Annotated in this window: 58 protein-coding genes and 7 pseudogenes (2 of these 65 only partly in view); 37 read left to right on the forward strand and 28 right to left on the reverse strand. The window is 33.9% G+C overall.

Annotated elements, in window-relative coordinates; translation table 11 throughout:
* Positions 1 to 619 (forward strand): annotated as a pseudogene (locus M3225_RS17805) (DUF2935 domain-containing protein); it begins 176 nt to the left of the window's first position.
* 337 nt (positions 620 to 956) lie between these two features.
* On the forward strand, positions 957 to 2,552 hold the full coding sequence (locus M3225_RS17810; RefSeq protein WP_251395811.1) for an acetolactate synthase large subunit: 1,596 nt from the start codon (positions 957 to 959) through the stop codon (positions 2,550 to 2,552).
* Positions 2,553 to 2,881: 329 nt separating this feature from the next.
* Here M3225_RS17810 and M3225_RS17815 read toward each other — a convergent pair whose 3' ends face one another.
* Together M3225_RS17815 and M3225_RS17820 are read right to left on the reverse strand one after the other, a co-directional pair.
* Positions 2,882 to 3,445, reverse strand: a complete 564-nt coding sequence (locus tag M3225_RS17815) for a hypothetical protein (RefSeq protein ID WP_251395813.1) — start codon at positions 3,443 to 3,445, stop codon at positions 2,882 to 2,884.
* A 433-nt stretch (positions 3,446 to 3,878) separates the two neighbouring features.
* On the reverse strand, positions 3,879 to 5,309 hold the full coding sequence (locus M3225_RS17820; protein WP_251395815.1) for a PQQ-dependent sugar dehydrogenase: 1,431 nt from the start codon (positions 5,307 to 5,309) through the stop codon (positions 3,879 to 3,881).
* Positions 5,310 to 5,651: 342 nt separating this feature from the next.
* On the opposite strand from M3225_RS17820, the gene M3225_RS17825 reads away from it, so the two are divergent.
* From M3225_RS17825 to M3225_RS17840, 4 genes are all read left to right on the forward strand, one after another.
* A complete protein-coding gene (locus M3225_RS17825; protein ID WP_251395817.1) occupies positions 5,652 to 6,026 on the forward strand; it encodes a cupredoxin domain-containing protein in 375 nt (124 codons plus the stop codon).
* A 1,448-nt stretch (positions 6,027 to 7,474) separates the two neighbouring features.
* The gene (locus M3225_RS17830; protein WP_374109834.1) at positions 7,475 to 8,077 is read left to right on the forward strand and encodes a hypothetical protein; all 603 of its coding nucleotides are present in this window, start codon (positions 7,475 to 7,477) and stop codon (positions 8,075 to 8,077) included.
* Positions 8,078 to 8,336: 259 nt separating this feature from the next.
* Positions 8,337 to 8,855, forward strand: a complete 519-nt coding sequence (locus M3225_RS17835) for a YfiT family bacillithiol transferase (RefSeq protein ID WP_251395819.1) — start codon at positions 8,337 to 8,339, stop codon at positions 8,853 to 8,855.
* Between the two features lie 293 nt (positions 8,856 to 9,148).
* The gene (locus M3225_RS17840) at positions 9,149 to 9,376 is read left to right on the forward strand and encodes a GNAT family N-acetyltransferase (RefSeq protein WP_251395821.1); all 228 of its coding nucleotides are present in this window, start codon (positions 9,149 to 9,151) and stop codon (positions 9,374 to 9,376) included.
* Here M3225_RS17840 and M3225_RS17845 read toward each other — a convergent pair.
* Entirely contained in the window at positions 9,335 to 9,757 is a 423-nt protein-coding gene (locus M3225_RS17845; protein WP_251395823.1) for a hypothetical protein, read from the reverse strand. The two genes, M3225_RS17840 and M3225_RS17845, sit on opposite strands and share 42 nt — an antisense overlap.
* A 653-nt stretch (positions 9,758 to 10,410) precedes the next feature.
* On the opposite strand from M3225_RS17845, the gene M3225_RS17850 reads away from it, so the two are divergent.
* On the forward strand, positions 10,411 to 10,710 hold the full coding sequence (locus M3225_RS17850) for a hypothetical protein (RefSeq protein ID WP_251395825.1): 300 nt from the start codon (positions 10,411 to 10,413) through the stop codon (positions 10,708 to 10,710).
* Between the two features lie 202 nt (positions 10,711 to 10,912).
* On the opposite strand, the gene M3225_RS29630 is transcribed toward M3225_RS17850, so the two are convergent.
* Positions 10,913 to 11,059 carry a recombinase family protein gene (locus tag M3225_RS29630; RefSeq protein ID WP_285885705.1) on the reverse strand — a complete coding sequence of 49 codons (147 nt, stop codon included), beginning with the start codon at positions 11,057 to 11,059 and terminating at the stop codon, positions 10,913 to 10,915.
* Positions 11,060 to 11,566: 507 nt separating this feature from the next.
* Here M3225_RS29630 and M3225_RS17855 point away from each other — a divergent pair.
* Complete coding sequence (locus M3225_RS17855) at positions 11,567 to 12,421, forward strand: malate synthase (protein WP_251395827.1); 855 nt, start codon at positions 11,567 to 11,569, stop codon at positions 12,419 to 12,421.
* A gap of 75 nt (positions 12,422 to 12,496) precedes the next feature.
* Positions 12,497 to 12,666: pseudogene (locus M3225_RS17860) on the forward strand (EamA family transporter); the annotation flags it as partial.
* Between the two features lie 278 nt (positions 12,667 to 12,944).
* Here the strand turns inward: M3225_RS17860 and M3225_RS17865 are convergent.
* Entirely contained in the window at positions 12,945 to 13,730 is a 786-nt protein-coding gene (locus tag M3225_RS17865) for a PLP-dependent aminotransferase family protein (RefSeq protein ID WP_308215757.1), read from the reverse strand.
* 24 nt (positions 13,731 to 13,754) lie between these two features.
* Here M3225_RS17865 and M3225_RS17870 point away from each other — a divergent pair, with 24 nt between their 5' ends.
* Positions 13,755 to 14,063, forward strand: coding sequence for a DMT family transporter (locus M3225_RS17870; protein ID WP_308215758.1), 309 nt, complete (start codon positions 13,755 to 13,757; stop codon positions 14,061 to 14,063).
* A gap of 195 nt (positions 14,064 to 14,258) precedes the next feature.
* Here M3225_RS17870 and M3225_RS17875 read toward each other — a convergent pair whose 3' ends face one another.
* Positions 14,259 to 14,843, reverse strand: a complete 585-nt coding sequence (locus M3225_RS17875; RefSeq protein ID WP_251395829.1) for a YitT family protein — start codon at positions 14,841 to 14,843, stop codon at positions 14,259 to 14,261.
* Positions 14,844 to 15,527: 684 nt separating this feature from the next.
* Between M3225_RS17875 and M3225_RS17880 the strand changes: the two genes are divergently transcribed.
* Positions 15,528 to 15,674, forward strand: a complete 147-nt coding sequence (locus M3225_RS17880; protein ID WP_251395831.1) for a hypothetical protein — start codon at positions 15,528 to 15,530, stop codon at positions 15,672 to 15,674.
* Between the two features lie 349 nt (positions 15,675 to 16,023).
* Here M3225_RS17880 and M3225_RS17885 read toward each other — a convergent pair.
* Positions 16,024 to 17,324: pseudogene (locus tag M3225_RS17885) on the reverse strand (MFS transporter).
* Positions 17,325 to 17,418: 94 nt separating this feature from the next.
* Here M3225_RS17885 and M3225_RS17890 point away from each other — a divergent pair.
* Positions 17,419 to 17,937 (forward strand): annotated as a pseudogene (locus M3225_RS17890) (FAD-dependent oxidoreductase); the annotation flags it as partial.
* A gap of 515 nt (positions 17,938 to 18,452) precedes the next feature.
* Here M3225_RS17890 and M3225_RS17895 read toward each other — a convergent pair.
* Entirely contained in the window at positions 18,453 to 19,298 is an 846-nt protein-coding gene (locus tag M3225_RS17895; protein WP_251395833.1) for a DMT family transporter, read from the reverse strand.
* 421 nt (positions 19,299 to 19,719) lie between these two features.
* On the opposite strand from M3225_RS17895, the gene M3225_RS17900 reads away from it, so the two are divergent.
* Positions 19,720 to 20,145 carry a CBS domain-containing protein gene (locus tag M3225_RS17900; protein WP_251395835.1) on the forward strand — a complete coding sequence of 142 codons (426 nt, stop codon included), beginning with the start codon at positions 19,720 to 19,722 and terminating at the stop codon, positions 20,143 to 20,145.
* A 514-nt stretch (positions 20,146 to 20,659) separates the two neighbouring features.
* On the opposite strand, the gene M3225_RS17905 is transcribed toward M3225_RS17900, so the two are convergent.
* The 6 genes from M3225_RS17905 to bioF all read right to left on the reverse strand — a co-directional run bounded on the left by M3225_RS17905 (position 20,660) and on the right by bioF (position 25,025).
* The gene (locus tag M3225_RS17905; protein WP_251395837.1) at positions 20,660 to 20,917 is read right to left on the reverse strand and encodes a hypothetical protein; all 258 of its coding nucleotides are present in this window, start codon (positions 20,915 to 20,917) and stop codon (positions 20,660 to 20,662) included.
* A 61-nt stretch (positions 20,918 to 20,978) separates the two neighbouring features.
* Positions 20,979 to 21,266, reverse strand: a complete 288-nt coding sequence (locus M3225_RS17910; RefSeq protein ID WP_251395839.1) for a hypothetical protein — start codon at positions 21,264 to 21,266, stop codon at positions 20,979 to 20,981.
* A gap of 258 nt (positions 21,267 to 21,524) precedes the next feature.
* Positions 21,525 to 21,776, reverse strand: a complete 252-nt coding sequence (locus M3225_RS17915) for a YnfE family protein (RefSeq protein WP_251395841.1) — start codon at positions 21,774 to 21,776, stop codon at positions 21,525 to 21,527.
* Between the two features lie 510 nt (positions 21,777 to 22,286).
* Positions 22,287 to 23,111: a malonyl-ACP O-methyltransferase BioC gene (gene bioC / locus M3225_RS17920; RefSeq protein ID WP_251395843.1), complete on the reverse strand. Its 825-nt coding sequence runs from the start codon at positions 23,109 to 23,111 to the stop codon at positions 22,287 to 22,289.
* The gene (locus M3225_RS17925) at positions 23,104 to 23,850 is read right to left on the reverse strand and encodes an alpha/beta fold hydrolase (protein ID WP_251395845.1); all 747 of its coding nucleotides are present in this window, start codon (positions 23,848 to 23,850) and stop codon (positions 23,104 to 23,106) included. The genes bioC and M3225_RS17925 overlap by 8 nt, the downstream gene beginning before the upstream one ends.
* On the reverse strand, positions 23,847 to 25,025 hold the full coding sequence (gene bioF, locus M3225_RS17930) for an 8-amino-7-oxononanoate synthase (RefSeq protein WP_251395847.1): 1,179 nt from the start codon (positions 25,023 to 25,025) through the stop codon (positions 23,847 to 23,849). The genes M3225_RS17925 and bioF overlap by 4 nt, the downstream gene beginning before the upstream one ends.
* A gap of 119 nt (positions 25,026 to 25,144) precedes the next feature.
* Between bioF and M3225_RS29965 the strand changes: the two are divergent.
* The 5 genes and pseudogenes from M3225_RS29965 to M3225_RS29970 all read left to right on the forward strand — a co-directional run.
* Positions 25,145 to 25,204 (forward strand): annotated as a pseudogene (locus tag M3225_RS29965) (SHOCT-like domain-containing protein); the annotation flags it as partial.
* 16 nt (positions 25,205 to 25,220) lie between these two features.
* Entirely contained in the window at positions 25,221 to 25,403 is a 183-nt protein-coding gene (locus M3225_RS17935) for a hypothetical protein (protein ID WP_251395849.1), read from the forward strand.
* Between the two features lie 473 nt (positions 25,404 to 25,876).
* On the forward strand, positions 25,877 to 27,139 hold the full coding sequence (locus M3225_RS17940; protein ID WP_251395851.1) for a glycoside hydrolase family 18 protein: 1,263 nt from the start codon (positions 25,877 to 25,879) through the stop codon (positions 27,137 to 27,139).
* Between the two features lie 101 nt (positions 27,140 to 27,240).
* Positions 27,241 to 27,576, forward strand: coding sequence for a L,D-transpeptidase (locus M3225_RS17945; RefSeq protein WP_251395853.1), 336 nt, complete (start codon positions 27,241 to 27,243; stop codon positions 27,574 to 27,576).
* Between the two features lie 275 nt (positions 27,577 to 27,851).
* Complete coding sequence (locus M3225_RS29970) at positions 27,852 to 27,977, forward strand: DUF6007 family protein (RefSeq protein WP_374109839.1); 126 nt, start codon at positions 27,852 to 27,854, stop codon at positions 27,975 to 27,977.
* Positions 27,978 to 28,335: 358 nt separating this feature from the next.
* On the opposite strand, the gene M3225_RS17950 is transcribed toward M3225_RS29970, so the two are convergent.
* Positions 28,336 to 29,295 (reverse strand): aldolase catalytic domain-containing protein, encoded by a 960-nt coding sequence (locus M3225_RS17950; protein WP_251395855.1) that lies wholly within the window; start codon positions 29,293 to 29,295, stop codon positions 28,336 to 28,338.
* Between the two features lie 506 nt (positions 29,296 to 29,801).
* Entirely contained in the window at positions 29,802 to 30,848 is a 1,047-nt protein-coding gene (locus tag M3225_RS17955; RefSeq protein WP_251395857.1) for a YeiH family protein, read from the reverse strand.
* A gap of 494 nt (positions 30,849 to 31,342) precedes the next feature.
* Here M3225_RS17955 and M3225_RS17960 point away from each other — a divergent pair, with 494 nt between their 5' ends.
* The 4 genes from M3225_RS17960 (at position 31,343) to M3225_RS17975 (ending at position 33,944) form a co-directional block, all read left to right on the forward strand.
* Complete coding sequence (locus tag M3225_RS17960) at positions 31,343 to 31,912, forward strand: serine hydrolase domain-containing protein (protein ID WP_251395859.1); 570 nt, start codon at positions 31,343 to 31,345, stop codon at positions 31,910 to 31,912.
* Entirely contained in the window at positions 31,905 to 32,303 is a 399-nt protein-coding gene (locus tag M3225_RS17965) for a hypothetical protein (RefSeq protein WP_251395861.1), read from the forward strand. The genes M3225_RS17960 and M3225_RS17965 overlap by 8 nt, the downstream gene beginning before the upstream one ends.
* A gap of 336 nt (positions 32,304 to 32,639) precedes the next feature.
* On the forward strand, positions 32,640 to 33,458 hold the full coding sequence (locus M3225_RS17970) for a mechanosensitive ion channel family protein (protein ID WP_251395863.1): 819 nt from the start codon (positions 32,640 to 32,642) through the stop codon (positions 33,456 to 33,458).
* A 234-nt stretch (positions 33,459 to 33,692) separates the two neighbouring features.
* Positions 33,693 to 33,944 (forward strand): hypothetical protein, encoded by a 252-nt coding sequence (locus M3225_RS17975; RefSeq protein WP_251395865.1) that lies wholly within the window; start codon positions 33,693 to 33,695, stop codon positions 33,942 to 33,944.
* Positions 33,945 to 34,074: 130 nt separating this feature from the next.
* Here M3225_RS17975 and M3225_RS17980 read toward each other — a convergent pair whose 3' ends face one another.
* Positions 34,075 to 34,479: a MerR family transcriptional regulator gene (locus M3225_RS17980; protein WP_251395867.1), complete on the reverse strand. Its 405-nt coding sequence runs from the start codon at positions 34,477 to 34,479 to the stop codon at positions 34,075 to 34,077.
* 269 nt (positions 34,480 to 34,748) lie between these two features.
* Between M3225_RS17980 and M3225_RS17985 the strand changes: the two genes are divergently transcribed.
* From M3225_RS17985 to M3225_RS17995, 3 genes are all read left to right on the forward strand, one after another.
* Positions 34,749 to 35,069: a carboxymuconolactone decarboxylase family protein gene (locus tag M3225_RS17985; RefSeq protein ID WP_251395869.1), complete on the forward strand. Its 321-nt coding sequence runs from the start codon at positions 34,749 to 34,751 to the stop codon at positions 35,067 to 35,069.
* Positions 35,070 to 35,086: 17 nt separating this feature from the next.
* The gene (locus M3225_RS17990; RefSeq protein WP_251395871.1) at positions 35,087 to 35,482 is read left to right on the forward strand and encodes a cupin domain-containing protein; all 396 of its coding nucleotides are present in this window, start codon (positions 35,087 to 35,089) and stop codon (positions 35,480 to 35,482) included.
* Between the two features lie 184 nt (positions 35,483 to 35,666).
* Positions 35,667 to 36,374 carry an SDR family oxidoreductase gene (locus M3225_RS17995; protein WP_251395873.1) on the forward strand — a complete coding sequence of 236 codons (708 nt, stop codon included), beginning with the start codon at positions 35,667 to 35,669 and terminating at the stop codon, positions 36,372 to 36,374.
* Positions 36,375 to 36,562: 188 nt separating this feature from the next.
* Here the strand turns inward: M3225_RS17995 and M3225_RS18000 are convergent, their stop codons facing one another.
* The 3 genes from M3225_RS18000 to M3225_RS18010 form a co-directional block, all read right to left on the reverse strand.
* Positions 36,563 to 37,732, reverse strand: coding sequence for an MFS transporter (locus M3225_RS18000; RefSeq protein ID WP_251395875.1), 1,170 nt, complete (start codon positions 37,730 to 37,732; stop codon positions 36,563 to 36,565).
* A gap of 218 nt (positions 37,733 to 37,950) precedes the next feature.
* Positions 37,951 to 38,697 carry an SDR family oxidoreductase gene (locus tag M3225_RS18005; protein WP_251395877.1) on the reverse strand — a complete coding sequence of 249 codons (747 nt, stop codon included), beginning with the start codon at positions 38,695 to 38,697 and terminating at the stop codon, positions 37,951 to 37,953.
* An 81-nt stretch (positions 38,698 to 38,778) separates the two neighbouring features.
* Entirely contained in the window at positions 38,779 to 39,723 is a 945-nt protein-coding gene (locus M3225_RS18010) for an alpha/beta hydrolase (RefSeq protein ID WP_445164676.1), read from the reverse strand.
* 530 nt (positions 39,724 to 40,253) lie between these two features.
* On the opposite strand from M3225_RS18010, the gene M3225_RS18015 reads away from it, so the two are divergent.
* Both M3225_RS18015 and M3225_RS18020 read left to right on the forward strand, forming a co-directional pair.
* Complete coding sequence (locus tag M3225_RS18015; protein WP_129707637.1) at positions 40,254 to 40,799, forward strand: TetR/AcrR family transcriptional regulator; 546 nt, start codon at positions 40,254 to 40,256, stop codon at positions 40,797 to 40,799.
* A gap of 136 nt (positions 40,800 to 40,935) precedes the next feature.
* Positions 40,936 to 41,413 (forward strand): annotated as a pseudogene (locus M3225_RS18020) (stress protein).
* A gap of 323 nt (positions 41,414 to 41,736) precedes the next feature.
* Here M3225_RS18020 and M3225_RS18025 read toward each other — a convergent pair.
* Positions 41,737 to 42,666, reverse strand: a complete 930-nt coding sequence (locus M3225_RS18025; RefSeq protein WP_251395883.1) for a DUF3298 and DUF4163 domain-containing protein — start codon at positions 42,664 to 42,666, stop codon at positions 41,737 to 41,739.
* A gap of 603 nt (positions 42,667 to 43,269) precedes the next feature.
* On the reverse strand, positions 43,270 to 43,644 hold the full coding sequence (locus tag M3225_RS18030) for a winged helix-turn-helix transcriptional regulator (protein ID WP_251395885.1): 375 nt from the start codon (positions 43,642 to 43,644) through the stop codon (positions 43,270 to 43,272).
* A 102-nt stretch (positions 43,645 to 43,746) separates the two neighbouring features.
* Between M3225_RS18030 and M3225_RS18035 the strand changes: the two genes are divergently transcribed.
* The 7 genes from M3225_RS18035 to M3225_RS18065 all read left to right on the forward strand — a co-directional run bounded on the left by M3225_RS18035 (position 43,747) and on the right by M3225_RS18065 (position 50,400).
* A complete protein-coding gene (locus tag M3225_RS18035; RefSeq protein ID WP_251395887.1) occupies positions 43,747 to 44,406 on the forward strand; it encodes an MBL fold metallo-hydrolase in 660 nt (219 codons plus the stop codon).
* Positions 44,407 to 44,417: 11 nt separating this feature from the next.
* A complete protein-coding gene (locus M3225_RS18040; RefSeq protein WP_251395889.1) occupies positions 44,418 to 45,224 on the forward strand; it encodes a carbon-nitrogen family hydrolase in 807 nt (268 codons plus the stop codon).
* A gap of 611 nt (positions 45,225 to 45,835) precedes the next feature.
* Positions 45,836 to 46,384 (forward strand): dihydrofolate reductase family protein, encoded by a 549-nt coding sequence (locus M3225_RS18045; RefSeq protein WP_251395891.1) that lies wholly within the window; start codon positions 45,836 to 45,838, stop codon positions 46,382 to 46,384.
* 196 nt (positions 46,385 to 46,580) lie between these two features.
* Positions 46,581 to 47,330 carry a MerR family transcriptional regulator gene (locus M3225_RS18050; protein WP_251395893.1) on the forward strand — a complete coding sequence of 250 codons (750 nt, stop codon included), beginning with the start codon at positions 46,581 to 46,583 and terminating at the stop codon, positions 47,328 to 47,330.
* A gap of 519 nt (positions 47,331 to 47,849) precedes the next feature.
* Positions 47,850 to 48,071 (forward strand): hypothetical protein, encoded by a 222-nt coding sequence (locus M3225_RS18055; protein ID WP_251395895.1) that lies wholly within the window; start codon positions 47,850 to 47,852, stop codon positions 48,069 to 48,071.
* 515 nt (positions 48,072 to 48,586) lie between these two features.
* On the forward strand, positions 48,587 to 49,687 hold the full coding sequence (locus tag M3225_RS18060) for a GerAB/ArcD/ProY family transporter (RefSeq protein ID WP_251395897.1): 1,101 nt from the start codon (positions 48,587 to 48,589) through the stop codon (positions 49,685 to 49,687).
* A 440-nt stretch (positions 49,688 to 50,127) separates the two neighbouring features.
* Positions 50,128 to 50,400 carry an HU family DNA-binding protein gene (locus M3225_RS18065; RefSeq protein WP_251395899.1) on the forward strand — a complete coding sequence of 91 codons (273 nt, stop codon included), beginning with the start codon at positions 50,128 to 50,130 and terminating at the stop codon, positions 50,398 to 50,400.
* A 926-nt stretch (positions 50,401 to 51,326) separates the two neighbouring features.
* Here M3225_RS18065 and speG read toward each other — a convergent pair.
* Positions 51,327 to 51,851 carry a spermidine N1-acetyltransferase gene (gene speG / locus M3225_RS18070; protein WP_216890856.1) on the reverse strand — a complete coding sequence of 175 codons (525 nt, stop codon included), beginning with the start codon at positions 51,849 to 51,851 and terminating at the stop codon, positions 51,327 to 51,329.
* Between the two features lie 175 nt (positions 51,852 to 52,026).
* Between speG and M3225_RS18075 the strand changes: the two genes are divergently transcribed.
* Together M3225_RS18075 and M3225_RS18080 are read left to right on the forward strand one after the other, a co-directional pair.
* Positions 52,027 to 52,947 (forward strand): DUF1565 domain-containing protein, encoded by a 921-nt coding sequence (locus M3225_RS18075; protein WP_251395901.1) that lies wholly within the window; start codon positions 52,027 to 52,029, stop codon positions 52,945 to 52,947.
* Positions 52,948 to 53,173: 226 nt separating this feature from the next.
* Positions 53,174 to 53,356: pseudogene (locus M3225_RS18080) on the forward strand (hypothetical protein); the annotation flags it as partial.
* Positions 53,357 to 53,648: 292 nt separating this feature from the next.
* Here M3225_RS18080 and M3225_RS18085 read toward each other — a convergent pair.
* The gene (locus tag M3225_RS18085) at positions 53,649 to 54,101 is read right to left on the reverse strand and encodes a VOC family protein (protein ID WP_251395904.1); all 453 of its coding nucleotides are present in this window, start codon (positions 54,099 to 54,101) and stop codon (positions 53,649 to 53,651) included.
* 14 nt (positions 54,102 to 54,115) lie between these two features.
* Between M3225_RS18085 and M3225_RS18090 the strand changes: the two genes are divergently transcribed.
* The gene (locus tag M3225_RS18090; RefSeq protein ID WP_251395906.1) at positions 54,116 to 55,300 is read left to right on the forward strand and encodes a tyrosine-type recombinase/integrase; all 1,185 of its coding nucleotides are present in this window, start codon (positions 54,116 to 54,118) and stop codon (positions 55,298 to 55,300) included.
* A gap of 104 nt (positions 55,301 to 55,404) precedes the next feature.
* Here the strand turns inward: M3225_RS18090 and M3225_RS29635 are convergent, their stop codons facing one another.
* From M3225_RS29635 to M3225_RS18105, 4 genes are all read right to left on the reverse strand, one after another.
* Positions 55,405 to 55,539: a hypothetical protein gene (locus tag M3225_RS29635; RefSeq protein WP_285885706.1), complete on the reverse strand. Its 135-nt coding sequence runs from the start codon at positions 55,537 to 55,539 to the stop codon at positions 55,405 to 55,407.
* A 109-nt stretch (positions 55,540 to 55,648) separates the two neighbouring features.
* A complete protein-coding gene (gene recA, locus M3225_RS18095) occupies positions 55,649 to 56,680 on the reverse strand; it encodes a recombinase RecA (protein WP_251395909.1) in 1,032 nt (343 codons plus the stop codon).
* Positions 56,677 to 56,871 (reverse strand): hypothetical protein, encoded by a 195-nt coding sequence (locus tag M3225_RS18100; RefSeq protein ID WP_251395911.1) that lies wholly within the window; start codon positions 56,869 to 56,871, stop codon positions 56,677 to 56,679. The genes recA and M3225_RS18100 overlap by 4 nt, the downstream gene beginning before the upstream one ends.
* Before the next feature lie 656 nt (positions 56,872 to 57,527).
* Positions 57,528 to 57,671, reverse strand: partial view of an alpha/beta fold hydrolase gene (locus M3225_RS18105; protein WP_251395913.1) — the 3' end only. The gene runs 603 nt beyond the window's last position; 144 of the gene's 747 nt are visible here — the last part of the coding sequence; its start codon lies off the right edge, out of view — the gene reads right to left on this strand; it ends in the stop codon at positions 57,528 to 57,530.

Consider the following 57,671-nt stretch of genomic DNA (forward strand, 5'->3'; position numbering starts at 1 on the left):
TACTAATCAAACAGATCCGGAGCAAATGAAAAGATTCAATTCAGAAGTTCAACAAGCAGCTACAGGTATATTTGCTTTTAAGAGAAAAGTTTTAGGTTTAATCTTAACCTGTTAACTACCAGGTTCAAATAACTTTCCTCTGTTGGTTGATCATATTAGTAGAGAAGCTAATTATTTTAGAAAGCGATTAATTGAATTAAACGAAGGGAAACTGAAACCACTCGCTGATGCTATTATTAAGGAAAATGTCTTCTTTTTAAGAATTATGGCTGATCATGCCCAGTTTATAGGCCATCTTCTTGATCCATCAGAAAGAAAACTTGTAGATATGGCGAGAAACTTCAGTCATGGTTTTGATCAATTGGTTTTTCAAGCAAGAGATTTAGAGTCTATGAAGCCTCAATCTCAAACGGTACCTCTTTTAGATCAATTTCTTGATCAGAATCGTGTTTCAGTGGCTTCCCTTAGAGACTTTAAAAAAACAGCAAGAGATTTAATTGAGGAATGTAGAATTAAAAGTATTATTCATCCTCTTTTAGCTGATCATGTTTTTCGAGAGGCTGAAAGGTTCCTTCATATTATCGATATGTTTGAAAAGAGTCTTCAAGCACAAAAATAATACATTGATGTTTCCTCTTTACAAATCTTAATAACTTAATTTAAAAGGCTTCAGCTTTTGAGGGAGCCTTTTTTGTTAATTAACAAAGAAAAAGTCATTGGGGCGTACTTTCATTACGATTTTTTTGACTCATCCAATTATTTATATATTATCTAAAAAATGCACTTAACATAGGAGCCTAATGGTAACACTATAAACAATAATTAGTGAGTATTATTTCATTGCATATATTTAGGATCTAGGCTAGTTAAAACTAGAAAAGAACGAGATAAAGATTAATGAGCTATTCCTTTCACACAAGCTTGTCAGAATACTATCTAGAGAGAGGTCGGACAATATGAAAGTAACGGATACACTTGTTCAATGTTTAGAAAATGAGGGGGTTGAATATATTTTCGGAATACCTGGTAAAGAGACCTTGGATTTTGTTGATTCTTTATCCAACTCTAAACAGATTCAATTTGTGAATGTGCGGCATGAGCAAGGAGCTGCTTTTATGGCAGATGTATACGGAAGATTAACAAACAAAGTAGGAGTATGCTTATCAACATTAGGCCCTGGAGCTACTAATTTATTGACAGGTATATCTAGTGCAAAGCTAGACCACTCTCCTGTTGTAGCATTAACGGGACAGGCTGCTTTGGGAAGACAACATAAAGATTCACATCAATATATGGACATTATTAAAATGGTGGAACCGGCAACGAAGTGGCGTGTTCAAATAAAAGATTCACAAACGCTTCCTGAGGTTATTCGAAAAGCATTTAAAATTGCACAAATGGAAAAGCCAGGACCCGTAGTAGTAGAATTGCCAGAAGACTTAGCAACTCAAATCGTTCCCATTAAACCTATTTCACCTACATCTATACCCGTAAGCATACCTATATTGGAGTCAATTCAGGCTGCCAATACTCTTATTAAGCAGTATGAGAGACATTTTGTTATTATTGGTAACGGCGTTGTCAGACAGGGAGCCGTGGATGAGCTTCAAACATTTATTGAACGCCTTCAATCACCGGTTACCCATAGTTATATGGCTAAAGGTGTGTTATCTAAAGATCATCCAAAAAATTTCTTTACGTTTGGATTTAATGAGAAAGATGAAGTGTTAGCAGGCATAAAGGAAGCTGACCTACTTATTGTAATTGGGTTTGATTTTGTCGAAAAGTTACCCAAAGAATGGAACACGGAAAAAACACCAATTTTACATATAGATACTTTACCGGCAGAAATAGATGAATATTATCCTATAGAAGTCGAATTGGTTGGAGATATAAAGCAGACTTTACGAGTAGTCAATCAGCTGGATATCCCTTCTAAACCATGGATACCCTCTGGTAATCTCCAGAAACAAATTAAGCAATCTTATCACATTGAAGAGAAAAAAATAGATAGCAATTTGCTGCCTTTGACAATCGAGAATATCTTGCATATTATTGACAAGCTCTCTTCAGAGGAAACAATTGTGATTTCAGATGTGGGAGCTCATAAAGTATCTATAGCCCGAACTTATCAACCCAAAAACCCTAACAAGCTCATTATATCAAATGGTCTAGCTTCCATGGGTATTGCTTTGCCAGGCTCAATTGGAGCTAAACTAGCCTGCCCTAATGATCCAGTTATTTGTATTACTGGAGATGGAGGAGCTTTAATGAATTTTGCTGAAATAGAGACGGCAAAGCGCTTAGGGCTTTCATTCATCATTATTGTTTTAAATGACTCTACATTAAAAATAGAGCAGGAAATGATGAACAAAATGTTCGGTAAGAGCTATGGAGTAACTTTTACAAACCCAAATTTTGTCCAATTGGCAACCAGCTTTGGAATTAAAGGAGAACAGGCAAATAGTTTAGTCGAATTTGAAAATATAATAAAAAGAGCCTTAAAACGGTCAGATGAGATTGTCCTAATTGACGTTCTTCTGAAAAGCTGATTGCGGTTTCTTCATTATTTTAACGAGGATTAGAATGGCAAGTTTCTTCTAAGAGTAAGTAAAAATAAAGACATTTACCAGATACACCAGGTGGCAAACCTGCATCAAAAGTAGGTCATCGTGTATCTAGGATTCATCCTAAAGCGGGAAAGGTTACGAAATTTGCTATAAATAAGACAGGGCTTAGTGCTTTTGCACATAAGGAGTGTACTGGAGACACCAATTGATGTTACCTGTGGAAAATAAAATGGATATTATTTACTTTAGAACCTATAAATCACCTGGAAGAACTGAACGAGTTATCTCTGTTACAGGGTTAATTTAGAGATTCACAATGAAATAAACGTTTTTAATTTTTTAAAATAAGCTAAGCTGAGTTCAACCCAAACCCAACTATAAAGGAAAGTAAATAACAAAATAAAGCCAGTAGTAGAAAGAGAAAAATCCTTGGAAATCATCAGACCTAGTACTGGAAATTTGAAAACATATAATAAAGTAATAATCCCAAGAGTTAATAGGGTAGCACCACTTATAATAATGTACAATCTCTTTTTAAAAAAGTAAAAAGCAACTCCTATGCCTATTCCCAATATTCCTGTTGTAAAAGGAAAAATAATAAGTTCACTTGGCTGGATAATCAGAAGAAGCAGATTTGTTAGTATATAGGTAATAAACCCTAGAGGGAGCGAAATTATAAAACAAAAAAGAATGGGTGCAGTAGATAATGGACTAATGAAAATTCCTATTCCTGGTAATAAACCTCCTGTTGATTGGAAAAGGGCTGCTAAGCTGGCGAAAAGAGCGCCTAATACAAGCTGCTTAGTTTTAGATAATCTATTAAAATAAAGCTGCGCAGATTTTACTTCATTTGAAAGAGATTTTAAAAAGTACATGAATTTCACCTCGGTTAACTGTTATTAAATTATAAGGGGTTAAAGAGAGAGTTAGAACATTGTCCGATATGTCAGCTTTTACATGTAATATGTCTATATTGTTCTTTTTGAATATATGAGGAAATTAAGAGGGAGGACTAATAAGTCGCATTTACCTTTACAGGAATAGGTCCTAACCAACAAAATGAATATCTGGATGCTATCCATGCTGTATTGCAAAAAGGGATGGCAGATAAATGGGTCGTATTCGTTAAGATAAACTTCTTTATCTTGCTAAAGATATGTACTGTAGCCCATAAAATGAATTATTTTATGGGCTTTTTTATTTTCTAGAAAGTTCATTTGCTCATTCCTTTAAAAAATAGCTGTTGAAAAAATTAAGCTATAATTTTTGGAAGAAAATTAATACCCACTCAAATTTTATAAATATAAATCATGGAACAATTTCAAAAACAGTACCTTGATTAAAGTCAGACACTTTCATAGAGCCATAAACTCCTAAATAAAGCCTGGTTTGATCCAGGTTCGTTCCCAAACTAACGTAGTAAGCTGATTGAGAACCAAAATTATAATCAATTTCTACAACACTAAAATCATTTAGCTTATAATCTGTACCTGCCCTGGTATAAGCTAAAACTCCTCTAACTGGAGATTGAGATTCTTTAACCTGGGCAATATCGGTAAACATGACGCTTCCTGTTAAGCTAGGGATTTTATTTCCCATATATGGCTGAACTCCTGTAAGAGAGGTTCCTCCAAATTTATTGGGACGGGGATCTTTATGAAAATAACTAGTTAAAGGCTGAAGACGTCTCGCTGAAGTTTTTACTGCTTCATTGTAATAAGCAATTATTTTCTCATCCAAAGCCGGATTTTCAGAACACCTTCTTATAAACGAAGTAGGAAAATTTCCTTCCCACCCCCGCCAGCCAAGGTTAATAAATCCTTCTTGACTAGGTTTAGCTTTCATTAAAGAAGCCTGAATAAGTTGCGGAACAGGTATTGGTTTATAATGAACGAATGAAAAAATTGACTCTACCACGTCCTGTCCAACATTTCCCACATATTTGATATACTGATTATAAAATCTTTGAAATGAAATGCCCGTTATATTGCGAACTCCTTTGGCAATGAGCGTAAGGGTTTCCTGAATAGGTGAGGGGAGTTCATTAAAGCGTGTAACTACAGGTGGATTATGGATGAATATATTCTTACTTACATCAATTTCAATTATTTTCCCATAAATCTCCATATCATCCTGGCTTAAGTTAAAGGGGTCATATCCTGATCCACCATCTCCAATTGTTAAGATAAGTTTTCCAGTTTCAGGTGAAAAGTTTAAGCTGTTGACACCATTATGATTAAAAAATGGTCTTCTTAAGTTAAGTAACGTCCGTCTTTTTTGAGGTTGACCATTTGGTTGGAAAATCCATTCTTCCACTGTATCAATATGGTCATACTTAGTTTCTCTATTTACCCACCTTAGGTTTGAAGTTTTAGGATCACACGGGTTAGGCTTAAAATGTTCGGAAAGTGCACCTGGTCCTTGTGTTCCAGCTACTGAGTAATGAAGATAAAACAGACCGTTATAATAAAATTCTGGATGAAACGCTAGCCCTAGCAATCCCCGTTCATCATATCCCCCACGAGAAACACCTGGTTCAGAAGTACCTAATTTTATGATTCGTGAGCGAATATCTAAAAAAGTCCGTATAGCTTCGTCTCTTATGTAAAAGATCTCTCCTACTTGGGTTGCAATAAATAAGCTTTCAAATGAGTCACCCGGAAGTATAGTTGTTTTCAAAACGGTAGGTAAATTTATCTTACTAACGATAGGCCGTAAACTAACCTTAGCTTTTATCAACTAACTTGACACTCCTTTTTATTGTTTTCTCTTATAAGAATATGATTGGAACTGTTCTATTAGTATCAATACTATTTTATAAAGTTAGGCAATTTAATTGAGAGACCTAATTGAGAGACCTAATTGAGAGACCTAATTGAGAAGCTTCTTTCATAAAACTTATCCATTCCTGATTACGCCTGCTATTTTCTTCTCTTAGCACTCATGATTCCCCAACTTTCCTAACTATTTGTACTTTCCGGAAATTGTGATTAAGGAAAAAATAATACTTAATTCACAAAAAATATTGATATTATTTTATGAATTGGAAAAGAATATGGCTTATGAAAGGAGTGATTGCAAATGTCTATGAAAAAGTGGTTAACGGGATTAGTCGTTTTGTTTGCGGTCGTTATGGTTGTGATAACTTCAGGTTCACTCGGCGTTTTGGCCGAATCCGACGTGGTAACACAGAAAGCGATTGAGGTTCAGTTGAACGATGATTACTTTAATCCGGAAGTCGTCACTATCCCGAATGGAAGAACAACAACATTGATATTGAAAAATGAAGGTCAGAAAGAGCACACCTTCACAGTGGAAAGGCTCGGAATTGACGCTGAAGTCCAGCCGGGAAAAGAAAAAACCATTACTGTAAAACCACAAAATCCTGGTACATATGAACTGATATGTAGGTACCATTTCAATAAAGGAATGGTGGGAAAAGTGATAATCAAATAACAAGCAGGGCCCATCGGTCTCTGCTTTTGGAAGTGAATATAGCATAAATTCTTAGTTAACATAATGTGAGTTTTACCGGAACAAAAAAGCTCTTCTCGCCTATATGAATATGCCATGAAGAGCTTTTCATTATCTATAATTATTTTCTACGGGTGCTCCTAAATCATCTAGATCCTGGCTTATATTTAAAATAATTAAATAATGACACTCTCCTTTACGTTTACCTAAGTTCACTACTTGATGAACTTCAACAGTATCATTTACATACTCCCTAGCTGCTTCGCACATTTCTATCAATGTACTGCCAAAAAAGGTATCAATAGCCTCTTTAGTCACTTCGATAATTTTGTATGTAGTTATAATTGGCTTGTTTCTTTTATCAGTTGTTACAGCGAATATTTTTGATGCTGTAATTAAGATTACTGTACCTATTTTAACTTTAGTTACAATCCTCGGGTTTATTTATTCTTTCTTTATCAAAGGTAAACAGAAAATCCCTTTTTTAACATTACATTTTGTTTCTTTATGTGCTATTTCATTTGGTATATATCTTACTGTTAGTTTTCAAGGATTTACACCTTAGGAAATATTTACATATAAAAAAGAATCCTTTGCTGATATTGGCAAAGGATTTTCAAATTTATTGGAATAGGGGGAATACGTTATTAGTCTGTCCAGTTTTATAGATTAATATACAGGAAAGATAAAATATTTATCATTTGTAAATAAATCTATTTTGCTAAATGGTAAGATACATTGTTTAAAGTAATAAAGTAATTTAAGTAAATGTTAAAGTGTTTACGAAATATAAAAAGTTTTACTATTTACACTTAGTGTCGGCAAATTGGTTGTTTTTCTATAAAGAGAGTAATAACTAACCCCGTTATTTAGCTATGTAAACGAGTTGAATTTACTTATTAAAAAGAAAAATGAATAAAAATTCAGTTCTTTTGGTCTGGTTATTTTATTGATTATTTTGGGCCTTCTTTATTATAAAAAATAAAGAAGATTGCCTTCATATCACATAAATAAAGATCTAAACTATTCTATTTGGAATAAAAATCATTATAAAATTCAACAAATAATATTTATCTCATTATTAAATTGAAATTTATGTAAAAAAACCAATAAATTTTATTAACTTGAAATTTGGTAGTATTGGCATTTCATTATACTTCGAATATTCATTATATTTAACATGCAGAAATATGTATTTGGTTTTTTCTGTATATAGCATATTAAAGTTAGGGGGGATTAGGATAGCTGGTTATAAACGTCCCACTGTAAAAATAGAAAAAGTACTAATATAAGTAATAAAAGTGGGATTCATCCATTGGTTTACAAGCCGGTATTGGCTGTTCCATCAAGATTTTACGCAGGGACTGTTAACATCAGTCCACTTTTTCCTACTAAAGTATCTAAATTAAAATAATACGGGAGTGAAGAATTTGCGAGTAAAACTTTGTCTTTCCGCACTATGTTGTCTTTTTGCTGTGATGGGATTTATACCAGTGTCTACGGGCGCGGCGTATGCAGAAAAAGAGTATACAATTAAATCGTACCACTATTTAACTGTGGATGGAAAAGATGTGAATTCCCAGGCTAAAGCGAATAACATTTCCGACACAGACATAAAAGTAACCATGGTTCTACCTAAACAGAATAAAAATGGTGATTGGTTGGCGTATGGATTTACGAGCAGGGAAGCTTTGAACGCATTTATTGAAAAAGATAAACAGAAACTTCAAAACAAAGTCACTATGATGGGCAGTGGTTCCTGTTGTACCGATTTCTATGAGTCTAAAAATAAAGGTGGACAGTATATTTATTGGAGAGACGGGTTTAAAAACTTGCCCTCCAGCTGGAATGACAGAATTTCATCCTTAAGTACGGCATCACCTTCTTCAAGCTATTCCACGACGCTGTGGGAGCATACTTCATCTCAAGGGTATGGGAAAGGAGTTTCCTTTAGACACTCCGATTGGTATGGTAAAACTGCTAATATGGCTTCGGACTGGGACAACAAGGCTTCTGCAATCGAAATTAAATAATAGGTGATTGCCAACGGCAAGGCTAAAGATTTTCGAAATCACTATTCTCTCATCCATTTAGAAGAAATGGGAGAATAGTGATTTTTTGTTAGTATCGTTGCTTGATTCCTGAAAAAATCCATTATGTTAACAAGGGTTGTATACGGTATTCATGATTTCCAGTACTTTATCTGAATGAATAAATTCCAGATATCCTAATTTACACATAAGTAAAGTTGTTATAATAGATATTGGTAAAAATAGAAAGGGGCGAAGAAATATGTTTAATCAATATCCTATTGGAAAATTTAAAGTGAAAGAAAATATCCAGAAAGACGATATTCAAGGTTGGATTAGTGACATTGGAGATGCACCAAAACAATTAGCTGATGCTGTAGAAGGACTGACAAAAGAGCAATTAGCTACCTCTTATCGAGAAGGTGGTTGGAAATTAAGTCAAGTTGTACACCATTTAGCTGACTCACATTTAAATGCTTATATTCGTTTTAAATTAGGTTTAACAGAGCAAGATCCTACTATTAAGCCATATGATGAAGTCGCCTGGGCAACTCTGCCTGATAATGATTTACCTATAGAAGTTTCCCTCCAACTTTTTTCAGCCTTACATAAGCGTCTTCATAAATTGTTAAACTCACTTGATGAAAAAGATCTGAGGAAAATTGTCCAACATCCTGAAAACGGTGAAATAACTATTGAGCAATTGATAGCTACTTATGCTTGGCATGGAAAGCATCATATTGCTCATATTACAACATTAAGAAATCAAAAAGGATGGTAAAATTACATTCAACATATGTTACATCTAAAAAAGCTCTTTTTAAGAGCTTTTTTTATTAGTACCTATAATCGTGACTATGGTAACTGATTTTTTATATTCTATTCACTTTTCGTATTAGCATTCATTGGCAAGAAAAAGAATAAACAACATAACATTTTCTTCCTGTGATAGCATTAATTCAAGTGAATTCATAAATAAATTGGGCTGGGATCACAATGACAGTTCGTTTAGTAAAAGGATCAGGTTATTATGTAATATCTCCGTTAATTAATGATTGGTGAAGCGGAAGACAAATGTCTAACTTGTTGCCAAAGCTTTTTTTTGATTATTTTAAAAATATTAGCTTTATTGTTGAAGAAGAGAGTGAAATTATAGGCTTTTTAACTGGATTCTTATCTCAGTCTTACACGAATGAAGCATATATTCACTTTATTGGAATTCATCCAGGGCACAGGGGAAAAGGTATGGGGAAACAATTCTTAGTGTTTGCTCATATTGAGTATCTTAGTAACATTGTTTAAATGCTTTTCTGATTCTTCTAACCTTTTTTGAGTATTTACTAAAGATTTTTGAACAGATAAAACAGATGGAACTTTAATATCTTTGGCTTCTGTACATACTAGATGACCTATACCGCCCTGCCATTTAATCGTACATTTGAAATACATAAATAACTTGTTAATTGTTTGTAAAATGAGATATTGGGTTACAGGATGAGAATTAGTACTCTGTGACAGCAATAACATTGCTTTATTTCGGTCTTCTTTATAAATAATATTCCATATGCTAGAGGTAGGTTGAAAATATGAATGAGTTATATTTGAAGAATTTAGAATTGTGCCATCTTGCTTAATTTGAAAATAAGGAACAGGAATCCATTTAGCTATACTACTAATGTCCATGTTCTAGCTCCTTTAAATTAATGAATTTTTTTACTTGCGACAATATGTGTCTAGAGCAGTCATCATGGTGAATTAAGATATATATATAATACATCTTAAAAGCTAAAAAAACTACCCTATCTAAATCTAAAGGTGTTCCGAAAAAACACATTATGTTAATTAAGTTTGTAAATGCTATAAAAGAAGAAGACCTTATTAAAGGTCTTCTTCTTTTATGGGATTTAAGATTATATATAAAGCTTCTGAAGTACTATCTATATCCTCATACGGTGAAACATTTTCATCAACAAGTGTAGTCAATTGAAAGCTTTGAGTCCTTTAAAATAAACTAATTCAATTAATCCAGGTATAACATGGGTAATGGTGCTATCTTCATATTGAATTAGAGTACTAAGCATTTTTTTAATTTCGGTTATACTCATAAATAGACTAGCCCTTTCTATTATGAGGAAACTTCAGGTACAAAGAGACCAAATAATTTATTTGTTCCTTCCTCCACAATAACATATCAATATGGAGAAAAATATCTTCCTGCATAGAAAATCACGTTAGAGTAAATGGGAATAAATTACACATCGAGATAAAAGGTAATTGTTTCCTGTTCCAGTGTGTATTATAGTGAATGTGCGGTGCTAAAAATAGGAGGAAATCATATGGCGAACTTTTTAAAAAATGCTTTAAAAGTATCAATAGCCTCTTTAGTCACTTCAATAATTTTGTATGTAGGTATAATTGGATTGTTTCTTTTATCAGTTATTACATCAAGTGCTTTTGTTACTGTAATTAAGGTTACTGTGCCTATTTTAACTTTAGTTACAATCCTAGGATTTATTTATTCTTTCTTTATCAAAGGCAAACAAAAATTCATCTTTTTATCGTTACATTTTGTTTCTATATGCGTTATTTCTTTTTGTGTATATCTTTCTATTGCACTTCAAGACTTTGCACCTTGAGTATCAATTACATATAAAAAAAGAATCCTTTGCCCATATAGGCAAAGGATTTTCAAATTTAAGGGAATAGGGGGAATACGTTATTGGTCTGGCCAGATTTGTAGATTCATATACATACAAATTTAAAAATAAATCTTGTAATCGATTCTACTTATATAGAAATCTACCTTTCCCATAATTCCCGTAATTCGATAAGTAAATACTAAAGTATTTTATATATTATTAAAGTTTTATCATTTACACTTACTGGCGACAAATGTCTCGTTTTTCTTTGTTTCATTTGATTTTGTATAGCATTGAACATATCCCTTGAGATAATAGCCTCGTGTGTATTACTAATAATGTTCATGTCTTCCTTTGCTTTTTATGCTTTTTACTTGTAACACTTACTGTAGTAGTACGCTCCTGAACTAAGTCTCTAACTTAATAAGGGTTAGTTAAGAGATTAGTTTAATCGTGGAATCATTCTACTTATCACCGGTAATCAAGTGGTTATTTATAGCGGGTTTCTAGAAGTTTCGAGACTTTTTGGAGGCCTTTGTTTCATAGCTATTTAAAGTAATTATAGATAATAAAACTTCATTTTATCTCACATTAAAATATATTGTCAATAAAATTTTGTAATATTTTCAAAAAATGTTATAATAGTTTTACAATTGTTTTTGTTGATCGTATTTTGAATTCCGCTTTATTTTTTTGTAGCTAGAATTATGGACACGTTTTTTCAATATCCTTGTTTAAACCGAAGAAAAATTAAAACAGTTGTGTGAGCTTGAAAGGTAAGTTAGTTGAATAAAATTATCAATTTACTATCTAATAGTAACCGAGTTTTTATTCTACAAGGAGGTCTAGAATAATGAATCTAATTAATAAGAAAGTTACACACAAGCATTTTGGCACGGGTAGTATAGTTAAATATAATGATTCTAGTATTGAAATACATTTTGCATCGGAAAATAAAAAGTTTGTTTTCCCCGATGTATTTGGAAAGCACCTAAAACTGCATGATAAAAGTGTTGCTAATTCACTTGAACAAATTATACAAAAAAAGGAAATGGAACGAAAGGAGGAAGAATGGAAGAAGGAAGAGGAAAAAAAACTACAACGAAAAAACCAGGAACTTCGCTGGGGACATGAAAAACTTATGAAAAATCATAAACTTCATCCCGAATCACAAATGGTTTTTTGGTGTGACAGAGAAGAACAGAATAGTTCTTTTTCAGAGTGGAAGGTTTTTTCAGGCGTAATAAAAAGTGGTAATAATAAGGGGAAGCCAACTAAACCCATCCGCTTGCACCAAAATAGCGCTGTCTTGTTAACAGCAATAGATTCCAGCATGCCTGAAAAAGACAGACGTATCTTAGGTGTCTATATGGTGAATGAAGATTTTATCGGTAAGCTTTGTGAAGATGGATATATTCCTGCTCATTCAAAATACAGACTCCAACTTACAGAGCAGGAATCGGATCAGATGCTTTTCTGGGAATATTATGTAAACGGAAAATTCCCAGAAAAAATGACGTGGAATACAGGTAAATACCGTTATTTTGATAATTCATGGATGGCTCAAATGTTGCTTGATATAGTTTCGTTAAAAAGTGATCCAAAGGAACGAGAGCAGGCACAACAATTTTTTGAACATTTTTGTAAAATGAATCTGATAACAGCTCAAGAGTTACCAAAGCCTAATGGCGCATTAATGCGTATTTAGACGTTAGCTCAAAGATAATAAGAATGACAGGGGACTGATACATTTTTCCCACCTATCACTAATGGCGAACAGTGCCTGGCTCTGTTTACTAATAAGAGTGTAAATAAATCAGATCTTCTTGCAGTTATTTTTCTTAGTGTTTTGGTGTATTTATTAACCAATGGTCTTTTTTTAGAGGCTTACAAACAGCTGATCCCACAACATCTGCTTTAATTTTGGCAACAACACCTATTTTAACAGGGTTGTCCAAAACTTAAGAAAATAGTATGGACTAGTATTATGTAACTTGGCCATACTATTTTCTTATATAGTGAGCAAACTACTCAAGATGTAATCAAACATCGACTCATACAACTTAACATTTGTTACAGAAAAAACCTACCTCTTTTGACTGGAAAGAGATAGGTTTTTTCTGTTTTTGAGCTGTATATACTATACATTATTCCCTCTATAAATTGAGTAATATCAAGGGTTTATAGGGGGAAAATAAAATATAAAGGACACGTGAGAAAAATATACATCATTACAAGAATAATACTTTTAAGTCTCTTCTTTTTAAAGCACTTGCAATTTTTTTGACTCCTTCTTCAACTCGGTGATTTTCAACATTTGAAACATTTAACTTTAAAACCCGTTCTTTGTAAAAGTTGGCTAGATAATTACTTTCAACTGAATCCAAATATACATGCTGTTCATGTAAATGATGAATAAGTGACTTCATATTTACTTGTTTAGGTAGCAAAATATGACCGTGCATAATTATTTCTGATGATGATTCGTAATTAGCCAGATGATTTTGTAGTGGTTGATGGAGAACTTTTGCACGTTTATGGTAAATACTACTTACTTTTAATTTATTATGTTCAAACATACCACTTTTTATATAAAGATATAGTGCAGCTTGTGAAATCATAGAGCTATCTATATCCGTTGTCATTCTGGATTTTTGAAAGATGTTAAGAATAGTGGTAGGAAGAACAGCTAGACCAATTCTTAAACCCGGAAACATGATTTTTGAAAAGCTCTTTAAGTAGATAACTTGTTCTTTGATATCCTCTGCAAAAAGAGGATCATTCTTTGTGCTATATTCAAAATCTGCTAAATAATCATCTTCTATAATAAACACATTGTATTTATAAGCTAACTGTAAAATAGCTTCCCTGTCCTTTTTGCTATATGACGTTCCTAAAGGATTATGAAAGCGTGGCATTGTATAAAAAAATTTAATCTCTTCTTCATTGAATATTTTTTCTAATTGCTTTAGATCAATACCTTGTGCTGTACGTTGATTGGATTTATTATATTTAATGGGTTAGCATTGACAAATCATCTAATGAATAACACTATCCATCAATTTATACAGCCATTTGTTCATCTGGATTTTGTGATTGCAATTGTCTATCTGGGTTTATTATCATCTTTAGTTACGTCCTATCTTTCTAATTACGCCTTATCAAAAATAGAAGCATCTAAGATGAGTGTTTTCAGTAATTTTGCTACACTCATTACAATCTTAGCAGGAGTGATTTTTTTGAAAGAACAATTTCATCTTTATCATTTAGTCGGATCAATTATCATTATTACAGGGGTCATTGGTACAAATTACTATAGCACAAAAGGTAAACACAATGAAAAAGCCTAATTTCTTTTTAGAATCTACAAAGTGAAAATCCAAAAAAATATATAAGTCTAGTTTCCATAATGGATTCTCTAGGAACCAACCATAAAAAAGAACCCTTTGGTCAATCTCAGAGTTGTTGTAAGGGCCTTTTAAATTTATAAAAGTCAAGAAGGTGCAAAAAACGGAGGATAGAAGATACTAATTTTATAATCCGAATTATTCTTTTTTAGTAATTAAAGAAGTCGTCAATCCACCTATAAAAATTGTCGAACATGAAAAAAGAAACGTTTTAGGACCTAATAAAGGAAGACCTGCTGTGATGATAAAACCATCTATAATTAAAATAACCATTCCTATGTTTAGAGAAAAAGCCTTTGATATAAGTTGGGCTAGTAAATCTGTTCCTCCAGTGCTTGTCTCGTATCGAAGCATAAGACCAACCCCCGTTCCAATACATATCCCTCCAAGAATCACACTAGGAAAAACAGAAAGTTGAAACTGATCTTTAATAGGTTCTAACCAATCAATCAATAAAGAAGAAATAACTAACCCATAAAAACTATTATAAAAATAAGTTCTTTCATAAACCCAAGCAAACCAACATAATGGAAAACCCAAAATAATAATCATTACACCTGTAGGAAATTCAAAATAATAGTGAAGGATAAGAGCAATTCCAATTGTTCCTCCATCTAACAAATAATGAGGAACTAAAAATCCATTAATTCCTATACTTAATAATAAGCTTCCAACAAGAATAACCGGTATTTTTCGAAAAATAATAATCACCTTTTTATTCAATTTATCTCTTACTATATGTATAAGCTTTGGGTACCTGTCATGAATGTTTTTTATCACAAAAGCTCTTAGAACAATTTATTCTAAGAGCTTTTTGATTTTATAGATCAGGGAGATTTAAAAAGTTTCCTATTCAGAGTCAAAGCATATAATTTAAAAAGGAACTCAACGCACCTACAAAAATAACCCTTGAATGCACTTATTCATGGGTTATTTATACTTTTTATATGAATTAAAACATCGTAACCAGAGCAAACTACTCAAGACGCCATGAGGCATCAGCGAAAATCCTTACTGCAATAGAGCAGAAAAAACTACTGATCCCTGTTCAGTAGTTTTTTCTTTTTATTTTGTTAACGATAATAATTATTTTAACATCTTACAATAGATTTAAATATCTCGTCCGTAAAAGTATAACTAACGGAAGAGAAGGAGCATAAACTCGTTGGAGACCAACAGGTTTGTGCTTTTTTGCTACATGTAACATGTTTTATGCAAACTAACTTTGTATACGGTATATCGTCATATTTAATAAGAACGTTTACTTCATGAGACCTTGAATATGACCATAATAACTTATGTTAAGAGTTACAGTGAAATGAACTTTACCTTGATATTATTCAATAAGAAACATAATTCTTAATAAAGTGGAAAATGATAGTAGTAATCTTATAAGGAGGTTAGATGATGAGAGATCATGATGATCAAACGAGCGAGGGGTTAAATCAAATATTTGAAATCATCAATGCAAAAGGGGATACAGGAGAATTAAATCAAATACTGAAGAAATCCAATAACGATCTTAATCAGGACAAAGGCGATACTAAAACATAAAACAATGAACAAAGTGCTTTTTATTTTTCTATAAATTAACCCTCTCCTCCGTAAAAGTATAGTTTATAGTCATTGTTCACGCCTTTCTAATTATGTAATTGTATCTAATTCACTAATATTATCTAAGTAAATCCATTTAATTGATTGTATTTCCATATTTAATGGTCGGCATTTATTTGATAAAATAATTTTCGACAAACCCTATATTCATTATCCGATATTTATACTTTGGGGTTTTTTATGAAAGCTCACTTAAAAGGCATGTGTTTTAATACGCATACCTTTTAAGATTTTTTATGTTTCATTAATCTAATTGGAAAAAAACTAATTCATTCATTTTATATTGTATTTAAAATTCTTTATTTATGTTAAGCGTACGCTCTTTTTTTCCTCCATGTGCCCATATTACAACTGGAATTAAGATTAAAGATAAAATACCTCCACTTAACGATAGAATCGCATAGCTTGAATGAGCTACAACCATTCCGGATAAAGCCCCACCAGAAGCTCCTGCTAATGCAATCAAAACGTCTATAGTACCTTGAGTCTTAGCACGTGTTGATGGCTCCGTAGCATCGACAATTTGTGCAGTTCCACTTATTAACCCTAAGTTCCATCCCAATCCAAGTAAAGAAAGAGCAAAGACTAGAAAACTCATTGAACTGCTTGGAGCTATAGCTGCTACCAGACCTGCTAAAAGTAAAGTGACTCCAGAAGCAATCGTCATAGCAGTTCGGCCAATCTTATCAATTAGAATTCCTATAACTAACGATGGAAGATACATTGAACCTATGTGAGCTCCAATGATAATTCCTACTTCACGTAAACTGTGACCATGATGTCCCATATGTACAGGTGTTATGGTCATGATAGCAACCATTACGATTTGAGTAAGTACCATAACTGTTGCACCAACTGCCACTCTTTTTTGTTAGTTGACTGCTCAGTATTTGTTGAATTTTGTTGAGTGTCACGTTCTTGTTTATTTGCTTCTATTGCTCTTGCTATTAGTAATGGATCTGGACGAAGCATAATAAAAAAGACAAGACCAGCTAGTATATATGCAGCTGCTGCTAAAATGAAAGGTCCTGCAAGTGCCGGAACACCAATTGAAAGCGCAAATTGTCCCATTACATTAACTAAATTTGGGCCTGCAACAGCTCCAAATGTGGTGAAAACCATGGCCATACTAACTGCAGTTGCCCGTTGTTTTGCGCTTGCTAAGTCTGTACCTGCGTAACGAGCTTGTAAATTAGTTGCTGTTCCTGCTCCATAAATAAGAAGAGAAGCAAATAAGAGAAAAATACTATTTATAATGGCTGAAAAGATAACTCCAATTGCTCCCATTCCACCTACTATAAAACCTGTTGCTAGACCAAAGCGACGTCCATATCGTTGCGAAAGCCTTCCAACTGCTAAAGCAGCCCCCGCTGATCCTAAAGTAAACATAGCAGTTGGTAATCCTGAAACTGCATCTGTACCAAGCATTTGTTGAGCAAGGATCGCTCCTACAGTTATTCCTGCAGCAAGACCGGCTCCTCCAAAGATTTGTGAAAGGCCAACGATAAATAATGTACGTTTATATAGCTTACTCTTCTTTTCTGGGGAGTCTATATAACTTTGAATTAAATCATTTGTATACCTTGTCATGTTAAACACCTACTTACATTTTAGTTGTTAGCGGACTGTTCCCAGTTATATACACCTGTGTCTATTCTGTCGAACCCTTGATACAATACCCCTTGATTTTGTAAACAAACCTACGTGGATGGCGGGACAGGCTAAAGCCGTTGCAATTTATGATCGGCCCTTTTGGAGGGAACTAGGGCTCTCTGGATTCGTATCCAGCTGGGTTGGACCTTTGCAAGAAATTCATGACGCTTCTCCCGATGTGGGATCTGGTGCATTATTTGGTTTTTTAGGAATACCTGCGAGAATGCGGTAAGAATTGGGCGAGGATAAAATATTAAATTTGGTCATTGATCAATTAGTTAGGCTCTTTGGTCCGTCTGCCAAAAATGTAAGTTCAGTACTGTACAAGGATTGGGCCACAGATTCCGAAACGGCTGTTGATGAAGACTTTAACCCTCTTAGAGATTTCCCTATATACAGTGAACCTCCAAAAGTAGGGGGATGGGAAAAGAAAATTATTTTTGGTGGTACAGAGACAAATTCACAGTATGGTGGACATCTTGAAGGTGCACTTCTGTCAGCTGAACAGGCAGTTTCTAAAATTATTAATTTAAAAAACACACTTTCATAAAAGAAGTAATTATTAATGTATTTTAACAAACAATAGTTTAAATAGTATTTATATTGTATTCACATTTCATCTATATTTACTTAATATAATGGATTTTATCAGTATGAAATAAAAAATAAATCTTTTAATTTTAATACCAAGTAACCGTTTTCATTTTTTACTATCTTAAAATGATGTGATAGGTTATAATAAATATCTACAAAAATATTAAATGATATGTAAGTAACAAGCAATTACACCCTTAATATGTACTGAAAAGAAAATCCTACCTTTTGCAAATCAGGTAGGATTTTCTTTTCAGTACATAAGTTATCAATAACTTGAGTAAACTACTCAAGATGGATGAATCATTCCTTAGCTAACTCCTAAAAACAGAAAAACTCCCTTAAAGTATTGGGGGAGTTTTTCTGTTTTTTTCTATGTATACTATATACACCTTCAGTCACCCACCATACAAAGGGAAGTGCTTTTATTTCACTATATGTTGGTTCTCATTTCGATATTGGTACCAAAACTTATATCTTAGTTAACACGACTCCGCATAGAGTAAGAATAATTCCTATTAATTGATATTTCTTAAGCCTTTCTTTAAAAATAATCAAGCTCCCAATTAAAACAACAATACAATTTAAACTAATGATCGGATAAACCACACTGGATGGACCTTCCTTTAAGGCAAATAAATAACAGCTGTAACCAATCGTACTTAATATACCAACTAGTACACCTATCTTTATTTCGATTTTATGTGTAGTTAATTTTTTAAGTTCTTTCCGAGCTAACAAGCTTAAATAGACAGCTCCTCCGCCATACATTGAAACTAGCATTTCACCCATACTAAAGTGTTGATACGTGCTGAATTTCATAATAACCCCCACTGTACCAATAGATAGAAGAGCTAAACAACAGCTTAAAATCCATAATTTATACTCTACTTGTGCCGTTTTGTTTGGTTGATACTGAATAATACAAGCTGCCAGTATAATAATGATAATACCAATCCAATTTGTTAAAGGAATGGATTGAGGAAATAATAAAGATGTAGCTAGAACAACAATGACTGTATTCATCGCAATAATGGTAGAGGTAATACTGGCAGGTCCTTTCTCAAAGGCTTTCGACATTTGGATATTGCCATTGGCATTTAAGATACCGATTAGTGCCCCTGTTAAAATAGTAAAAATGTGAAATTCAAAATTCCCTTTAATAAGAGTAAATAATAAGAGGATTAAAAAAGAAATCCAATAAAAGAAAAGTTGAATACATACTTTAGATAAATGTTGAAGGGCACCCCATTTAAATAAAGTATTATTTACTCCGAAGCATACCGCTGTCCCTAAAGCAGATATAAACCATAGCATGTTGTTTAATTCCTTCCTAGTAGTTTTTATACTATTAAATTATACAATTGAAATAATAATTTTAATATTTCAATTTAATGAAAAAATAATTTCAAATAAACCTTTCGTAAAAGTATAGCTATGAGAAGAGAAAAAGCATAAATTTGTTAGAGATCAACCGGTTGTGCTTTTTATTTGCACCCTGTTTTTTACTGTTCTTACACTTTTCATAAATAAACTTCCTTCATAGTTAAATGATTTATATCCATTTTCAAAAAAAATTTTACTAACTAATAAAATGCCATGAATTTCCCTAATCTATTCCCCAGTTTTTTCTCATTAAAATTTAAAGCTGTGTATTAAAACTCAAGTTTACGTTTTAGAAGATGATGTACGGGAATGAAAGGAAGTAAGACGATTATTAAATAAAGGAGGATTTGCTATGAATATAACAGAAGTGATGACCTCAAATGTTGAGACCTGTAACCTTAAAAGTTCTTGTGGTGAGGTAGCTACTATGATGAAGAATGTAGATGTAGGAGTTATTCCAATTTGTGAAGATGATAAGCTGATAGGAGTAATAACGGATCGTGATTTAGTTGTCAATGGATTAGCTAATAATTTTAATGCGAATACACAAATATCTGAAATGATAACTACTGATGTCATTACCGGTACAAAACACATGTCTGTAGAGCAGGCTACAGACATCATGTCTCAGCATCAAATACGCAGACTTCCTATTGTAGAGGATGGAAAACTGATCGGAATGGTTTCTTTGGGAGATTTAGCAGTAAGTAATACTTCAAATAAAGAAACAGGGAAAGCTCTTGAGGACATTTCAGTTCCTGCTGGGCCTAATAAATAAAAAAGCAGCAGGTTTTATTTATAAATAGTTTCTTTTTTAGTTTTAAAAAAGGTATGAGGAAGGAGTGGAGTAACTCCTGTCAAGTAGACAGTAATAAAAAAGCTCTTTTTTTGTACTTATTCCTATAAATAAAGGCAAGCCAATTTTTATTGGCTTGCCCTTATTTCATAAGTTGATATACCTTACTATGACGTGTTTCTTTAACCGCAAATTCTCTGCTCTTATTAGAGAGGGAAATAGAAATTAGTGCATTTAGCATCACTATCTATAATTAATCCCTAGCAAAATTACTTAATATAAGAAAAAATACGAATAAAAATGTAAGGCTGGAGTTAGTATAGTTTTATAGATACCATGTAATTAAGTTCTTACACTTATTTTTGAGAGGATGTGTCCAAATTATTGATTCGAACCCATAATCTCAATATCACTCATATTACTATTCCACCGTTGTTTTTGCTATTCACCATATATTTCAACTTACATATTGTACACATAATAAAAAGCCACCCACTCAGAGTGACTTAGCATTAGATTTATTCTTTACTTCATCAGGTACATAATCTAAAAGTGTGGATATTATCATATTAAAATGCCATGGAGTAAGATTATTGCCAGCACTTTCTTTTAACTCAGTTCTTAGCTTTTCACCCCATATAGGATATTTATTGTTGCTTTTTGCTTCCTCTAACATATAATCCACTACATTTAGTACCTTATAATATTCATTTTCTTTTGCACTAATATAATAATCCTTTTGTTTATAGTCCATATCTCCAATCTCCTTTTGGTTATTTATGAACAATAAGTTTTTTTATAAGATAGCATCAAATTTAGACTATATCTCTTATTTCCTTATAACATCTACATTGATTTAAATAGTTTATAATATCTTGGTTATTTACTTCTTTGATATTATCCCCAAAAAGTTCAATGGCACTTTCTAAACGTTCCCTTTTATTATCAATTGTTAGTACATATCGAAGTGCATCAACTACTGGTGCATTATGATATGTACGACGAGCGAAATATTCTTCTATTGCCTTATTTAAGTATTCTGATTCAGCCTTTCTAAATTTAGGTTCTGACCCTTGAAGGTTCTTTACCTTCATCTCTATCATAAATCCCTCATCCTCTCAGATTTAATTTACTATTTTATTCCCCTCCTAGAAGTAAAATAAAACTTAGTTTGTATACAAATTAATATATTTTCTCAAAACAAAAAACACCCGTGGAGACAGGTGTTTTTTGTAAACTTAACATGTTAAAGGAGAAACGATTCGTCAGCAAAGGGAGCAAGCTGATTAGGTACAGTATGTGCTCATTTTTCGTAGTTATACGTATTCCATGTAATTCAACAGGCATCTATTATCAAAGTACTATTTAGTTAATTGATTATACACTTCTTCTAGTTCTGAAAAAGAGATATCTTTAGATGCATAACCTACAGCAGCATCCACAATTCCATCAAAACCTTCAGGTGAGATACTTTCTGCTTTGAGGTATCGCTCATACTGCTCTAGTTCCTCTTGCTGGTTTTCTAAATCCTTCTCTTTCCCTTCGTAATCAGGAGCTTTCATTGTTTCAATATTTTTCTTAACAACATCAACATACCGTCTCAATTCTTCCACACTTATCATTCTCCTTCCCTTTTTGAAGTAACACCTAGGGCAAAAATATGAAACATCGGGGAAGGTAAAGTGGCACTTTCCCTTTATAAATATTGTGTAAACCCTCCAAAATTATACATTTAAAAATAAAAAACACCCATAGAGGGTGCTTTTAGAAAACCTTCTTCATTGAAAGGAGAGACCATTCACCTGCAAAGGGAACGGCGGATTGCTTATAGTATATGTTATTTTCTTAAATTTACGCATAAAATAGAAGAGGAGCACATTACTGAAAAAGGTATTGTTTCCACAACGTAAATCCTGAGGGAATTTGCTATACTTTACATTTCTCAGTTTTCATGATAAACCTTGCTAGTTCAATATCAATAAAGGTCTGATGTAGAGCTGGTATGTTCCATAATTGCTGATTGTAATCTGGTATATATACACTTCCATCATAACTTTCTTGTATTAAATTTTTTTATTTAATTGCAATCGATTACTTCTAGAGAATAACCAGGGCAGGATTAGCTATTGGTTCGTTTTTATAACATTAAATATTAAGCAATGATAAGTTACTTTTACTCCATTCTCATCAGAATAATTATTTTCATATAAATTGATTAATTCACGAAAAAAAGAAGGGCGTTGACAGTAGCTTTCCTCATTACTGTTACTTGCTCCAATTCTTTTAATTGATGTAAAAAATGCCTGAACCGTCCGAAAGTATTGAACCTCTAGTTGCTCTATTTTTGATAGTTTAAACGGATGCTCTCTCGATGGAACTAATACTTGTTCACAAATTTGAGACAACTCTTCAAGAGAAAAAAACGATTGTCCGGGTGAACTGTTACTGGAAAGACCAAGCTTTTGTTTCGCATGACTATAGCATGTATGAAGCTCTTGAAATGTAAGATTTCCAAAGGTTGAAAATAGCAGGTTGCCTTTAGGCTTAAGTTGTTTATACAATTTTTTTATTGTCGTATGAAGACTATTAAACCACTGAAATGTTGCATTAGAAATAATAAGGTCATAATGTCTTTCTATACTTATTTCCTCGATATCTCCGCATATAAAAGAAACTCGATCTTCCATTACTTTTTTCTTTGCTAACTCAATCATTCCTGATGACAAATCAACTGCTGTAATGATAGCCTTAGGAAATTTTTTGCATAATAATTGTGTTAAATAACCCGTACCGCAGCCAATTTCAAGAATAGTTATTTCTTGGTCGAAGAAATTGGTGGAAAGTTGATCTATTAATTGGTTTGCCATACTTTTTTGTACATCCGCATAAGCATCATAAGTTTTAGCATGATTATTGAACCTTTTTTTTAAGAGTTGCTTATTAATCATAAATGAGCTCCTTTTCGAGAAATTTCTCTATAAGTTGCGTACATTGCTGGGGCTTCGTAAAAAAAGGAATATGGCCAGCTTTTTCTAGGATACGCAGCTGCGCTTTTCCCCCAATCCTTTCAGCTATGAAAGAAGAAGACTCAGGTAAACATATTTGATCATCTCTTCCATGTATTAACAAACAAGGAGTTTGAATTTGATTGAGGTGCATTCTAACATCTTTTTGGAGTAAATAATCCAGCCCTTTAAGGAGGGAGTACGTACTGTCTCCTTGATAATCACGCTGAGCAACTTCAATAAATTGGTGATGAAACTCTTCTTCTTTTTCAGATTTAGTGAACATAGCGTTATAAAATGCAGTAAGTGTTTTTTCCTTATTGCGTTGTAGTTGTTTTTTCATACGTTCAACGATACGTTGCTCCCATCCAAATATATTATGCACGTCGTTTGTAAAGCGACTAGTTCCACCAATTAATATGAGTCCGTCTACCTTTTTAGGGTACAAACTTGCAAGTTCAAGCGTTATAAGGGAACCTAATGACCAACCAATTAAATAAACAGTACCTTGGGTAGAAGTAAGCATTTGGATTGCTCGTTCCTTAAAGTCACTTAGTTTTTTTACACCTCTCCAGTCTATACACAAAACGTTACATATAGTAGACAATGATTTTATTATTGGGTGAAACGCTGCTTTTTCCATTCCCCATCCGGGAAATATTATAATGGTGGACTGTTTCATTGAATCACACTCATTTCTTTTCCAATTAGAGAAACTTTCTTTATGGCCCAATCTAAATCTTCTCGAGTATGGTCTGCAGTTACAGTAAAACGAATTCTTGCTTTGTTTTCAGGAACAGTAGGGGGCCTAACTGCAATAGCAGCAATTCCTTCTTTCTGTAAACGCTCTGCAAACTGAATTGTTCTTTTGTTTTCTCCCGTCACAATGGGGATGATTTGAGATTGACTTTTGCATGTGTCAAATCCTTCGTATGTAAGTGCCTTCCTAAAAAATAGTGCATTTTGTTGAAGAAGTAAGCGGCGCTCTGTATCTTGTTGCACCTTTTCAATCGCAGCCTTTATTGCACCAAGAATAGCAGGGGGAAGTGCAGTTGAATAAATGAGCCCCCGCATTCTATTTTTCAAATAATCTATCAGCCACTGTTTTCCAATAACATAAGCTCCAAATGAGCCTAGCGCTTTACTAAACGTTCCCATTTGAATATCAATTTTATCTTGCAGGTCAAGAAAATGCGCGTATCCTTCACCATTTTTTCCGTATACACCACTTGCATGAGCTTCATCAACCATTAATAGTGCGTTATATTGCTCTTTTAATTTAACAAGCTCCTCGAGTTTAGCGAAATCGCCATCCATGCTGAAAATAGTATCCGTTACAATTAATTTCCGTGATTCAAATGGCACTTTTTTTAATAAATTTTCTAGGTGATTCACATCGTTATGGCGATAGCGTTGCAGTTTTGCACGACTTAGTAGGGCTCCATCAATGATACTTGCATGATTTAACTTATCGCTGAAGATGAAGCCATTACGAGGAACCAAGGCAGAGATGATTCCTAGGTTTGCATTATACCCACTATTGATAATAAGTCCTGCTTCAGCTTTCTTCCAATTGACAAGTGCTCTTTCTGCTTTCTCATAAAGTGAGTGATTTCCTACTATTAAGCGTGAAGCTGTTGCTCCTACTCCGTACGTCATCACAGCATCACACATTGTTTTCTTCAGCCCTTTATCTCCTGCGTAGCCTAAATAGTTATTAGAGGCAAGGTTTAACATCTTATGTCCATTGACTGTAAGCCATGGCTGTTCAGCAAATTCTGTAGTAACAAGGTGCCGTTTTTGAAAAATTTCATCTAAATAGGCAAGTTCTCCCTTAATGTCTTCTTCCCAATACAATACACTTTCACCACCGAAAAACAATATTTGTTAACTTTAATAATTATTTAGTTAACAAATATATATAATCACGCCTTTAGAATGCTGTCAAGATAAAATAATTAAAGAAGAGATACTACACCATGTTAGAAAATGGCGAAATCACGCCAGAAGAAGCCATTAAGCTCTTAAAAGAGTAATAGGGAGGAAGCTATCATGAAAGAGGAAATTACAAGAGTGCTAACGACGGTTCAAGATGGGGAAATTGATGGAGAGAAGGGATCAGAACTGATTCAAGTATTAAAAGAGAAAGAAGAAACAAGTACTAATCCTTTTAAGGAACCAACAAGCTTCGAGGAACTAAATAGACACTCGCCCAAGGTGCCTAAGCTCATTTGATAAAAGAACTTAAGAATCTAGAAGTAGAGAATAACCTTCGGTGAGGTATACAAACAATTTCATCTAAGCATTAAATGGAAGGAGCAAACTCTAATGATAGGGAGTTTGCTCTTTTTATTTATGCATATGATCCTATTCTACAAACAACCGTCTTTTTTTTAATACATCCAAAACCTCTGTTTATGATACATAGATTTCGATACAAGTTTTGGAACAAAAATAAGGCCTTATTTAGGCCGGAATTAATCAGTGATGGAAACGTCTCAAAAACCATGGTTTCTGAAACACTTCTATTCGTAGTTCATCAAAAGCTTTAGGGGAGCAATGGAGGGAATGGAGTATGTACGGACACTCACCATCACTTAACTCAGTTATATAAACAAACAATAATCATATACATTTATTGAATGGCTTCTTTAAACTTGTCACGAAATAAAACATAAGTTGATAAAGAGTACATAGGAGGAGAAAGCATGTTTGTTCATATAGTTCAACCTGGTGATACGTTGTCTTCAATAAGCAGTAGATATGGTTATTCTATTGCGCAGCTTAGGAGTGTGAATGGGTTAGAAGAAACGAATATTGTTCCAGGTCAAGCTTTACTTATAGCTCTTTATGTATACTCAGTACAACCCGGTGATACGATGAGCAGTATTGCTAAAAAAGCTTATGTATCCTTAGAGCAATTGAAGAGGGCTAACCCTTCAGTCAATTATAATTATTTGCAGGTCGGGATGAAAATAAGAATTCCTAATATATCAAACTACATTGCAGGCACACTACAGTATTATGCTGTTCGAAATCCAGAATTAGATCGCAGTTTAATTAGTGATTTTGCAACTTATTCCTCTTCTATTGCTATCTTTGAATATCATGTTGGAAGCAATGGAGATATTATGAATAATTTAAACGATTTAGTGGCGATTGAAACGACTTGGAAAAACCGAGTTACACCGTTAGTTACGATTACTAATCTAACTTCTGAGGGGTTTAGTTCTGATCTTGCTCATCAAGTTTTAAATAGTCCTCAGGCAAGAAACAATCTTATTAATAATATCTTTTATTTAGTATCTAGAAAAGGATACGGCGGGGTGAATATTGATTTTGAACGTGTAAAAGCCGAGGATAGGGATCTTTTTACAGGATTTTTACGTCAGCTGAGTGAACGTTTAAAACCCGCAGGCTACGTGCTGACAATAGCGGTTCCAGCCAAGACAAGCGAAGATATTCCTTGGTTAAAAGGATATGATTACGGGGGGATAGGTGCGGTTGTTAACTATATGTTCATTATGGCATATGATTGGCATCATGCAGGTAGCGAACCAGGGCCCGTTGCACCTATTACTGAAGTAAAAAGAACAATAGAATTTGCGATAAGAAGTGTTCCACGAAGAAAACTCATCATTGGCGTTCCTTTATATGGATACAACTGGTCGATCCCTCACAAGCCTGGCACAGTAGCATCCGCTATATCCAATCAAAATGCAGTTAAAACAGCGATGAGATATCAGTCTCCTATTCAATATTCAAAGGAATACAAATCGCCATTTTTTCGGTATAGAGATCAAGCGGGACAGATGCAGGAAGTATGGTTTGAAGATGTCAGAAGCATGAGTGAAAAAATGGTGTTAGTTCGTAAATTCGGTTTGCAAGCAATAGGAGCTTGGCAATTAACACTTGGATTTACGCCGGGACCGTGGCTTTTAAGGAAATTTTTCACTATTAGAACGGTATAAATATAATTAGTTATTATAGATTAATTTAGACACCTTTCACTCAGTAGTTGTTCAGTATCTATTCATAGTAAATTAAATCATAAAAGGTTGGAGGTACTACTATGGCAAAAAGGATAGATGTCTCAATAAAGCGGCATCAATTAAAACTGTATGATGGGGCTAAATTAGTAAAAACATATCCTATTGCTGTGGGGAAAATGATTACTCCAACTCCGACTGGAAAGTTTAAAATCATTAATAAAGATACTACTCCTCCATCTGTATTTGGCCCCTTATGGATGGGACTGTCAAAACCCACATATGGAATACATGGCACTAATGATCCCGCTTCTATTGGCAGAGATATGTCGCATGGATGTGTAAGAATGAACAATGAAGATATTTTAGAACTTTCTTCTGCAGTGCCCATTGGAACACCGGTTTATATACATAAATAATGTTTCAGAAACTGATTTATTCTCCTCTTTTACAGCCTGTTCCTATAAGAGCGTATCTTCATTTATTAGTAATAAGCTATTATTCTTTATAACTCTGGTGCACTAATTTCAAGGTTTACACCAGATTTCCCTTAATTAGCATAGCAAAGATTATAGTTAGGAATTATGAAAAATATGGTAAAATAACACTAGAAAGAAGAGGAATAAAATTGAATAATGTATTAAATGCAAAAATGCTATTGAAAGACATGGTGATGTAGGAATGTGTATTATTTATTCCTTCCCTTTTACTTATGGCATACTTACCTTTAAACAATTTACTAGATATGTTTGTTAACGTTATTATTTTTGTTTTAAGTGTAATAGGGAGATTTGCTATTTGTGAGTACATAAAAGGTTGAAAAATGACTGATACCGACAAATAACAAGGGAGAAAGAGTCACTATGAAAAATCAGTGGAAAGTTACCATATTACATATTACACCTTTTTTTGAACCTGTTATGCAGAAAGAGAGCGTAGTAGAGCAGGAGGTACAATAAATTTACCAGACTTCCCTTTAAGCTAACGAAAGCATTAGTGAGAAATTAAAGGTACTAGAACAATTTTTTAATAAAAGGATTCTTTAGTTGAAGGACTGTCAATAGACGGTCTGATTTTATGTCTTCAAGTATCAAAGTTTATGTACATCTATACATGGCTTTTTACACATAAAATATTAAAAGTACCCCCGTTAATGGAGGTACTTTTAGTATTTTAACCTATTTTGATGCTGGAGACGTGTTAACTTCTGGAGACGTTACTTTGTCGTAAAAGTTTACGAATTGGTCACGATCCTCGCTATCACGGTAAGCCATAGCAACACGTGGGTGTTCGTTCAGTACACCAGAAATCATGTAAGGAATGATATAGCCCCATTCCCACTTTTGACGCATTTCAAGCATATGGTTTTCAATTACTCCAAGAATTGGCTTCATCTCATAGCTTGGTTTTGGTATGTAGCTAACAAGTAGTTCTGTGTTACAGTTACCAGCTGCACGGCCCATACCATAAACAGATGAATCAAGAAATGTAACGCCACTGCGCATCGCAGTTAATGTATTAGCAAAAGCTAACTGCATGTTGTTATGCGTATGGATCCCAAGCTGTTTGCTAGGAATCATTGCTTGGAACTTTTTCACTTGATGCTCAATATCCGCAGGATCTAGGCTTCCAAAGGAGTCAACGATATATACAACATCTACAGGGCTTTTCTTTACCATTTCAAATGCTTCAATAAGCTGATTTTCAGGTACGCTAGATAGCGCCATAATGTTAAGTGAAGTCTCATAACCTAAGTCGTGAAACATTTTTATGAGCTCTAAGCCTTTATCTACTTCGCGGACATAGCATGCCACCCGAATCATATCTAACATACTTTGCTCACGCGGTAGGATGTCATTCGGATCTACACGCCCAATATCTACTAAAGCAGATAGCTTCGTGAATTTTTTCTCAGGAATAATTTCTTTGAGAAAATTATCGTCAAGAAATCTCCATGGATTGGGCTCAGTCGCTTGAAGAAGCTTAGGGGAATTTTTATAACCAATCTCCATATATTCAACACCGGCTGCGTTTAGGCCGTTATATAAGTCTTGAACAAATTCAACGCTAAAATCCCAATTGTTAACTAAACCTCCATCACGAATGGTACAGTCTATAATTTTGTTGTTATATTCCATGGTAGTGATTTCCTCCTGTGATTCATATTAGTATTATTTAAAACTTTATCGCTTTTACGCTTTTAAGCGCTAAACTTTCCTATTGTGTTTATACCACGACTCATTCAAAGGAGTCAATGTATTTTCTACATGAGGCTCTACTTTACTGTATTCGATGAGAATACGCTTTGGCTTTTCATGCACCTTATGCTCTTGAAAAATCAAGCTCAGTGGTACAACCTCTAGTATATACAAACACAGTGCATCTTACATCACTACCATTATCCAAAGAAGCATCATTAAAATTTAAGGGGGATGTAGCCGAGGGCTTAGAATATACGGCTTCTCTTGTAAAACTTACAAAAGAGCGGTGTTATGAGCTGTTGCGCAACCATCTTTTTCTGATGAACATTTTTTTCAATTGTAATACTTTCACATGGAAGTGATTTCTCAACAATACCACAACGCCCCCAGATTCACTATTGAAAAAATGAAACTGAGGGTGTTTAATAGCTATTTATCATTCTTTACATCGTCAAAAATGTAAAGAATGATAAGAGTATAGAGGTAATAAACATCGCAATCAACGGCTTTAATGCTTTTGTTCGAAGAGTTTTTATACTTACATTTAATCCTAAACCGACCATAGCCATTGTTAAAAAAAAGGTTGTTAGGGTTGAAATATCATCCATAATCGTTTTGGGTAGTACGAGGTGTTCGCCTACGACATAACTTCCAAAGATACTCATGATTATAAAACCTATTAAAAACCAAGGGAATTCAATCTTTGTATCAGCTTCAGTTTTTCCTGTTCGCTTCATCCAATACATTAAGATAAAGCTTAATGGCACAAGTAAAAGCACTCTACCTAACTTAGCCAACAGGCCAATAGCTAAGGCATCGCGCCCAGCCGGTGCTGCAGCTAGAGCTACATGGGCAATTTCATGGAGGCCTACGCCTGACCAAATTCCATATTGAATATTTGTTAAATGTATATAGGGTCTTAAAATCGTATATCCAATGGCAAATAGGGTTCCCAATAAAGCAATAATACCTGCTCCGATGGCTGTATCTTCTTCTTTTGCTTTTATAATTGGAGAAACAGCTGCAATAGCTGCCGCACCGCATATTCCTGTTCCTATCCCTAAAAGAAGGGATAAACCACTATCAGCCTTCATCCATTTGGCTAGAAAAATTGTTAAAACAATCGCAAATACAGCCGTTCCCATATCGCGAAGTAACAATCCTAACCCTTGATGAATGACAACATCAATATTAAGCTTTAGTCCATATAAAATAATCGCATAGCGCAACAGCTTTTTAGAAGAAAATTCAATTCCAGATCTTATTTTTTCGGGGTATCCCCAAATTTGACGATAGATTACTGCTATTATAATTGAACAGGCTAGTGGACCAATATGATCAAATCCTGGGACTTTTGCTAATCCATAAGCAAGTAAAGCAAATAGAAAAGTAAAAGCAATTCCTCCAGCCCATAAAGAAACATAAGATGATCTCTGGGCATTTGTTCGTGAGAATAGAGTCTGCTTTTGGGCTTTATTCATATTTATCATACATTTCATCTCCAATATCGATTCTTATCAAGCGCAGCTTCACACATGAAATATGTACTTTAACTATAAAAGATAGTTTATTATTAGTAAAATATAGATAAATCATATTTATAATTAAAAATATTAATGATTGACTTAACAAAGGAGCAACTTGATTTTCAATGACTCTGAAGATCACGTTGCTTCTTTTGTTGGTTTTTATTCTTCAATACCCATTTCGATATCTAAAACATGGTCCATAAACTACTAATTTTACACAGCTAAGTAGAAATGTATGTTCTTATGAGAGAGAGACAGCCTTACTAGTAATGGATGAAGATAACAATGAATTACAGTTGAGAGTGATAAGGGAGCTTGAAAGTCGCAGAGTTCAAGCAATTAATAATATAAGAAAGAACATATAAAAATAAATACGATAAGCTAATCTATCTTAAAGCATATCGATCAATCCTTTTAACGATTTTCAAAATAAAGGATAAGGGAGAGTAATCATTATGTTTGAAATCAGCGATGAAACATTACGATTAATTAACAAGACCTGTAAAGGAAAAAAGCATTTGAAATTAACCGTTGGCTACTTAACGGACAATCAGTCTGTTATAAAAATTTATAATGAAAGCGGTGAAATTGATTCGTCAAAAAAATATCATTATGAAATTGGTTCTATTACGAAGACTTTTACTGTATCCTTGCTATCAAAATATGTATCTGAAAAAAAGTTGTCAATAAATGATCCCATCCAAAAATACATAGAAGAACTTAAAGAAAACACGTATTATCCTGCATTGCTCAGTCTTGCTACTCACTCTTCCGGATATTCAGCCAGCTTACCTTTAAATAAACGGGAATATTTTAAAATACTTTTAGGCTTGATTTTTGGCGGAAGTGATTTGGATAAGAATAATCCGTTGTATATGGATTTTAACAAAATGAAGATGCTAATCGAAAGAAATAAATTGAAAGAAGTAGATTATTCATGGAAATATTCCAATTTCGGAATCTCACTTATTGGATATGTGTTGGGAATTGTATCGGGCAGGGGGATATTGGGATACTATGAATGAGTTTTTTCATAATGAGCTTGGACTAAAGGATACTTGTTTAGGCACTTCAAATAATAATTTAAAGGGGTATAATCGCAAAAATAATGATTGCGGCAACTGGCAGTGGGATAAAGAGAACTTTATATCACCTGCGGGGGCAGTATGCTCAACGGCTGACGATTTACTTAAATACGCAAAAATAAATATGTACGAAGATAAACCATATTTATCTCTTTGTCATAAAAAACACGGAAATGGAACAAAGAAGTTTGATATGGGTCTTGGATGGTTGCTTTTAAAGAAAAGCAATCATGTGATGGTACATGGCGGTGGAACAAGTTGCTTCAGCTCATTTTTAGGGATTGATAAAAAAAGAAAGTTGCTTCCGTCGTTTTGGCTAATTATAGACTAGGGAGAAATGATGATGAAAATATAGGAATGTCTTTATTAGAAAGCCTATAAAAATCAAAAGAAATATAAGAATAGATGAGAATTAGTCGATAAAGTTATCAAGATGCCTTCTTAACTACAAAATAAGATGTATTTAATATTAAATTTAGTTACCATTATGCCTTCTATTAATTAATTGAAAGATTATCAATAATATAACCGGTCTTCAAGAAGCGTAGATAACGCTTCTTTTTTTAATAAAACCGTGCTATTATCATTAAGGTTTGTTAAGAACACAAGGTTTTTGTCTTTAAGTACATTCTTTTGGTATAGTGTAAAAAATAAGGAGTGGGTAAGGGTGTTTTTTACTGAATTGTTCCAGCAGTTTCCCGTAAAGCTTTTAACGGTAGCGCTGCTGATTATACTTATCGTTTATTTTATTCGCAAATTCATTAAGCTTTTCTTTGACAAAACAAGCTTCCTAGATGAAAAACGAGAAGAGACATTGATGCATTTTTCTAATCAAGTGACAAGAGTAGTAGGACTGGCTTTTTTCTTTATTTATGTGCTTAGCCATTTCTTTAACCTGGCAAAGCTTATAACGGGTTCAGTGGTGTTGGCCAGTGCCCTGGCAATAATCCTCCAGCATATCATCCGCGATTACATAATGGGACTGACTTACTTGTTTGAACGCCAGATCCATCACGGAGATTATGTTATTCTCAACGGAAACCGTCAAGGGAAAATAGAGGAAATTACTATGCGCTACTTAAAGATTCGTCAGTATGACGGATACCTCTATACAGTCTCATATAGCAACATTACGGAACTTCAGAACGGAACCCGAGGAAGACGCCGGGTAAATGAAAGTCTTATTCTCAACTATAGGCAAAATCCGGACGATGCCTTCAAAGTAATGGAGCAAGTAGCACAAACATGTAACGAGAAATATGGTCAATATCTGTTGAAAGATGTGAATGGAATTCCCATAGAAAGCTTTCAATTCAATCAAATTACTGAACTGAACGTAGATTTTAAAGGTCACCAATATTCATTATCAGGCCTTGTGAAGGAAGCTGATTTTGTAGAAGCGGGCCAAAAGGTGAGGTATGAACTCGCAATGGCTGCCTACAAAAATGACCTAATGATGGCTGAAAGCTTCGAGACAAGCCATTAAAAATAAAACTCGTACCTTGTTTATATACAAGCTTTTATATTTAAGATACAAACACCCTTTTAATTTTTTAAAAGGGTGTTTGTGTTTTTAAAGATCTCTATTAAATACTTCTCTGGTCCAAATTAATTATCTAACACAGAATCAACAGGACAAATTATTAGTACATATAAATTATTCTTCTAATAACATGGTAAAATTAAACAAAACACTAAAGAAGTTAGAAGGGGAGTAACTATGTCACAAAAAGCCAATTATACAAAAATAAACTCCGAAATGTGGAATGAATGGGCTTCAGCTGGAGGAGAATGGTCATTAGCTATTAATCATCAAGATTTTGTAGATGCAACTCAAGGTAATTTTGATATTTACTTAACACCTTGTAAGCCTGTTCCACATAACTGGTTTATTCCATTTAAAAAAACAAAAATATTAGGACTTGCTAGCGGAGGAGGACAGCAATGCTCAGTCTTTGCAGCTGATGAATAATTAGCATGGAATTTAAGATACACAACTTTGTTTATTCCTATACCAACTAAATAGATTAGAGAAATACATTTGAGAAAAGAGATTTCCAAATAAATATAAGACAATAGAAAAACCTTTCTATTGTCTTATGTCAGGAGTTTGATTCTTCATTTGGATAAAGAACAAAATCATATAATTCGCCTTTTAACCGATTGTGATAAAATTCAATTTTACGATTTAAAATATCTAGACTCTGTTGTAAAGTTTGTATCTCTTGTTGTACAAGGTGTTTGCGATTTTCAAGTAGATGTAATCTCTCTTGGATTGTTTTATCACCTATTGCACGCCATTTAGTATATTGTTTCAACTCTGTTATTAACATACCTGAATCTTTTAAATGGAGAAGAAACTTCGCCCATTCAATATCATCATCCGTATATCTTCGTAAATTATTCTCATCTCGTTTAGGTGTAAGCAAACCTTGCTTTTCATAATATCTGAGCGAACTTGCTGTTACACCAAGAATTTTTGCAAATTCTCCAATTGAATAAGCCATCGTATCCACCTTTTCTATATTTATTTATATCAATACTGCATGCTTAAAGTCAGTTATATGTAATTGTTTTCTCTTTAAAGTTTGTTTAGACAGGCTTGTTCTTTAGTATTGTCTCCTTATATCTATTAAATTTATCATTTAAAGTCGACTTCAAGTCAATGATGAATTCCCCCTCAAAACATCGATATTTTCTTGTTGACTTAAACCTAAGTTTAAGTCTTATACTACCTGTTGTAACGACCAAAATATAAAGAAAGGACGGGAGAAACATGCCAGAAAAACAAACCGCCGGACGAGAACTATTAGGGGAATTCGCTCCAAAGTTTGCTGAGCTTAATGATGATGTTTTGTTTGGTGAAATATGGTCACGAGAGAAAGAGTTATTTCCACGTGATCGAAGTATGATTACAGTTTCTGCACTAATTACTGGTGGGAACTTTGAGCAATTGACGCCGCATCTTCAAAAAGCAAAGGAAAATGGAATAACCAAAGATGAAATTGTAGAAATGATTACTCACCTTTCATTTTATGCAGGGTGGCCCAAAGCGTGGTCCGCTTTCAATATTGCTAAACAAATTTATAATGATTAAAAGAGGAGAGAATAAAGATGAAGCATGAAGAATTAAGTAATAGCACAATCTTTCCATTAGGACAAAAAGTGGAAGCGAATTTTATTGGAGATGCCTATTTAGAAATGGTATTTACAGATGAAAAACCACTCAATACCTCTATTGGGAATGTAACTTTTGCTCCAGGAGCTCGTAATAACTGGCACTCCCATAAAGTTGGTCAAGTATTGTTAGTGACAGGTGGTGAAGGCTGGTATCAAGAAGAAGGAAAATCAGCACAATTAATTAAAAAAGGTGATGTAGTAAACATTCCACCACATGTAAAACATTGGCATGGCGCAACAAAGGATAGCTGGTTTGTGCATTTAGCAATGACACCAGGAGAAACAGAATGGCTACAACCTGTCGATGATGAATGGTTTAATAAATTATAAGCATGACGTATATATGTTGTTTTAAGAAACTGATTCCGTGATTGCTCGCTTTTCCACTTTAAAACTCAATATCTTATTTCCAACTAAATAATTTTGCAAAAAAAGTAAAGAAACTAATTGTCTTTAAGCACCTTTAATTGCGTGCTAGTACTCACAAAATCCTATAAAATTTGGAGGGGTACAAATGTCAGATAAAAAACAAGTTGCACTCGTTACAGGAGGCAACCGAGGAATTGGATATGAGTTGGTCAAGCAATTAGCTTCGAGTGGATTTAAAGTCGTTCTGACTAGTCGAAGTTCAGAAACGGGTGATAAAGTTACGCAAGAACTTAGAAAGTTAAATATGGATGTTTCATTTGTCTTAATGGATGTAGATGACCCAAAAAGTATCGAGCAGGCAGCTACTAAAGTGGATGAGCAATACGGAAGAATAGACGTATTAATTAATAATGCTGGCGTGTACTTGGATGAACATAAACACTTGTTAGATATGGACCCCTCTGTCATAGAGAAAACAATGAAAACAAATTTCTTTGGTCCACTCTATGTTATGCGTTCTTTTATCCCGCTCATGGAAAAGAGAGGGTTTGGAAGAGTGATCAATATATCTTCAGAATATGGAGAAATGAGAGCGTTATCCAGTCAAGGAGTGGGCGCTTATAAATTATCTAAGTTTTCCTTAAATGGATTAACCCAATTGATAGCTGCAGAAGTGAAAGGAGATATTAAAATAAATGCTGCTGATCCGGGGTGGGTCAGTACAGATATGGGAGGACCCTCTGCTCCAAGAACGCCTGAAGAAACAGCTAAATCTATTTTATGGCTAGCAACAATCGGCCCTGAAGGACCTAACGGAAAGTTTTTCAGAGATAAAAAACAAATCGATTGGTAACAAACGTGATTAAGGATTAAAATTAATTTATACAGAGAAAAGCTGTATGTAAAACTAAATGGATTATTGCTTAAAAACCAAGCTCTTTCTAAAGAAAGGGCTTGGTTTTTAGATAGATGCTTTTATAATAAAGAATTACATTAGTTCCTTTTAACAATAAGGGATGTAGTAGAAAGTAATCAGATAGCTTATTTAGAGAGTTTTTGTACAGGTGCGAACCTGTAGACTCTTAAAAAAATAGTTATTAAGCTTAGTATTAACGATAGAATTCCTACTAATATAACGTATTGGGTACCTAATTGTGAAATAAACACCCCCCCTACAGCTGTACCAATTGTGGTTCCTATATTAGCAGATGTTACAAATAATCCATTAGCAAAATCCGGAGCTTCTGGGGCTGCGGATGTAATCCAATACTGATTAATGTTATTCCCGATACCAGCGAATATTCCCCAAACTAACGTAATGATAACCATGGGTATAGTAAATTGTCCCGTTAAGAAAAGAATAATATAAACGATTCCTAATAAGAATGGATAAGAAACAACAGACTTGATCACATCTTTTGTCAGTAATTTCCCTCCCACAATATTTCCTATAATATTTGCTACGCCAAATACAACTAATATTAAACTAATAATAGTAGGAGACAGCTCCGTAACCGTTTGTAGATACTCGACAAGGTAACTATATACGCCAAATATGGCTGAATTGATTAAAACAACAGTTCCTATAGAAAGCCACGTGATTTTTTTGCGTAATACACTCACTTGTGCACCGTAAGAAAGATTTTCTTTAACAGGCATGGAAGGGAAATATAGTAGTGTAGCCATGAATGTTAAAGCATTCACAATAGCGAAAAACAACATAGCTGTTTGAAGCGAAACGCTACTGGCTAAAAAACTTGCGATTGGCACACCCAGCACCATACCAGCAGAGACGCCCATAAGTACCTTAGCAACAGCTTTTGGAGCTTCTTCCTTTTTAACCGTGTTAGCAGCTATAGTAAACGCTGCTGAAAAATAAATAGGGTGAAAGATGGCTGGAATTATACGAGCAATTAGTGCAACAGTAAAGTTTGTTGCAAACAAAGAAACAATGTTGCCTATAAGAAAAATACCGAGTACAAGTAGCATAACCTTCTTTCGATTTATCTTTGAAAACAGTAGCGGCATCGTTGGCCCGCACAGTGCAACAGTAAGTGCAAAGGCGCTCACTAGCCATCCAGCCTTAGAAATACTGATATGAAAGTGTTCAGCAATGGCAGGTAATATTCCGATTACTCCCATCTCGGTATTAATGATTCCAAAAACTCCTACGGTCAATATTAAGATAAGCAATTTATTTCGTTTAACCAAAAGAAAACTCCTCTCATTATCTATGTGTAATATAGTATCAGTGTTGGTACATATTTTTTTTCAAACGTGACATCTTATCAAAGTGTGAATCTATTCAGCGTTAACCTCTAGATAGAGGAAATAAGAATTTATAGCATTAAGAAGCTGTAAAAAGAAAGAGTCCAATTTCTCAGCCTTAAGATTGAGAAATTGAACTTTTTTATGGTGCTTTTTAATTATTACCAAGGTTGACTTGTCGGTCCAATTGTGAACTCATTGACGTTCGTATCTTCCGGCTGATCAATCGCAAATGCAACAACATTGGCAACACGATCTGGTGAAATACCATATTGTTCGTACAACGCAGTCATACCTTCAGAGCTATTTTTATCCGTAATCGTATCCAACAATTCTGTGTTGATTGCGGCTGGATAAATCGTTGCTGTGCGGATATTCGTACCTTCTTGGGCAGATTCCATACGCAAAACTTCCATTAAATCACGAACAGCCCACTTTGTTGCGCCATAAACCGCACCGCCTGGGTAAGCTTTAAGCCCAGCTACTGAAGAAGTAGTGATGATATGTCCAGACTTTTGCGATGTAAATGTTGGCAATACTGCGGCGATACCATTCAATACACCTTTAATATTAATGTCAACCATGCTGTTCCACTCGTCAGTTTTTAACTCAGAAAGTGGTGAATTAGGCATTATTCCAGCGTTTAAGAAGATTACATCGACACCACCAAAAGTGTCTTTAGCTAGTTGAACAAGCTGCTGAATATCATCCGGATTAACAACATCTGTGACGCGATACGCCACTTGACCACCATTCGATTTGATTTCTTCAGCTAATTTTACTAAACGCTCTTCACGTCTTGCACCAAGTACAACTTTTGCACCTTTCTCAGCTAACAGCTTAGCTGTGGCTTCACCAATACCTGAACTTGCGCCTGTAATTACAACTACTTTGTTTTCAATTGTCATTTCGTTTTTCATCCTTTCAAACATTAAAAATGTGGTTTTAGTATATCCATTCTGAGTAAATCCTCCGCTTTGAAGTAATCATTACTTCAAATTCTCGGTAAAGAATGTCTCCAACTTATCGAATGGAATAAGGTTCGTTTTATCGTATAAATCAACGTGTCCTGCATTTGGAACAACGTGTAATTCTTTAGGTTCTGCTGCCATTTCATACGCATCTTCACTAAAATAGCGTGAGTGAGCCTGCTCCCCCATAATGAATAAAATCGGCCTTGGCGAAATCGATTTAATATACGTCATAAGAGGGAAGTTCATAAATGACATGCTGCTTGTCATAGTAAATTGCGTAATTGAATTTGGATGATATCCGCGAGGTGTAGAATAGAACTCACCAAACTCACGGCCAATAGGATCTGTATTGTCGTCGAATCCAATTGGTGCTCCTCTTGGAGTCAGCACTGGTTGGCCGCCTTCAAACTCCGCATAACGTTGTTCAGCAATTGCATCAAGCATCTCGTTACGCTCTTTTTCAGTTAATGTATCGTTGAAACCTTGAGATTGCGCACGAGAGATATCGTACATGCTGACCGTAGCTACGGCCTTGATTCTTCTGTCAACCTGCGCTGCACTAATTGCGAAACCGCCACTTCCACACATACCGATAGCACCAATTTGATTTCTATCTACAAATGGACGTGTACCTACATAATCAACGGCTGCACTAAAATCTTCTACGAACAAATCCGGTGAAGAAAGGTGTCTGGGCTCTCCACCACTATATCCGTTGTACGATGGATCAAATGTTAGAGCGACAAATCCACGCTCTGCCATGTTTTGAGCATAAATACCAGCACCTTGCTCTTTAACGCCACCATAAGGTGAACCGATAATAACGGCTGCATGCTTCTTTGAATCATCAAAGTCTTTTGGTAAGTAAAGATCTGCTGCAATGTTAATTCCAAATCTGTTCGTGTATGAAACAGACTTTCTGATTACTTTCTCGCTTAGTTCAAAAATATAGTTACCTATCGATGCCATGTTTTACAACCCTCTTCCTTTATTTTTTTACTTCATCTAGAATAAACACCTTTGTTCATACCATCTGTCTATGAGGTTGTTTATTCAGCTACTCTCGTCTTTACCTATACGGGTTATGGTATATAATATGTGTGTACTAAGTTTACAATCTGCTTAAAGCTTAATCTTTCAAGAAGGTATGAATAACAGGTCTCATCCCAAAATAAATAGTATATTCAGTTGATAAAAGGTGACTAGTAGTGCACTTTCAGCTGTAGCCCCATAAACGTATTAATGAATCGGAAAAACCTTTAAAATAATTTGCTGGTTGAGCCGAAGGAAACACTTTTCGTCTTCTATGCAACTTTTCTAGTCACTAAACAAGAATTACAATTGATGCTTTAACAACATCTGTCTATAATTTATAATACAAATGTACGCAAAACAAGGGATAAAAATCGTTGATTTCATTGGATTTGTTGCTTAGACAACAAATTAATAAAAATTGTCGACTATCTTGAGAAAGAAAGGAGATTCATAACATGGTGAAAGTAGATAGAAGAATAGCTAGAACCCAAGAAGCGATTAAAAAAGCTTTTCTTGAGTTAATGTCAGAAAAAAATTTCGATGGTATTACAATTCAAGACATTGCTGACCGAGCAAATATCAATCGTGCAACTGTTTATCTTCATTATTTAGATAAATTCGACCTGTTGGATAAGGTTATGGAAGAGCATATTACAAACATGAGTGATTTTTGTGAATCAGAAGCTGAAATGGATTGGATTGAATCGACTGTACACTGCATGGAATATCTTGAAAGCAACTATTTGTTTTTTTCAACGATGTTAGCAAGTGAAGGAGCTCGGTATTTCCGCAGTCGGTTTGTTCAACACAATATCGAAGAGTTTAAAAAAGATGTTGATATAACAAAAGGAAAAAACTTGGGTCAAAATGAAGAGATAGTGGTTGAATTTGTTGCCAATGCTTACGTTGGCGTAGTGGAGTGGTGGCTCAAAAATGAGATGCCATATTCACCGAGGGAAATGGCAGAAAAAGTAGGGGAGCTTTTAGAAAGAAACTTATAAGCCTAGGTTTGGTTGAACAAAAGCTTCAAAAGAATAAAATTATCCACCTCCTATTCTTAATTATAGTATCTTTTTGTTTTAATTTGGTAAAAAAGTTAATTGTTATAATAATAACCTAAAAATAGGAGGAGATAAAATGAGAAAAGCGAAACAAGCTGTTGTAGCTTCTGCCGTAGGTTTAGCTGTGCTAGCGACGCCATTAGCTCTACCGAATTTAGGAGGTTCTGCAGGCTCCGCAGAAGCTGCAGAAGTTGGAGGAGACGTAACAGCTGATCCCGTAGCCATAGGACAAGCAATGGTAGATGCGGCTAAAACAGCCGACAATCAAAGTAGGTTCGTCAAGGGAGCAATGGAAAAAGCATTTTTTGAATCAGGTCAACAATATAATGTAATGGTCATGAATTTGAGTCAAAGTTATAATTCAGATCAATTACAAGGTGTTCAATATTTTGATACCGTAGATTACGATGGTATTACGTATGGTGTCTGGGTATTTGAAGAAGGAACATTTATTAATGAAGGCAGGCGATCGAGGATATGATAATTGGGCGATGAGAGGTTGGTTTGAACGCACAGGAGATGACGAGAAAACAGTCAATTTTCATAGACCTTAATTAAAAATAGAGATGAAGATAACACGAGATTTCCATCAGGGAAGAGCATAGAAAGAGCCTTTACCGTCAAGGTAAGGGTTTTTCTCATTGAATAAGTTTGCGTTTTGGAGTTAGTATAGATTCATGGACACCACTTAATTAAGTTCTTATATTATAAAAAAACAAGCCGTCATTAAAAAGAAGTTTAAGAACTATCAACGTAGCTCTCAAACTTCTCTTCTCCAATGTTCTCGGATGGTTAAAACAGATAGTAGTTTTGTATAGATATTTTCCTTTTCAACATTCACTTATGCCTGAATAATAAGATTTAAATAATATTTGTGTTACTTAAAAACAGAATATGGAACTTTGAAGAAACTAATACCGTTAGCGTAAGGTCCGTATTCATATTCACCAAATATAATCACAATGCCACCGTCCATATAATAAAATTGATCTTGAGTTAAGTTCACAGATTTGAAATCATCAACCCAGAATTGCGCCCCTTTTTTATTACGAGCAATCATTTGTTCACGAATATATTTATTTACTTTGCCTAATTGCTTTTGATCTGTAATGACATCTTTCAAACTAAGTTGCTTAGCCTTTAATAAATTATAATTGTAAGTATTGATCCAAGTCATACCATGTGCACCGCCAGAGTACTTATCATTGGTAACAGAAATACTTAAAATATTATCTTGATTGTAAGGTACAGAGTATTTCATATTTTGAAAATAAGGACCTGTGGCCCAACCGTTTTCACGGTCCTTCTTCTCCTGTTCTTTTAATTCTTTATTTGCTTGCTGAGTTTCTTTAGCGATGTTTAAGAATTTTCTATTGAAACTAGCCTCAAATGGTTTATTAAACAGACCAGATGCTTCTGGATAGCTAATATTACTTGCTAATGATTTTTTTGTGACGGTTATTCCCAACGCTTGAATTTTGTCACTAGGTGCTCTCTCATACTTGATGCTAGATGATTTTTGAGCATATAAACCTTTGGATACACCATAAATCCCACCGTATTTTCCAGAGTAAGAATAAACACGATATATTTGACCTTTTGAGACTTTTTTAGCTGCTGCTAATTTATTGTTTTTAATGTTATACAAACTAGTATCCTTTAACATTGTAACGCGCCCTATTTGGCCTTTGACTAGTTCTTGATCTCCCCACATTACTTTAGCTTCTGCCTTTGAATATGGAACAAGAGGTGAGAATAATACAGCAAAAAGTAAAATGGCGGCTATAACTTTTTTAAAACCTTTCATAAATGAACCTCCTGAAATGTTGTTGTGGTTTTTTTGATTTTCTCCAAAAAACAATAGAAATATATCACAAATCAACAGGAAATAATGATTATTTATATTTTGATATGATGGTCAAAAAAGTAACAAGTGTTAATAACCATGTGTAAAATCCGGATGTAATAACTGATTTTGTAGTTGAACGTTATAGCTAGTTAACCTAATTCCCCTATACCACCAATATAATAAATATTCAGAGTATAATAAAATGCTAAAATGACCAAATTTCATTTTAGTTAAAAATGAGTGTTTTTAACATTAAATGCAAATTAATCGCGAAACACCTAGTAGTTAATTAATGTTTATAACCGTTTTTTATTCCTAATAGAATAGTTTAAGTCTTTAGTCAAAAATTCATGTCGCGCCACGTAGAAATTAGAGAGAAAGCAGATGTAATAGGTGGATACAGTGTAACTTATATGATTTTCTCAAATCTTAGTAGGGTAAAAAAAGACTTGCTTTAGATGAAAAGCAAGTTAAAAGAAAGATAACCACGTTGGAAATTCCATTATAATTCAGATGGTGTGACGAAGTATAAAAATATAGTTAAGGAGTTTCTTTAAAGCGTTAAGATTTTTTTAATCCTTCTTCCTGCTGACTTATATAAGTATTGCCCCATTTCTCTAAAGATTTTAGTATTGGAACAAAGCTTTCTCCAAGATCTGTTAAATAATATAAAACCCTTTTAGGGTTATCGTTTGTTTCTTCTCTTTCAATCAATCCGTTTTTTTCCATATCCCTAAGCTGCAGTGTAAGGATGCGCTGGGTAATACCCGGTATTTCACGGCGCATTGCATTATAATACATGGGTGATTTTGATAACAAAGATAAAATAATACCTTTCCATTTACCACCCATAATATGCATCGTTAACTCAATTGGACAAGCATGCTTTACAGGTAACGTACAAGGACCGTATTGATCACTTTTAAAGTCTGACATTTTCTCACCTCAATGGCTAGTAACAAAATTGTGCCTTCTTGTTACATCTATTTTTTCTTACTAAACTTATATTATCAAATAAAACAAAAGAAGGTGCATCAATTGGAGCTTGTCCAAATTTCTAGACATATTTACAGACTTACTTACAAAACCGTTGTGGGAATTCCAGTCAAAATCAATACATGGTACGTGCTAGATGGTGAGAATGTTTATATCATTGATACCGGAATGGAAGACTATGCACATACTCAGTTAAATATAGCAAAATCTTTAGGTATCCCCAAAAGTATCTTATTGACACATGGCCATTTAGATCACATTAATGGCGCCAAGTATTTAAGAGATAATTTAAATATTCCTATTTACGCGCACGAAATTGAAACTCCGTTTATCAATGGTGAAAAGCCCTATCCAAACAAGGCAGAAAAGGAAACAACAGGCGTGGAACATCAAGTTGAAAGTTTAAGTGACAACATCATTAAAACGTTGCCTGTAGATGTATATTTAACACCCGGTCATACACCAGGACATGTGATATACCACCATAAAGATGACAATGTGTTGCTAACTGGAGACTTATTCTTTTCTAATGCTGAATCCTTACATCCACCGATTCGAAAGTTCACAGTGGATATGGGTGAAAATATTAATAGCGGGCGAATTATAGAAGAAATTAAACCTTCTATTATTTCTTCATCACATGGTGAAGATGTCAAATACAACTGTGATTTATATCGTATTTATAAATTTATATATGAATAAGAGGGAGAAAAATGAAAATACAATTATTTCAAATGGAGATTATAGAAGGAGAAGTTAAGCAAAACGAAAAACGTATTGAGTCCTTATTTGAAGAAAAGCTGGATATAGATACTGAGATTGTTGTGATACCTGAAATGTGGAATACTGGTTATGATTTGAAAAATGTAGCAGAAAAAGCAGATATTGATTTAAAGAGAACTTTTCCTTTTATTCAAAGTTTAGCAACCAAACATCATGTGAATATCATTGCAGGTTCAGTTTCAAATAAAAGGAATGACAACATCTATAATACAGCCTTTGCGGTATCAAAAACGGGTGAGCTGCTCTATCAAAAAGATAAGATACATCTCGTGCCGATGTTAGATGAACATCATTATTTAACAGGTGGAGATGAAGTTCCAAATGTATTTGAGATTAACGATATCAAAGCCAGTCAAATCATATGCTACGATTTACGTTTTCCAGAAATCACACGCTATCCAGCTTCTCAAGGTGCAAAAGTCATATTCTACGTTGCACAATGGACTACCAGAAATATAAACCATTGGAGAACACTATTGAGGGCGAGAGCTATAGAAAATTGTGTCTATGTCATTGCATGTAACAGCGTAGGAAAAGTGACTAATAAAAATCATGTCGGAAACACATACGCAGGGAATTCAATGGTCATTGATCCAAATGGAAACATTGTAGAAGAGGGGAAAGACCAAGAAGAGATTATAACCGCAGAAATCCATATACAGAAAGTTACAAAACAACAAAAATACATCCCAATATTTGAAAACCTTAGACCGGATGTTTATAAGCATGCAGAATAGAAATTTGTATATCATATCCAGCCTAAAAACAGAAAAAATGGGTTGCAAATGCCCAAGGTCAGAAGGCATTCTAATTGTATTTTGTTCCAAAATGTACTAACAGCAAATAAAAAGTAAATACATGAAAAAAGAAAGCAATCTCATTCACAGGTATTGAAGTGAGGTTGCTTTCTGATCTATTAACAGATTAATCCGTTAATAGATCATCATCTCAATTTTGAGTATTATCAGAATATCTTATGAAAGTTTACTAAAAAAAGAGGTAATTTCACCTGAAAATACTATATTTTTAAAATTAACATATGTATAAAAGGTGCACTTCTTATACATTAGTTTCTCATCCACCTACTGAGAAAACGTTGATCAATCAACAATGTATAAAAAGCTGCATACTCCGGAAAAAGGGCCCTTGGCAGAACCGTCCTCAAGGGTTCTTTTTTATGATATTTTCTGGAAGAGTGATTATGTTAACTTGCTTTGTATGAAATATACATAAATACATTTTGTCTAAACTAGTAAGAAGGTAAATCCTTTTGTCTGAAGAATTAGTAATTGCTTACGAACCTTTATTAGATATATAAAGGTTTCAATATAAGCTAAAGCAGGACAAAATGAGAAAAATAATTGTATCAATGTATCTGTCACTAGATGGTGTTATCGAGGAACCAGCATGGACCATGCCGTATTTCAATGAAGAAGTGGCGAAGTTTCAATCTGATCTACTATTTGAAAGTGAAGCTCTTTTGTTAGGACGAGTAACCTATCAAGGTTTTGCAGCCACCTGGCCTTCCATGGCTGATGAAGATGATTTTGCTGACAAGATGAATAGCATGCCAAAGTTTGTTGCTTCAACAACTTTGGAGGAGGTTGAGTGGAATGCAAGCTTAATTAAAGGTAATATTACAGAAGAAGTATCTAAATTGAAGCAAGAGCCTGGTCAGAACCTCTTAATTTATGGTAGTAGTGATCTTATAAACACGTTGATGCAACATGACCTCATTGATGAATATCATTTCATGGTTCATCCTATTGTCCTAGGGAACGGAAAGCGTCTCTTTAAAGATCGACATGATACAAAAAGTTTTAAACTTTTAAAAACAACAACGACCAGTTCGGGCGTCGTTATTCTTTCCTACCAACTGGAGAAAAAAGAACAATAAATTATAAAAAAGCTCATCAATACACGTCCTGATGAGCTTTTTTATAATTTATTTACTACCTATAAGCTGTATTATGTTAACTCTTTTCATAATTCGAGAAAAGTTTTCTCTTAAAAAATTTTCATCTAAATTATAGAATTAGTTATTGACTCTTACCTTAGAGTAGCCTTTAGACTGACAGACGAGGTGGATAAGTGTGTTATATACAGTAAAACAAATATCAGAATTAACAAATGTGACGATAAAAACCCTATATCATTACCATAAAATTGGTCTTTTATTGCTTTGCAAAATAAGTGAGGCAGGTTATCGTCTCTATGGAACAAAAGAGCTGGAGCGTTTACAACAAATCTTATTTTATCGAGAGTTGGACTTTCCCCTCAAAAAAATACAGCAACTATTGAATGGTGAGCCAGAACGATTATCTATATTGTCTGATCAAAGAAAATTACTTCTTGCACGAATGGAAAGAATAAAGCGTTTAGTTCAGACACTAGATGAATCGATTCACTTCACCATGAAAGGAGAAATTATGGATAAATCAGAAATGTTTAAAGGATTTGAGAGTGAAAAAGAGTGGGTGGAAGCAATGAAGGATCAAAATGAATATCTAAAAGAGAATTATGACTATGATTTACTTAAAGAAAATCAAATTGATGTTCAGTCAATGAATGAGCAAGCTTTAGAGGCAAAACACTTTATGGATAGTATAGCTAATTCGCTTAAGGAAGGATTAAAGTTGAATGATGAGAAGGTACAAGATTTAATCAAACAGCATATTGATTTCTTAAATAATCAGGGACCTAATACCAGAGCAGCAGATTTTGCAATACAAGCACGCTTCTTTTTAAATGATGATTTTCATAGAAATATGCTTGAGTCTCAACAAACTGGACTTTCTTATTATCTTTGCATTGCAGCCGAGACGTTTGCTGCTCTTAAGTAGAGAAGTTCAAATATAGAGTAACAAAATAAGTCAATCTTTCTGGATTGACTTATTTTGTGTTTAGAATACGTTTTATATTAAGTAAATAGTGAAGTATTTCGTTAAAATAATTAGTTTTATCATTTACTCTTTGTGACGACAAAAGATAATAAGTTTTTCTACAAGATAAATAATAATTAAACTATTTTTTATTAAATGGTTTTAATAATTATTTTTATAAATGATATAACAATATACAATATCTATATTTTAAAACTAAAAGATATTAAGGACTCATTTAACAATTTATTTTAACGTTATCTAACGTTTATTATTTTTACTTTAATGTTCGTTTTGATAAAGATGTGTACCTTAAGATAATCAAGTAGAAATTATCTTTAACTCTTTTACTCAGTACTTCCGTTATAATTTAACTTTCTAAATAATTAAGACGAGTTAATCGAAAAAGGTTAAATTATCCATATTTATCTTATATACTAAAAATTAATCAATACACAATAAGAAGGAGGAAGAAATCCTATGATAAGTATAAAAAAAGTTGCTTGTATTCATTATGGGATAAGAATGGACGTTTTTAAACCAGAGGAAATAATCAGCTCCAATCATATGCAGTCCAGGGGATACCTCACTTGTCCTTATTGTGGCGATATCGAAATCGGCCATGAATGCCAAGAAGGAAAATCAAGGTTTGTGGTTGCTGCTAATAGAGATCATACATATGATTGCCTTTATAAAAAATAATAAAAATTTGGTCGTTTCAAAAGTGTTGATTGCTTTTAGAACGACTTTTTTTGTACCAGAACCTTAGTAACTATATGGAGAGTACTGATTTGATCAGTGTTTTCTATATTAATTTTCACAAGAATAAATACATTCTCTCTATGTTACATTATAGCGATGGATGACATCTCACTTTTAATTATAGAATTTACGCTACTAATTATACTAGGTTTGTGTAACCAGTTTTTTGCATATCCTATATCTAGCTAACATGATCGATTTTAAAACAAGGAAAGCTAGTGGGCTGTCTGGATGAAAGAGCAGTAAGAGGAATGTTTTGGATTCTTTGCAGCCAACCAACAATCTAGATCTAGACCAAATAAAACAGAAGGAAAAAATTAAAATTGAAGTGGAGCGATTTGTACTTTCTAGAATTAAGTGCGGATATTATCGCGGGACTTATGTCCTTCATACTGATTTACGGAACAAGTCGCTTCTTTTCAGTGCAAAGGTGATGAAAAGGAGGTCTCAGTTGAATGGAAAAAGCCAAAATTAGTACCAGTCAGTTGTTTATCTTAATGGTCCTGTTTGAACTGGGTAGTGCTTTGCTGATACCTCTTGCGATGAAAGCAAAACAGGATGCATGGCTGGCAATTTTGCTTGGAATGATATGTAGTTTCTTTCTATTTTTAGTCTATCATAAACTTTATTCCTATTATCCGAACCTCTTACCTACAGAGTACATGCAAAAAATCATGGGGAAAGTGATAGGCAAGACAATTGCCTTTCTTTATATCCTGTACTTTGCGAATAGTGCAGCAAGGGTTCTACGTGATTTTGGGGAGATGTTGTTAACGTTCTCCTATCCAGACACTCCTTTATTTATCGCGAATGCTTTATTGATGCTTGTCATTATTTATACCGTTCGGAAAGGAATTGAGGTGGTAGCAAGATCAGGGGAACTACTTTTTATTTTCATGTATGTACTTGCCGTTACTGGATTTATTCTAATTGTGTGTTCTGGTTTAATCAATTTTACAAACTTACAACCGGTACTTGAGGAAGGAATATGGCCAGTTCTAAAGGTTGTATTCACTCAAACTTTGTACTTTCCATTTGGAGAAACCGTCTTATTCTTGATGATCTTTCCATATTTGAATAACTCTAAAAAAGCAAAAATTACTGGATTTTGCGCAATCGGATTAAGTGGGATTAACTTAACTATTACAATGATTATTAATGCGAGTGTACTTGGAGTAGATCTTACTTCACGTTCACAGTTTCCTCTTCTCAGTACTGTACAAAGCATTCAGGTAGCTGATTTTTTAGAACGTCTTGATGTGTTTTTTATGATAGCGTCAATTATCGGTGTGTTCTTTAAAATATGCTTATATTTCCATGCTGTTGTAATTAGCACGGCGAGCTTATTTAAAATTCATTCACCTTCACGTCTGGCTTATCCTTTGGGACTTATCATTATATTTTATTCCATCACGATTGCCAGCAATTTTCAAGAATTCCTTTACGAGGGAACCAAGATAGTACCTCTTGTTTTCTTTCTTCCTTTTCAAGTAATAATCCCTCTTCTTCTTCTCGCCGTAGCATTCTTAAAAAATAGGAAGAAACAGAGAGGATAGCAGGGTTGTTGGTTTTAGTCCAACAATCATCCACCTAGAAACATAGAGATCCAGTCTCCTTTAAGCAGCTAGCTTATGAAGCCACTTTAAACGGTCTATGGATGAATATTCTATACATTTTCAGTTAACATAATGTCTCTTCCATAACCCTACACTAAAAAGAACCATTGTGTCTGAACTGGCCCCAATTGTCAGACACACTCTCTGAGGAAATTATCTTTGATTTTATCTACAACTGATCACTCGATACAAATTTCAGCTTTCTAGAATTTTTGTTCTCTTGCTATCATTGAATGTAGCAAATCTCATTACAAATATTTAGGAAAAAACGAAATTCATCCTTCTTTTACCTAACCTTATTAAGTGACAAGCAAGTAGAAGCTATGATACGTTAGCATCTCTACATATTATCTAAAAATAAGAGGATGAGGTGTTTAAATATGAATAAAACTGAACTATTAGATGCAGTTGCAACAAAATCAGAACTAACGAAACAGGATTCAAAAAAGGCTGTAGATGCGTTATTTGAAACAATTTCTAATACACTTGCAAAAGAAGAAAAAATTCAATTAGTTGGATTTGGTACATTTGAAGTACGTGAACGAGCAGAGCGTACAGGCCGTAATCCTCAAACAGGTGAAGAAATGACAATTCCGGCTTCAAAAGCTCCTGCTTTTAAACCAGGAAAAGAATTAAAAGAAGCCGTTAAATAAATATGCCTTATAATACAGCCCCCTCTAGAGATAGACTTCTAAAGGGGGGCTATTTTTCATGGTGAAAAATTTCTAAATACCTACACCCAAATATTATCTAATCAAGGTTTCTATTTTCTTGCGTCGTCTTAGAGTTAGAGGTAGGCTCTTTGCCAAGTCTAGGTTTCCAATTGCCTAACTTGTTTTTTAAGTAATCCTTTAAAACATCACGTTTCTTTTTTCGTCTTTTATCCCTGTTTTTCATAAGGACTCACCACCTTTAGGTTGCTTAATAGATTCAATTTATCTTTATTATAACTATGTTGAAAAAACCACTCTTTATGCTAAATCTATAAGTAGTAAATAGTTCATCTTACTACTAAAAGGTATACTTTAACGAACGTTTTTGATGGAATAATAGTTTAGTAATAAATAAGATTCAAAAATGCATAAAGAAGTTAATAATTATGTATAAAATTAGTAGTTGTTAAGAATGGTATAAACTAATTTTATTTTTCATAAAGAAAACTTTTTAAGAACCTACTGTTTTGATAGCAGGTCCTTCTTGTTATTTATTTCTTTTTTAACCTTTTAACAAGTTTAAAAGCTAGGAATCCTATTAAACCAATAATTATTAAGAATAATAGCAATCCTGTTGGACTAAATGTACCCATAATACCATCCTTAAAATTTCTATAATTTCTATAAATTACAATGTTATCATATTTAAAAGGTTTGCACATTTCTCCTTCAGGATTTTTCATCCCTATAACACGTTTTATGGTAACGACCACTTACTGAAAAGCTATCTCATTCTATGAGATAGCTTTTATTTTAATTAGTCTCTATTCTAATTCTATATTAAACTGTTTTTTGTCCTCTAACAGAAGTCCAATTTCATTCTTTCTTCTTTTTTTAGTGACCAGGACTCTTATACTAGTTCAACCTTAGTTTTTATTTTTGGCTTGTAAATATTCTTTTTGAAACATACACATCCTTATAGCGTTATGATAGCTTCCATCGACAAAAAATTCATCTTTTAACTCGCCTTCAATAGAAAAACCAACCTTCTTATAGATATGAATTGCTTTTTCATTTTCCTTGTCTACAATTAAGTAAAGTTTATGCATATTCAATACCGAAAAGGCATAATTCATTGCTAGGTTTGTGGCAACCATGGCGTAACCATGACCTTGATACGTAGGGTCAATTATAATTTGAAACTCTGCTCTACGATGAATATAATCAATTTCGACCAATTCGACTAATCCAAGCATATCCCCGTCCTTTTCTAGTATGAAGCGACGCTCACCTTGATCGTGAATATGTTTATCATATAAATCCTGTAGCTCTACAAAAGCTTCATAAGGCTCCTCAAACCAATAAGACATGATGTTTGCATCATTATTGAGTTCATGGACAAATTTTAAATCTTCTCTTTCCAAAGGACGTAACTTAAGTTCCTTATTCATCTCTAAAACCTCCACATTCTAGCATTACTTTAGCACTTTCCGTTTTAAATGTAAAAATTGCTGTAGTTTTAAAAAATAACAAGACATAATGCGATGTTTTACATACTTATTAAAAGAGCCATAGTATAATTTAAAGATCTTGTAAGTGAAATTCATTAACTTTAAGGAGTATCTTATGAAAAAAGCAGTTGGTATTCTTCTTATTTTACTGTGGTGTATAAACCAAAGGGTTGAGGCCGCTAATCAACCTTCAGCAGCTCCTATAATACATCATGAAATCTACGTTTCTCCTACAGGGGATGACAAAAACCTAGGTACTAAAAGCAAACCTTTTAAAACACTAAGAAGGGCAAGTGAAGTAGCTCAACCTGGAACTACGGTTTATATCAGGGGCGGCATCTATTATGAGCAATTAATCATTAGTCGTTCAGGTACTAAACAAGAGCCTATTATCTTCAGGAACTATAAAAGTGAAAAGCCACTTATTAGTGGAGAAAAAATAAAGAGCCGTTCCACAGATGGAGGTCTAGTTAGCATAGAGAATAAGAGCTACATAACAATTCAAGGTTTGAATATAGGTCATTTTTCTACTTCTAAGGAACAAAATACACCATGCGGAATCTACGTAGACGGAGGAAAAGACGTTGTTATCGAGCATAACGTTTCAAGTCATAATGATCCAGGAATAGAAATCGCAAGTGAACACTATGGTAAACAAACTAGGAATGTTCAAGTCATACGGAATATGATTTATAAGAATCGTTTTACGGGAATTTCAATCGGAGGCTATGATAAAAAACGTGGAGGAACGATAAATACTCTTATTGAACATAATATTTTATATGGAAATGATACGATGAACATGGATGGTGGTCAATTACTGATGCAATATCATGCGACTCATAACACTATCAACAATAATGTGATAGTTTCAGTAAAATCTAATTTGCTTCTAGCCAATCTTCATTACTCAAATAAATATAATCAACTTAATAATAATGTATATCTAAATAAAAGTAGAGATGCAACGAATCGATGGATATGGAATGGGCAAGAAATAGAAAGTCCTACCATCATATCCCCTAGGCTTTTTTAATAAAAGTTTCTTTTAAGAAGATATTCTTTATTGAGTTGCTTGCTGGGATTCTATTTGAGGTTGGATAATTATTCACTGCACACTCTCTGCTGGTTATACTTTTTATTTCATTATATAGGCTTGGTGACAGGGGAGCTGCTGTAGACCGCAAAGTAGTGTTTTCACCCTTTAATCAATAGATTACACTCAAATTAGTAATTACATTAAGATTAGGGGAAGAGGATTTATGAAACGAAATTCGAATGAAGATGAGTTACTGGGACACTCTGGAGTATTATCAATTGAAAGAAAACTTATTGGCAATAAAACAGGAGTAAGTCGTTTAGGCTTTACAGTATTATTAAAGTACTTTCAACAAGGGGCTAGATTTCCGTCCAAGAAACAAGATATTCCCGAGAAGATTTTAGAGGATTAACACCTTTATTTTATTATCATGTGAATCCATACGGAACTTTTGAACTTGATATGGATCAGCGAATACCTATTAAGTTGAAAGTCTCGTAATTTTCATTATTTCGATTAGTAGCAAAAACTAGCTAATCACTTGACAGGACATTAGATGGTTTTTGCTCTTAATACATAGACGTGAAAAGAGCGCATCTTCCAGAAAAGCGCCCTTTTATTGAATAAGAATTTTCTTCAAATATTTTCACTTCAGTAATGTATATTTCAGTAAAGGCTTTTTATAAAACGTCACTTACTTATTTGTTACCGAGTTGTTCCGCCAAACCGATTAGAAGTCCTTCGATTCCACGAATGTAGCAGAGCCGATACGAGTCCTCGTACTGAACCACTTCGCCAACGAGCTGAGCACCATACTTAGTGAGTCTGGATACCATTTCGTCAATGTCTTCAACGGTAAACATGACGCGTAGATAACCGAGGGCGTTTACAGGAGCAGTCCGGTGATCTGATATAGTAGGTGGGGTGAGAAATCGCGAAAGTTCAAGTCGGCTGTGGCCATCTGGAGTAACCATCATAGCAATCTCTACGCACTGAGAACCCAATCCGGTTACGTGACCAGCCCATTCACCCCCGACAGTGGCTCGCCCTTCGAGGCTCAAGCCAATCTCCTTGAAGAAAGAAATGGCGTCATCAAGGGATTCTACAACGATGCCGACATTGTCCATTCTTAGTAAGTTGTTTTTTGCCATAGTTTTATCTCCTTATGTGTAAAAATTTATTATCTGATCATCTTCATAATTATTCTATTAAAAAGTTACAAATTCCTTCCAAACGTGCTGGTGGAGTAAAAGGAGACTTTCATCAGGTCGTTTCGTTGCTGCTGAATACTACGTATTATGATGCATTAGAAGAAAGAAATGAAAATCATCAGAGAAAAAATCAAGAAATGTTCAGCGATTTTACAGATGAAGAAATGATGTACTACTATGTCCATCAACAAAAGCATATTCGAAAAGATCGAGAACGAAAAGAAAACACAAAGATCGAATACTTACGGATTTTGTTGCAGTATTATCAGTATGCGGTAGAAAGTGAGTCATTCTTACAAGAAGATGTAGACGATTATATTGAAGAAACCATCTTTAAAAATCTAAGACCTTGGCACATAAGGAATTATCAAATGTATTTAAGTACAGCATTGTTAGGGAAGGGTGGGAAACCTTATTCACCCGCAACTTTAGATGCCAAAATGATGATTTTAAAGAGTTTTATAAAATGGTTATATGAAGCTAAGTATATCCAGCATCCGTTACATAAAGAAATCTTGAGCATATCGCTATCTGAACATGAGATTCCGAATCGAGATTTGTATTACCATGAAGTCAAGCAGCTGTTGGACTATTATAAAGGACATCCTATCAACTATGGATTGTTAACGATGTTGGCTATGACAGGGCTTCGTGTACAAGAAATAGCCAATGCTTCGTGGGGCGATGTGTATCTAGACAGTTTAAGTGGCCATTATCGATTAAGAGGAGTCGGTAAGGGTGGAAAGAAATTTGATAAGTTGCTTCATCCATCTTTATATGAACGAATCCTTGCCTTTAGAGCACGACGCCATGTCAGTACGGCCTTAAATACAAGTGATCAAGGACCATTATTTCCAGCCAAAGACGGAGGATATTATCATTATAAGAACTTAAGTAATTATATTGTGCGTATTATTGAACGAATGGAGTTACCTTTTGTGAAAGAACGGACTGACAGGATTACGCCTCATTATTTTCGTCATTTTTATGCGATTTATAGTAGGCAGCAGGGAGCAGATATCTTCTTAATTCAAAAAGAGCTTGGCCATAGTGACCGGAAAACAACCGAGCGATATCTGGAAAAGGTTCTGCAGCGAGAACAAGAAATTGGACTGATGTGGAAGGAAGAAGAATTCTAATATTATCATTAACAAGAGCATAACTACATTAAAAACAGTTGGTCCACAAATAATTTATGCTCTTTCTGTTCGAATTGTCATATGTTTTTAGTTACCATAATGGCTCATTTAAGAAGATGTACTTCATCCATAGGGCTTTCTTCATTAGAATTAGATGTTGTCTTGACACTAATTCCAGAAACAAATATAGGAGCTAATCCTACCATTAGAAACAAAGCTAATAATAGTTTCTTTTTCATGAAAACCTCCTTTGTTATTTTCTTACAATCAAAAACACCCCAATCATGAGAGTTTCTTTGTCTAACAATTGGGGTGCAGTTCAAGCCGTGGGAAAGGTGTTTTATGCTTTTATTGGTTTTCGTTTTCGTTATCAATACCATTATCGTTGTTAGTATTATTACTATATTTGAAATCAATAATGCTTTTTCTAATTTCTTCTCTAATTTCAGGGTTTTCTTTTAAGAAAATCTTAGCGTTTTCTCGTCCCTGTCCTAAACGTTCCTCATTATAAGCAAACCAAGATCCAGACTTTTGAACAATATCTACTTCAGAACCAATATCTAAGATTTCCCCTTCTTTTGAGATACCTTCTCCATACATAATATCTACTTCAGCAATGCGAAAAGGAGGTGCCATCTTATTTTTGACTACTTTAATTCTTGTTTTATTACCAACTATGTCATTTCCTAGTTTAAGTTGTTCAGCGCGGCGAACCTCAAGACGAACGGAAGAATAGAATTTTAGTGCTCTTCCACCTGGCGTTGTTTCCGGATTTCCAAACATAACGCCTACTTTCTCCCTGATTTGGTTGATGAAGATAGCAATGGTTTTAGACTTATTGATTGCTCCAGATAGTTTACGAAGAGCTTGAGACATCAAACGAGCTTGTAGACCTACGTGAGAATCTCCCATTTCTCCTTCAATTTCTTTTTGTGGCACTAATGCTGCTACTGAGTCAACAACAATAATATCAACAGCACCACTTCTAACTAATGCTTCGGCAATTTCAAGTGCCTGTTCACCAGTATCTGGTTGCGATAACAGTAACTCATCAATATCTACACCTAGTTTTCTCGCGTAAACTGGATCAAGTGCGTGTTCAGCATCAATAAAGGCAGCTCGACCTCCATTTTTTTGTACTTCTGCAATTGCGTGTAAGGAAACTGTTGTTTTACCTGAACTTTCGGGTCCGTAAACTTCCATAATTCTTCCTTTAGGATAACCATTAATTCCAAGAGCTATATCTAACGCTAATGAGCCTGAGCTAGATGCCTCAACTTTCGTATGTGTGCCTTCTCCCATCTTAATAACTGATCCTTTACCGAATTGTTTTTCAATTTGTTTTAGAGCCATATCTAGTGCTGCTTGTTTATCATTCATAATTTGAAACCTCCGATTGTTATTACGTTTACAATAAACGACAATGTATTTCGATAAATAATAAGAGTTGGCTCAAATGTTTTTGCTCCGTGCGAAAACATTTTGTGTTTAACTGTCTTGGTTTGTTCTGTTATCCCTTTATTCAGCTCTAAACCCTTCTTATCGAACGTTTGTTCTTGAGGTGTAATCATACAATAAACGCATCTAGTTGTAAAGGCAAAAGTTTTCTACAAACTAGCTGAAAAAATATCTTATATTTATAAAAAGTAAGCTTATACTTTTACTTTTATATAAGTTAAATTAAATAAGTAACAATAGGTGACGTTACTTTATGGGCAGCCTATTTTGTTAGTTCATGTGGCAATAAATTTTATATCAATGAACTAGTTTTACTATTTACTCCTATATATAAAATACGTTGTTTTTATATTTTATGTAAAATTAACTTTATTGAAAGTACATTAACATTAAATACTTATACATTTTCTGGTTAGTTGCCATGAATACAACAATTTCTTAAAAGGGAAGTAGAAGATAGATTGGTGTGTGATAAGGAGTGAAAAAAGCCTATATTTGTCGTCAGTGAGAGTAAATAGTAAAACTTATATTTTTTATAAAATAATTTACTGTTTACTTAAATAACGAGGGATATAATAAGGAACAATTTAACTCTTTACTTTAAAGCGTTAAATTGTTACCATGTTATTAGACAATCTTTCTTTTAGTGTTATTCCTTAGCCAGAAAAGCACAAATCACATATAGTGGTTTGTGCTTTTTTGTAGCTACGTAATATCTTACTTAATGCCAAATAAATAATTAGAAGCCCGAATAAAATAAGTACACTTTTTACTCCTTCATAAAGCCAGTAATTTGACGATACAGCTTTTCAGGACGAGTCAAATTAACCATATGATCAGCATCTGGAATTTCTATGATTCGAGCGTCTGAGTGCTTGCGAATGTAATTGGCAACACGAAGGTTATCGGGTGA

The organism is Priestia aryabhattai (genome assembly GCF_023715685.1).
GTDB lineage: Bacteria > Bacillota > Bacilli > Bacillales > Bacillaceae_H > Priestia > Priestia aryabhattai_B.

What these genes read in the sequence shown, in the direction of transcription:
- M3225_RS18085 (WP_251395904.1), bottom strand. Translation starts at nt 54,101, where the DNA reads ATGGCAAAAAACAACTTACTAAGAATGGACAATGTCGGCATCGTTGTA.
- M3225_RS17925 (WP_251395845.1), bottom strand. Translation starts at nt 23,850, where the DNA reads ATGAAACAGTCCACCATTATAATATTTCCCGGATGGGGAATGGAAAAA.
- M3225_RS17940 (WP_251395851.1), top strand. Translation starts at nt 25,877, where the DNA reads ATGTTTGTTCATATAGTTCAACCTGGTGATACGTTGTCTTCAATAAGC.
- M3225_RS17845 (WP_251395823.1), bottom strand. Translation starts at nt 9,757, where the DNA reads ATGGACATTAGTAGTATAGCTAAATGGATTCCTGTTCCTTATTTTCAA.
- M3225_RS17960 (WP_251395859.1), top strand. Translation starts at nt 31,343, where the DNA reads ATGTTTGAAATCAGCGATGAAACATTACGATTAATTAACAAGACCTGT.
- M3225_RS17840 (WP_251395821.1), top strand. Translation starts at nt 9,149, where the DNA reads ATGTCTAACTTGTTGCCAAAGCTTTTTTTTGATTATTTTAAAAATATT.
- M3225_RS17950 (WP_251395855.1), bottom strand. Translation starts at nt 29,295, where the DNA reads ATGGAATATAACAACAAAATTATAGACTGTACCATTCGTGATGGAGGT.
- M3225_RS18005 (WP_251395877.1), bottom strand. Translation starts at nt 38,697, where the DNA reads ATGACAATTGAAAACAAAGTAGTTGTAATTACAGGCGCAAGTTCAGGT.
- M3225_RS17990 (WP_251395871.1), top strand. Translation starts at nt 35,087, where the DNA reads ATGAAGCATGAAGAATTAAGTAATAGCACAATCTTTCCATTAGGACAA.
- M3225_RS17965 (WP_251395861.1), top strand. Translation starts at nt 31,905, where the DNA reads ATGAATGAGTTTTTTCATAATGAGCTTGGACTAAAGGATACTTGTTTA.
- M3225_RS17850 (WP_251395825.1), top strand. Translation starts at nt 10,411, where the DNA reads ATGGCGAACTTTTTAAAAAATGCTTTAAAAGTATCAATAGCCTCTTTA.
- M3225_RS17995 (WP_251395873.1), top strand. Translation starts at nt 35,667, where the DNA reads ATGTCAGATAAAAAACAAGTTGCACTCGTTACAGGAGGCAACCGAGGA.
- M3225_RS17900 (WP_251395835.1), top strand. Translation starts at nt 19,720, where the DNA reads ATGAATATAACAGAAGTGATGACCTCAAATGTTGAGACCTGTAACCTT.
- M3225_RS17870 (WP_308215758.1), top strand. Translation starts at nt 13,755, where the DNA reads ATGAATAACACTATCCATCAATTTATACAGCCATTTGTTCATCTGGAT.
- M3225_RS18030 (WP_251395885.1), bottom strand. Translation starts at nt 43,644, where the DNA reads ATGTCAGACTTTAAAAGTGATCAATACGGTCCTTGTACGTTACCTGTA.
- M3225_RS17980 (WP_251395867.1), bottom strand. Translation starts at nt 34,479, where the DNA reads ATGGCTTATTCAATTGGAGAATTTGCAAAAATTCTTGGTGTAACAGCA.
- M3225_RS17895 (WP_251395833.1), bottom strand. Translation starts at nt 19,298, where the DNA reads ATGCTATGGTTTATATCTGCTTTAGGGACAGCGGTATGCTTCGGAGTA.
- speG (WP_216890856.1), bottom strand. Translation starts at nt 51,851, where the DNA reads ATGAATAAGGAACTTAAGTTACGTCCTTTGGAAAGAGAAGATTTAAAA.
- M3225_RS29630 (WP_285885705.1), bottom strand. Translation starts at nt 11,059, where the DNA reads ATGAACATTATTAGTAATACACACGAGGCTATTATCTCAAGGGATATG.
- M3225_RS18090 (WP_251395906.1), top strand. Translation starts at nt 54,116, where the DNA reads ATGTGTAAAAATTTATTATCTGATCATCTTCATAATTATTCTATTAAA.
- M3225_RS18075 (WP_251395901.1), top strand. Translation starts at nt 52,027, where the DNA reads ATGAAAAAAGCAGTTGGTATTCTTCTTATTTTACTGTGGTGTATAAAC.
- M3225_RS17985 (WP_251395869.1), top strand. Translation starts at nt 34,749, where the DNA reads ATGCCAGAAAAACAAACCGCCGGACGAGAACTATTAGGGGAATTCGCT.
- M3225_RS17955 (WP_251395857.1), bottom strand. Translation starts at nt 30,848, where the DNA reads ATGATAAATATGAATAAAGCCCAAAAGCAGACTCTATTCTCACGAACA.
- M3225_RS18025 (WP_251395883.1), bottom strand. Translation starts at nt 42,666, where the DNA reads ATGAAAGGTTTTAAAAAAGTTATAGCCGCCATTTTACTTTTTGCTGTA.
- M3225_RS17835 (WP_251395819.1), top strand. Translation starts at nt 8,337, where the DNA reads ATGTTTAATCAATATCCTATTGGAAAATTTAAAGTGAAAGAAAATATC.
- M3225_RS18065 (WP_251395899.1), top strand. Translation starts at nt 50,128, where the DNA reads ATGAATAAAACTGAACTATTAGATGCAGTTGCAACAAAATCAGAACTA.
- M3225_RS17910 (WP_251395839.1), bottom strand. Translation starts at nt 21,266, where the DNA reads ATGATAGAGATGAAGGTAAAGAACCTTCAAGGGTCAGAACCTAAATTT.
- M3225_RS17815 (WP_251395813.1), bottom strand. Translation starts at nt 3,445, where the DNA reads ATGTACTTTTTAAAATCTCTTTCAAATGAAGTAAAATCTGCGCAGCTT.
- M3225_RS17935 (WP_251395849.1), top strand. Translation starts at nt 25,221, where the DNA reads ATGAAAGAGGAAATTACAAGAGTGCTAACGACGGTTCAAGATGGGGAA.
- M3225_RS29635 (WP_285885706.1), bottom strand. Translation starts at nt 55,539, where the DNA reads ATGAAAAAGAAACTATTATTAGCTTTGTTTCTAATGGTAGGATTAGCT.
- M3225_RS18055 (WP_251395895.1), top strand. Translation starts at nt 47,850, where the DNA reads ATGATAAGTATAAAAAAAGTTGCTTGTATTCATTATGGGATAAGAATG.
- M3225_RS17945 (WP_251395853.1), top strand. Translation starts at nt 27,241, where the DNA reads ATGGCAAAAAGGATAGATGTCTCAATAAAGCGGCATCAATTAAAACTG.
- bioC (WP_251395843.1), bottom strand. Translation starts at nt 23,111, where the DNA reads ATGATTAATAAGCAACTCTTAAAAAAAAGGTTCAATAATCATGCTAAA.
- M3225_RS17855 (WP_251395827.1), top strand. Translation starts at nt 11,567, where the DNA reads ATGAATCTAATTAATAAGAAAGTTACACACAAGCATTTTGGCACGGGT.
- M3225_RS18015 (WP_129707637.1), top strand. Translation starts at nt 40,254, where the DNA reads ATGGTGAAAGTAGATAGAAGAATAGCTAGAACCCAAGAAGCGATTAAA.
- M3225_RS18100 (WP_251395911.1), bottom strand. Translation starts at nt 56,871, where the DNA reads ATGATTACACCTCAAGAACAAACGTTCGATAAGAAGGGTTTAGAGCTG.
- M3225_RS17880 (WP_251395831.1), top strand. Translation starts at nt 15,528, where the DNA reads ATGAGAGATCATGATGATCAAACGAGCGAGGGGTTAAATCAAATATTT.
- M3225_RS17905 (WP_251395837.1), bottom strand. Translation starts at nt 20,917, where the DNA reads ATGGACTATAAACAAAAGGATTATTATATTAGTGCAAAAGAAAATGAA.
- recA (WP_251395909.1), bottom strand. Translation starts at nt 56,680, where the DNA reads ATGAATGATAAACAAGCAGCACTAGATATGGCTCTAAAACAAATTGAA.
- M3225_RS17810 (WP_251395811.1), top strand. Translation starts at nt 957, where the DNA reads ATGAAAGTAACGGATACACTTGTTCAATGTTTAGAAAATGAGGGGGTT.
- M3225_RS17975 (WP_251395865.1), top strand. Translation starts at nt 33,693, where the DNA reads ATGTCACAAAAAGCCAATTATACAAAAATAAACTCCGAAATGTGGAAT.
- M3225_RS17825 (WP_251395817.1), top strand. Translation starts at nt 5,652, where the DNA reads ATGTCTATGAAAAAGTGGTTAACGGGATTAGTCGTTTTGTTTGCGGTC.
- M3225_RS18045 (WP_251395891.1), top strand. Translation starts at nt 45,836, where the DNA reads ATGAGAAAAATAATTGTATCAATGTATCTGTCACTAGATGGTGTTATC.
- M3225_RS18040 (WP_251395889.1), top strand. Translation starts at nt 44,418, where the DNA reads ATGAAAATACAATTATTTCAAATGGAGATTATAGAAGGAGAAGTTAAG.
- M3225_RS18060 (WP_251395897.1), top strand. Translation starts at nt 48,587, where the DNA reads ATGGAAAAAGCCAAAATTAGTACCAGTCAGTTGTTTATCTTAATGGTC.